Here is a 57671-nt window from a genome sequence, read left to right on the forward strand (position 1 = left end):
CCGCACCAATTTCAAACTGGTTCCGGGCACGAGCCTGAAGGTCGGAGATATCGTTCTGGTTGACGCTGGCGACATCATCCCATCAGACGGTGAAGTTGTCGAAGGTATCGCATCGGTTAATGAATCAGCAATCACCGGCGAATCTGCACCTGTCATCCGGGAATCCGGTGGTGATCGATCAGCGGTAACGGGTGGCACGCAGGTGCTGTCCGATTGGCTTCGTGTCCGCATCACGGCAGCAGCCGGTTCAACATTCATCGACCGGATGATCGCGCTGGTTGAAGGCGCTGAACGTCAAAAGACACCCAATGAGATTGCACTCAACATTCTCCTTGCCGGAATGACACTGATATTCGTGTTGGCAACGGCGACTATTCCAAGCTTTGCGTCCTATGCGGGCGGCGCAATTCCTGTTGTGGTGCTCGTCGCTTTGTTCGTGACGCTCATTCCGACCACGATCGGTGCATTGCTTTCAGCCATCGGTATTGCCGGTATGGACAGGCTCATCCAGTTCAATGTGCTTGCGATGTCTGGCCGTGCGGTTGAGGCAGCTGGTGATGTGGATACATTGCTGCTTGATAAGACCGGCACCATTACGTTCGGTAACCGTCAAGCCACCGAGTTCAGTCCGGTAAAGGGTGTGAGTGAACAGGAACTTGCCGATGCAGCTCAACTTGCATCGCTCGCTGACGAAACTCCTGAGGGACGCTCCATCGTGGTGCTGGCCAAGGAAAAATACGGAATCCGTGCGCGCGATATGGCGACCTTGCACGCCACATTTGTGCCATTCACAGCACAGAGCCGTATGAGTGGTGTGGATATTGATGGTTCTTCAATCAGAAAAGGCGCGGTTGAGGCTGTCCTTTCATATGTCGACCTCTCGACTGTTGCGACAGGCGCAACACGCGCCAGCAGCGAAACCGTTCGCGAGCTGCAGGCGATTGCCGATCAGATTGCCAAAGCCGGTGGAACGCCGCTCGCAGTTGTCAGGGACGGCAAACTTCTGGGTGTTATCCATCTTAAAGACATTGTGAAGGGCGGCATCCGGGAGCGTTTCGCTGAATTGCGGCGCATGGGTATCCGCACCGTCATGATCACCGGCGACAATCCTTTGACTGCAGCGGCTATCGCTGCCGAAGCTGGCGTTGACGATTTTCTCGCTCAGGCAACACCTGAAAACAAGCTTTCGCTCATCCGCGATGAACAGTCCAAGGGCAAACTGGTCGCCATGTGCGGTGATGGTACAAATGATGCTCCAGCGCTTGCGCAGGCGGATGTCGGCGTTGCCATGAACACCGGTACAGTTGCTGCTCGTGAAGCCGGAAACATGGTCGATCTTGACAGTGACCCGACGAAGTTGATCGAAATCGTTGGTATCGGCAAGCAGTTGCTCATGACGCGTGGTGCCTTGACGACATTTTCCATCGCCAATGATATCGCCAAATACTTTGCGATCATTCCCGCAATGTTCCTGGCGTTCTATCCGCAATTGGCCGCGCTCAATATTATGGGTCTGCAGACACCTCAGAGCGCCATCCTATCGGCCATCATCTTCAACGCGCTTATCATTGTTGCCCTTATCCCCCTGTCACTGAAAGGTGTAAAATACCGGGCAGTGGGTGCCGGGGCGCTTCTAAGCCGCAATCTGCTCATCTACGGCCTTGGCGGCGTTATTGTTCCGTTCGTCGGAATCAAAGCGATCGACGTGGTCATAACAAGCCTTGGGCTTGTGTAAAGGATATCCCGATGCTCAAACAACTTAAGCCCGCGATTGTCATGATAGTCGCACTCACAATTATCACAGGCCTTCTCTACCCATTGGGGATGACCGGATTATCGCAGCTCCTTTTCGCACGCCAGGCAAATGGCAGTCTTGTCGAAAAGGACGGCAAGATAATCGGGTCTGAATTGATCGGTCAGACTTTCACGAGCGACCAGTATTTTCATGGACGGCCATCAGCTGCCGGTGACGGGTACAATGCTTCAGCTTCCAGCGGCTCCAATCTCGGGCCTACTAACCCGAAATTGATTGATCGCATCAAGACGGATGCTGCCTCCCTGAAGGAAAGCAATCCCGGCGCACCGGTTCCTATCGATCTTGTGACCACCTCAGGAAGTGGACTTGATCCGGACATTTCACCTGAAGCGGCTTATTTCCAGATTGGGCGCGTAGCCAAGGCTCGTGGCGCCGATGAAGCGGCCATCCGCAAACTGGTTGACCAGCATGTTGAAGGCCGTGAACTCGGCTTCATGGGTGAACCGGTTGTGAATGTTCTGAAATTGAATCAGGCCCTTGATAGCCTGGGCAAATAATTTTTGAATATGGAGGCCGGAGATTTGCATCAGCATAGCTCCGGCCTTTCGTCATTGGGAGAGGCTTTGTAGATGCCTGACGACAATCGCGACTTGGATCGAAGACCGTCTCCGGATGCGCTTCTCGAAAATGCCGATCGTGAACGTCGCGGCCGACTGAAGATTTTTCTCGGCGCTGCTCCGGGTGTAGGCAAGACCTACGAAATGTTGATGTCGGGCCGGGCGGCAATTGCCGACGGATCAGATGTTGTGATTGGTGTTGTCGAAACCCACGGTCGTAAAGAGACGCAGGCTCTTGTCGAAGGTTTTGATGTCGTACCGCGCAGAAGCGTGGACTATAAAAATCATCAACTTGAAGAGATGGATATTGACGCAATCCTCGCGCGGCGTCCGGCTCTCGTATTGGTTGATGAACTTGCACATACCAATGCACCGGGCAGCCGCCATCCCAAGCGGTATATGGACGTTGAGGAGATTCTGTCTCAGGACATTGATGTCTATTCGACCTTGAATATCCAACATGTCGAGAGCCTGAACGATATTGTTGCCCAGATCACCCGGGTCCGTGTACACGAAACCGTGCCGGATTCGGTGATTGATGAGGCAGATGAAGTTGAAATTATCGATCTCACCCCGGTCGATCTCATCAAACGGTTGCAGGAGGGCAAAGTATATCTGCCTGCAACGGCCAAACGAGCAACAGAGAACTATTTTTCTCCGGGCAATCTGACCGCACTGCGTGAGCTTGCCTTGCGCCGGACCGCCCAGCGCGTTGACGATCAATTGCTTACACATATGCAGGCCAATGCAATATCGGGACCATGGGCCGCCGGGGATCGCGTTTTGGTATGTGTTGACGAGCAGCCGCGCGGTGCCTCGCTCGTCCGTTATGCCCGGCGACTGGCAGACAGGCTCCGTGCTCCATGGGCCGCTGTTCATGTCGAAACGCAGCGGTTTGCTCGCCTCTCAGAGGCAGAACGGGACCGATTGGCATCAACCCTGCGTTTGGCCGACCAATTGGGTGGTGAGACGATCACACTTCCCGGCCGGAATGCCGCAGAAGAAATCGCCCGGCATGCACGGGAGAACAATGTCACTCATATCGTAACAGGCAAGCCGAACAAGCCACGGTGGCGTGAACTGTTTGAGGGTTCGGTATCTCACGATCTGATACGGCATGCCGGAAATATCAGCGTCCACGTTATTTCAGGCAATGATCAGGAGGTGGTCTCCTCGCAACGGCGTTCAGCGAGTGCGCCAAGACCAAGCTTCCAGATCAAACCGTATCTCGTGAGTACCGGGTATGTTGTAGCAGCCCTCGGCTTTGGTCTTCTGCTGTCGCGCTTTCTCGATGTGCGTAACATCGCGCTCGTATTTCTCATGGCAGTGCTGGCATCAGCCGTAACACTGGGTTTATGGCCCGCCTTGTTTGCCTCTGTCGTCAGCGCAGCGGTGCTTAATTTCTTCTTCCTTGATCCGCTTTATACGCTGGTAATAAGTGATCCGGAGAGCGTAATCGCTCTCGGGTTTTTCTTTGTGGTTGCGGTGATTGCCAGCAATCTGACGGCTCGGGTCCAGCGGCAAGCCTCGTCTGCACGTCAGCGGGTTCGGACCACGGAAGACCTCTATTCGTTCAGCAAGAAACTGGCAGGAACGGGTACCCTTGATGACGTGCTTTGGGCGACGGCATTTCAGATTGCATCGATGCTTAAAGTGCGGGTGGTGCTTCTTTTGCCTGATCATGGTTCCATTCAGGTCAAGGCCGGATATCCGCCTGATGATACGCTGGATGAGGCTGATATAGCGGCGGCCCGGTGGGCTTGGGAAAACAACCGTGCGGCAGGCCGGGGCGCTGACACGCTACCGGGGGCAAAGCGGCTCTATTTGCCCTTGCGAACGGGTCGTATGGCGGTTGGTGTCATTGGTCTCGACAATGATAAGCAAGGCCCGCTTCTGTCGCCGGAGCAGCAACGGCTGCTGGATGCACTGGCTGATCAGGCGGCGGTTGCTATTGAACGGACACAGCTTGCCGCTGATGTGGACCGCGCAAAGCTAGCGGCGGAAGCAGATCGCCTGCGCTCGGCACTGCTAACGTCAATTTCACACGATCTCAAAACACCGCTTGCGGCGATTATGGGAGCGGCTGGAACGTTGAAGGAATTTGCGCCCGCACTTGCCGAGGACGCCAAGGCTGACCTGTTGTCGACAGTGCTTGATGAGTCCGAAAGGCTCAATCGGTTTATTTCCAATCTGCTCGATATGACGAAGCTGGAATCCGGGGCAATGGAACCAAACTACGCCTTCCAGTATGTCGGTGATATCGTTGGGACTGCGCTCGATAGGGCCAGGAAAATTATTGGCCGGCATAAGACGGAGATTGATATTCCCGCTGCTTTGCCCGCGTTGAGGCTGGATGCGGTTCTGTTCGAACAGGTTCTGTTCAACCTGCTCGACAATGCCTCAAAATATGCACCTGAAGGATCATGTCTGCGGATACAGGCCTGGAGCGATGATGGCTGGGTGATACTGCAAGTTATGGATGAGGGGCCGGGCATCCCCGAAGAGGATCTGGAGCGCATATTCGATACGTTTTATCGCGTAAGGAAAGGCGATCGGGTAACTGCGGGTACCGGGCTCGGACTTTCGATATCGAGAGGTTTCATTGAAGCCATGGGTGGCACGATCACCGCCGAGCGCAGAACTGACCGCTCTGGCGCGATCTTTACGATCAGAATGCCAATCCCCAAGGACACTCCAACAATAGAAGAACTGACATGACCAACTCAAATGTCAAAATATTGGTTGTCGATGATGAATCGCCGATCCGTAAATTGCTTCGGGTAGGTTTGAGTACCCAAGGATATACCGTTCTTGAAGCAGGAAACGCATGGTCGGCAATAGAGCAGGTACGCCTCACGCGTCCCGACCTGATCATTCTTGATCTGGGCCTTCCTGATTTGTCTGGCCACGAACTGCTGCGCAGATGGCGTGACGAAGGGCTGGAACTCCCGGTCATTATTCTATCAAGCCGGACCGACGAAAAGGGCATCGTGGATGCACTTGAGCTTGGCGCAGATGATTATATCACCAAGCCATTTGGAATGAATGAAATTGTGGCCCGTATCCGCGTTGCTCTGCGCCACCGACTTCAGCAACAGGGCGAAAAGCCGGTGTTCGAAACCGGGAGTCTCTCGGTCGATATCGTCAAACGCATCGTCAAGGTGGATGGCAAGGAGATCAGGCTTTCCCCGAAGGAATACGACATTTTGCGTATTCTTGTTCAGTATGCCGGGAAGGTTCTGACGCATCAGTTCCTGCTTGATCAGGTGTGGGGAGGGTCCACCGATGTGCAATATCTTCGCGTATATGTCCGGCAGCTGCGCCAGAAAATCGAACAGACACCAGATCAACCAAAATACATCACGACAGAAACTGGTGTTGGCTACCGTCTCAGGGAGGTGGATTGAGCATCATTTGAATTGCTTGATCACCAAACTGCGCATCATAAATTGAATGAGTATTGTAATGAAGCTTGCCGACTATATCGCTCTTGAGAGCATTGTTCCTGATCTTGACGTCTCGTCCAAGAGTCAGGCTCTGCAAGCGATTTCAACCAATATATCGCGGATGATTGGCGTATCGGCGGATGTGATCGTTCATTCGTTGCAGAAACGGGAAGAACTTGGTTCCACGGGTATTGGTGGAGGTATCGCAATTCCGCATGCCCGCATTCTCGGCATATCAAAGCCCGTCGCGGCCTTTGCAAAATTAAAGAAGCCTATTGATTTTGAGGCGATAGACGATTTGCCCATCGATATTATTCTTGCGTTGCTGACACCGGATCACGCACCGGCTGAACATTTGAATGTCCTTGCATGCTTTTCCAGAAAGCTCAGGTCGCCGGATGTGCTTAAGAGGATGAGGGCGACCAGAAATGCACAAACATTATTGGATTGTCTGGTGATGGACACCTAGAGCAGGCCCTGAAACAGGCGGCAGCTTCCCGTTCACTCAGAAACTGCATCTGTTGATTTGTTCTGCCTCGCTTTGAAGCATGAATGCGCTCTTCTGGTATCAAGCGCGTTTCCGCTGGCCGCTGGACGTATGTACTAGATCACTCCAGGCATCGGCGAGTATAAATTCGTTGTCATCTGCACAGCAGACGGCTCCCGGTACATGATCGCTTTCAGCAGTAGCAAAATGAATCGCCGCTTCCTTGTCAGCGAACAGGCCGCCGACCAGATGTTTGCGGTCGCATACCATCCAGCATCCGTCCGGATTTTTTCCGACAAGAAAACGGCTGCTCAAGTTTGAATTGGCGTGATTCTGATAAGCATAGGCCATGATTGGTCACTTTCCGCTTGAGTGGGGCTCAAAGCGTTTTCTGTTTTGATGATGTTATAAGGATCGTGGAATTCGGCGTTCCACTCACAGCCGCCAGGCAAGAGGCGCTGAGAGCATTTTGGACAGGCCCTCGATCGCATCTGTTTTCACATTGTCCTGAGGAATTTGCCCGCCAGCTGCAGGACCGCCGAGTTCGTCCAGAGCCAATCGGATCTGGCGGGCCGTTTCCTCTGATACGGGAACCAGAGGCAGGCGGAGTTCGTCGCTCATGCCGCGTCGATGCTTGAGTGCAGACTTGATGGAGCACGGATTCGTATCGAGATCGAGTGCGCTGAGGACCGGCTGCAATCTCTGCTGGATATATCTGGCAGTAGGCCAATCATTTTTCCTGCAGGCATTGTGCATGGCGACGCAGACATGCGGCAAAACATTGGCAATGACTGAAATGGTGCCGTTGCCTCCAGTCAGATTGAACGCATGCGCGGTCGCATCATGTCCTGACAGCAGGATAAAACGGTTCTGGAATGTGTGACGAACTTCGTCGACGCGCCTCATATCCCCGGTCGCATCCTTGATACCAATGATTGAAGGTATCTGTGCAAGCCGGTCAAGGGTCTGTAGCGACAGGTCGGCACCGGTTCTTGACGGAACATTGTAAATGAAGATGGGCAGTTTCACCCGCTGCGCAATCGTTTCAAAGTGATGCGCGATGCCGTTTTGGCTTGGCTTGTTGTAGTAGGGAGTGACTACAAGAGCCGCATCGGCGCCGCATGATTCCGCAGCTGATGTGTAGGCTACCGTAAGCTCGGTGCTGTTCGTACCTGTGCCAGCAATGACAGGAACACGTCCCTTGGATACTCTGACGGTGGTGCGGATGATCTTTAAACGCTCGTCCCAGGAAAGGGTTGGGGCTTCACCTGTGGTTCCGCAGGGCACAAGGCCCTCTATGCCTGACAGAATCTGCCATTGGATATGTTCAGCGAGGGTGTCGTGATCGACAACACCATTTTTGAACGGAGTGACGAGGGCAGTCATTATGCCCGATAATCGCGGGGGGATAGGATTGGTCATGGATTTCCTCTTTTGGACGATCTGGTGGGATCAGCGCAAATCCTGCAATTCAGATGAAGTGATCGATGGCCGCATATATTCTCAAGGCGGCAGCGCCGGATAAAAGAGAAGCAAGTACGAGCAACGCGATCAGCGTCGGGCCGAGCTTCGATATGTGGCGGGTTTCAATGGTCTGATTGTTGACTGGCAACAAACGGTTCGACGTCATCGTCATTTCCTTGCACTCCAATTCTTTGGGTACAGGCAAGAAATACCATGGTGTCGGATAGGAATTCCATTCCGCACCAAGTGCAAAGATATCAAGAAGTTATAAAGGTGGGACCTAAGCCTTCTGGGCGGTGGGAGCTGTTTGCGTGATGTCGTTACAGGTCCGCTTTATGCAAGCCTTGTGATGGCGCCGTACAGAAAGACGAGGTTATCGGCTCGATCTCTACTGTTGTGAACTGCGACCATTGCGTCTGGTGCATAGGTGGAATGAGGGATTGTGACTGTTTTAAATCGATTGAAAGTCGTATGTTCCAGTCATCGAAACGACGCCGGGACCAAGCAAGGTTGCTGACGTCAGACAGCCCTCAGAAAGGGGATCATTATGAACGTAGCACGCTCTTTCAACAACTGGCTCAAGTTCCGTCAGACCGTTACCGAACTTGGCCGCATGTCCAGCCGCGAACTTCAGGATTTGGGCATCGACCGCGCCGATATCCGCAGTGTTGCCCGCGCATCGGTCGCTCGCTGATAGCGATAGACCAACCAGCCAATAACCGCTCGACGCCCGCTTTTGACGCGGGCGTTTTTGCATTGATCTGCCATTTCATGCCGCAGCTGCTGCCCTGGCGGCAAGGCCAATCCGGCCAATCCCACTTTGATCAATGAAGGAAAATACAGGAAACTGAGTTTATATGGCGGAGAGGGAGGGATTTGAACCCCCGATGGAGTTGCCCCCATGCCGCATTTCGAGTGCGGTGCTTTCAACCACTCAGCCACCTCTCCGCGTATAAGTGCCTGCCTTTGACAGACCCTCGATGTGGCCGGGACGATAATCCCTGCCGATGCCGCGATGTCCGTTGGTTTGATCCGTAAGACTTGGCTTGAGCGTGCGACGCGCTAGATAGCGGGCAAAGCGCTAGGATACAAGAGCAATTTTGCGTTAAATTTCTTGACTCTCTTATAATCCTCACCTTATAAGCGCCCAACGACTGGCGTGGGGGATTCTCCGCGCCGTTTGTTTTTGAGTCCGGATGCCCAAATTCGCAAGGATAGAAAGCATCTTTCGATTAATATGTCACGACTGACAAAAAGACGGTTATTGCCTTTAGACCGGCAAAAAACCGAACCGAACGCCGAAAGGGCATAAAATGTTCGCAGTCATCAAAACTGGTGGTAAGCAGTATCGCGTTGCCGCCAATGACCTCCTGAAGGTCGAGAAAGTTGCCGGCAATGCCGGTGATATCGTTCAATTTGCCGAAGTTCTGATGGTTGGTGTCGGTGCAGACGCTACGATCGGTGCTCCGACCGTTGGCGGCGCGCTGGTAACAGCTGAAGTCGTCGAGCAGGGCCGGGCACGCAAGGTCATCGCTTTCAAGAAGCGTCGCCGCCAGAACTCCAAGCGTACACGCGGTCATCGTCAGGAACTGACAACGATCCGTATCGCCGAGATCCTTACGGATGGTGCCAAGCCTTCGAAGACTGCTGCTGAAAAGCCGGTCAACAAGAAGCCTGCTCCGAAAGCGGAAGCTGCCGCTGTAGAAGCAACCGAGACCAAAGCCGCCCCGAAAGCCAAAGCTGCGCCAAAGAAGGCTGCTGCCAAGGCTGAGAAGCCCGCTTCGGGCGAATAAGAACAGGTTTAAAGGAGAAATCCCATGGCACACAAAAAAGCTGGTGGTTCGTCGCGCAACGGTCGTGATTCCGAATCAAAGCGCCTTGGCGTGAAGAAGTTTGGCGGCGAGCGCGTGCTTGCTGGCAACATCCTCGTTCGTCAACGCGGCACCAAATGGCATCCCGGCGTCAATGTTGGCCTCGGTAAGGATCACACACTCTTCGCTCTCGAAGCCGGTGTTGTATCTTTCCGTACCAAAGCCAACGGCCGTAGTTTCGTGTCGATCGTGAACCCGATCGCCGAAGCAGCAGAATAGCTGGTCCTGCTTAAAGCACCGGCGTCCCCATCGGACCCGGTGACTGGCAACCAAGCCAAAAGATCAAAGGGAGATGGGGTTACCACCCATCTCCCTTTTCGCATCTGGAGGATAGCAAAATGGTTGCCGAATTACTGGAAGACGATGAAGACAGACTGGACCTGATAGACTGTCCGGTTTTAGTGACCGAACGCCTGGTCCTGCGCGCGCCGCACACCGAGGACGTTGACGCAATTGCCCGTCTCGCCGACAATCTTCGTGTGGCGGAAATGCTTTCCCGCATGCCCCACCCCTACACACAAGATCACGCGGTGGACTTCGTGCGCCGCGCCAATGCGGGCGAGATCGGCAAATGCGTCTACGCGATTACCCTCGCACAATCCGGTACATTCATTGGTTGCTGCGGTATCAATTACCGGCGCAGCAAGGACCAGCGGATGAATGAGCCACGCAAGGATGAGCTGGAAATCGGCTACTGGCTGGGCGAGCCTTATTGGGGCAAGGGCTATGCGACGGAAACGGCGCACGCGCTGGTTGATCTCGTGTTCCGTGCCACCCAGGTTGAAAAACTGCATGCCTCCTGCCGGGTCTCGAACATGGGTTCGCGGCGGGTGCTCTACAAAAGCGGATTCCAATATGCCAACACAGGCATGATGGATTCGCTTGCGGCCGGAAACGTGCCTGTCGAACGCTATATGCTGGATCGGCGGACATGGATCGGCCTTCGTAGCTGGAATGCGTAATTATGACTGGCCGCCTCAATCTCATGAGACGGCCAGTTTTCTTCTCGTGCATTTTCCTGTAATGCCTCGGGACATCAAAAAGGACTGAACTTCCATGAAATTTCTTGATCAGGCGAAAGTCTATATCCGCTCCGGCGACGGTGGTGCCGGCTCGGTATCGTTCCGCCGTGAAAAATTTCTGGAATTTGGCGGTCCCGATGGTGGTGACGGCGGACGCGGCGGCGATGTCTGGGCCGAGGCCGTGGATGGTCTCAATACGCTGATCGACTACCGCTACCAGCAGCATTTCAAAGCCAAAACGGGCATGCACGGCATGGGCCGTAACATGACCGGCGGTAAGGGCTCTGACGTTGTGCTGAAAGTTCCGGTTGGAACGCAGATCTTCGAAGATGACAATGAAACACTGATTTTTGACTTTACCGCCGTTGGCCAGCGCTATCGTTTGGCCAAGGGTGGCAATGGCGGTTTTGGTAATCTGCACTTCAAGACATCGACCAATCAGGCACCCCGCCGTGCCAATCCCGGACTTGAGGGTGAAGAGCGCAATTTGTGGCTGCGGTTGAAGCTGATCGCCGATGCCGGTCTTCTCGGCAAGCCCAATGCCGGCAAGTCGACTTTCCTTGCCAGTGTGACGGCGGCTAAACCGAAAATCGCTGATTATCCGTTCACGACGTTGCATCCAAACCTTGGTGTTGCCCGCATCGATGCGCGCGAATTTGTCATTGCCGATATTCCGGGCCTCATCGAGGGCGCGCATGAGGGCGTGGGCATTGGCGACCGGTTCCTCGGCCATGTGGAGCGTACGCGGGTTCTCCTGCATCTTGTTTCGGCGCAGGAAGAAAATGTTGCGCAAGCCTACAAAACGGTGCGCACTGAGCTTGAAGCCTATGGTCACGGACTGGCTGACAAGCTGGAAATCGTCGCGCTGAGCCAGATCGACACACTGGATGCGGCTGCGCGCAAAAAGAAGATTGCAGCGCTGAAAAAGGCAGCCGGGCGTGAGCCGATGCTGTTGTCTGCGGTCAGTCGCGAGGGTGTTGAGCAGGTCTTGCGAGCACTATCGGCGATCATTCTGGAATCCCGTCAGTCAGAGGCCCCGGTAGAGGTCGATACCCGCTTCAAATATTGAGTAGCATGATGTTTGCGGAAGAAGTTGTTCTGTCGCCCACCCCTCTCTGCCTTGTCGGGCATCTCCTCCACAAAGGGGGAGATCAGCAGACAATGCCGCTTTTGCGAAACTTGAAAAGTCACCTGTTGTGCAAAGGCGTTTATGCCAATGTGATCTCCCCCGTTGTGGGGGAGATGTCCGACAGGACAGAGGAGGGTATATGAACACCAATACCCCTCTCAAATTGTCCGGCTATCGACGGATCGTGGTCAAGATCGGTTCGGCCTTGCTGGTGGACCGATCCAAGGGATTAAAGCGCGACTGGCTGGAAAGCCTTGGGAGCGATGTAGCGCTGTTGGTGCAGGCGGGTGTCGAGGTGATGATCGTCTCCTCTGGTGCCATTGCGCTGGGGCGAACTGTGCTTGGATTGCCAAAGGGCGCCTTGCGGCTGGAGGAAAGCCAAGCTGCGGCTGCAGCAGGTCAGATCGAGCTTGCCAAGGCCTATGCCGAAGTGCTGGGCCATCATCAATTGCGGGCGGGGCAAATCCTTCTGACGCTGTCCGACACGGAAGAGCGCCGCCGCTATCTCAATGCCCGTGCCACGGTTGGCACATTGTTGCGACTCAAGGCCGTGCCAGTCATCAATGAAAATGACACGGTGGCGACGACTGAAATCCGCTATGGCGACAATGATCGTCTTGCTGCCCGCGTCGCGACGATGATGGGCGCTGATCTTCTGATCCTTTTGTCCGATATTGATGGACTTTACACGGCTCCACCACATCAGAACCCCGATGCGCAGTTTCTGCCCGTGGTTGATGCGATTACGCCTGATATTGAAGCCATGGCGGGCGCTGCCGCCTCGGAATATTCGCGCGGCGGCATGAAAACCAAGCTCGATGCTGGCAAGATTGCCAATGCGGCAGGGACTGCGATGATCATTGCCTCGGGTACACGCATGCATCCCTTGGGCGCTATCGATGCGGGCGAGCGGTCGACACTGTTCAAGCCAAGCTCAAATCCTGTCAATGCGTGGAAGACCTGGATATCAGGCAATCTTGAACCGGCGGGCCGGCTGGTAATCGATGAGGGTGCGCTCGTAGCACTTAAATCTGGCAAATCACTTCTGGCGGCAGGTGTACGTGAGGTGGCCGGACAGTTCACGCGCGGCGATACGGTTGCAGTCGTAGGGCCTGATGGGCGTGAAGCAGCGCGCGGCCTTATTGCTTATGATGCCGGGGATGCCGTAAAGATTGCTGGGCGGAAAACCAATGAGATTGCCGCGATCCTTGGTTATGATGCCCGTTCCGCGATGATCCACCGGGATGATCTGGTTGTGCGCGCAGCAAAACGTGCTGCGAAGGAGTGAAAGATGCTGGGACGAGTCGAGTCGATTGACGACGTTGCTGAACTGATGGCCGAAATTGGCCGCAGAGCCCGTGCCGCTGCCCAGCCCCTGTCGATCGCCTCGCCGGAACAGAAAATGATAGCGTTGATCGCCATGGCGGACGCTGTTGATCGCCATGCCGCAGAGATTTTGCAAGCCAATAGCCGGGATATGGCAAATGGGGAAAAGGCTGGAATGGCCGCCTCGTTACTGGACCGGCTGAAGCTTGACGTCGGCCGCGTTGCGTCGATATCGGAAAGCATTCGCACGATTGCCGCGCTCAAGGACCCGGTTGGCGATATCATTGCGGAATGGGACAGGCCCAACGGCTTGCATATTGAGCGCGTGCGCACGCCGCTTGGGGTTATCGGCGTAATTTATGAAAGCCGCCCGAATGTGACTGCCGATGCGGGCGCACTTTGCCTGAAATCCGGCAATGCCGTCATTCTGCGTGGCGGGTCGGATTCAGCCCACTCATCGCGTGCGATCCATGCGGCACTGATTGAAGGCCTTGAGGCGGCGGGCCTGCCGAAAGATGCCATTCAGCTTGTTCCGGTGACAGACCGCGCTGCGGTTGGTGAAATGCTCAAAGGGCTTGATGGTAATCTCGATGTGATCATTCCGCGTGGTGGCAAGAGCCTTGTCGCTCGCGTGCAGGCGGAAGCACGGGTTCCAGTCTTTGCTCATCTGGAAGGGCTCTGCCACGTCTATGTGGACGCGTCTGCCGATCTTGAAATGGCCCGGCGGATTATCGTCAATGCCAAGATGCGCCGGACCGGGGTTTGCGGTTCCGCGGAAACCCTGCTTCTGGACCGGCTGATTGCGCCAGTGCGCCTTGTGCCATTGCTGGAGGATTTGCATCAGGCGGGTTGCGAAATCCGTGGCGATCAAGCTGTCATCGCGCTTTTTGCCGAAGCGAAACCTGTAAGCGAAGAAGACTGGTCAACGGAATATCTCGATGCCATCATCTCGGTGAAACTGGTTGATGGGATCGGCGATGCTATCAAACATATCAACCGCTACTCATCGCATCACACGGAGGCTGTCATTGCCGAGGATGTGCATGTGGTGGAGCGCTTCTTCAACGAAATCGACTCCGCCATCCTGTTACATAACGCTTCGACGCAATTTGCCGATGGCGGTGAATTTGGCATGGGTGCAGAAATCGGTATTGCCACCGGCAAGATGCATGCGCGTGGTCCCGTGGGTGTTGAGCAATTAACCTCGTTCAAATACCGCGTTCGCGGTAATGGCCAGATTCGCCCGTGACATCCATTGAGGCGTTACGTCACGATTTTCCGGGGGTAAGCGCTGCGCAATTGCGCATGCCCTTCGTTGAAAAGGGGATGACCGTCGGGTTATTTGGCGGATCGTTCAATCCACCCCATGCGGGACATGCGCTGGTGGCGGAAATTTCATTGCGCCGCCTGCAGCTTGATCAACTCTGGTGGATCGTTACGCCGGGTAATCCGCTGAAGGATCAACGCCATCTGGCGCCACTGGCCGAACGGCTCAAGCTGTGCGAACGTCAGGTACACGATCCGCGCATCAAGGTAACGGCGTTCGAGGCTGCTTATAATGTTCGCTATACGGCTGATACGCTGGCCTTGATCAAGGCGCGCAATCCGGGCGTGAATTTTGTCTGGATCATGGGTGCCGACAATCTTGCGGATTTCCACCGCTGGCAGCGTTGGCAGAAGATCGCCCTGACGTTTCCCATCGCCGTGATCGACCGTCCGGGTTCGACATTGGCGTTCCTGTCGTCGCGCATGGCCAAGACTTTCGACTATGCCCGCTTCGATGAGGAAGACGCGCCGCTGCTGGCGCGGGCACCGGCGCCAGCATGGACTTTCATCCATGGACCACGGTCTTCGCTGTCATCGACGGCGATACGTAACGGGGCGGCAAAACAGCAGGAATGAAATAGTGAACAAAGGTTCGGTCGTCACGTCTTGAAAGTGTCATGCGACTCTGCCTATCTTAATAACGTGCAGCACGATTAAAGGCTGCGGCGCGTTGTTCTTATTGGAAAGGAAATACACTGAGAACAGCAATTCAGAAGAAGGATGCCTTGGCTCCTTCAACGGCGGAGATGAACGGTGAAACTTCCGTTTCTCTTGCCCTCCAGACAGTCCTTGCCAGTCTCGATGACTCCAAGGCTGAAAAAATTGTCCCCATCGATCTTCGTGGAAAATCTGTCATCGGCGACCATATGGTCATCGCATCGGGTCGTTCACACCGTCACGTAACGGCGGTGGCTGATCAGCTCCTGCATGCGCTGAAGGAAAGCGGTCACAGCAATAATGCGAAGGTTGAGGGTCTTGCCAGCGGTGATTGGGTGCTGATCGACACGGGCGATATCATCATCCATATTTTCCGTCCTGAGGTGCGTGAGTTCTACAATCTCGAGAAGATGTGGCTCGCTCCTGAACTCGACGGCGAAACCGTACACTAGAACAGCGTGTGCCGTAACGGCACACGAAACCACTCTGGTGTGAGAAAGTTCTGACGGATTGAAGCGTTCGGGCATCAGGCCATTTGTGGACGCTTTAAACGGCTCACTGGATCTGGACCGGTCATTGACCGGGGCGTTATAGTTTGCGCAGAGTGACGCAAGACTGGAGTGTGCCATGCGTATCACCGTTTTTGCCGTGGGCCGGATGAAATCTGGCCCCGAACGGGAACTGGCAGACCGCTATTTCGACCGGTTGAAAAAGACCGGTTCTCCACTCGGTCTTGAATTCAATACAGTTACGGAAATCACCGAAAGCCGTGCCCAGCAGCCGGAACTGCGCAAGCAGGAAGAATCGGCGAAAGTGCTTGAAGCGCTTGATCAGGGCGGGGTTCTTGTCCTTCTTGACGAGCGCGGCAAAACCATGCCGTCAGAAGACTTCGCCAATGCCATTGCCCGTTTTCGCGATGATGGTAAACGGCAACTGCTTCTGGCGATTGGTGGGCCTGATGGTCACGATGCTTCGCTGCGGGCTCGTGCCGATCTTGTTCTGGCACTCGGGGCCATGACGTGGCCGCATCAGATCGTCCGTATTCTGGTGGCGGAACAACTCTACCGTGCGACGACTATACTTTCAGGCCACCCATATCACAGGGTCTAAAGGAGTTTCGCCACCTCCGGAGGAGATGGCGAAAAACAGGATTGGTGATTTCGATCAATAATCGTCAGGCTGGTAATAACGATCATCGCCATAGTTGCGACGATCGTCGCGGCGTGGATAGCGATCATCCCGCCGAGGACGATCATCCTGGTCACGCCAGCGCGGACGCCCGCCGCTATCGGCAAAAACAGCACCGCAACCCTTGTCTACCCAGATCCTGCCGCGGCTGAAGCCCCAGCTCTGGCCGGGAATGCAAGGCGAACCGGAAAGCTGCCTGATAATACGCGGCCGGCGCATATCAGCATCGCATTCATTGTAGCGGAACTTGCGTGATTCGCACCTTACGGCGCGTTCCTGTGCCTGGGCTTCAGGCACCGTTACGAACTGCATACCCCCCAGGGTTACAGCCAAAGCTAGTAAATATCGGTACATTTTCCCTCTCCGATATGATGACAACACATGTCGAACCTACATGTGTTCAAGGCGCAATTGTGGAGTTTGTTCCACGCCGGTCAATCACATTTCTACCGTTGCTTGTTATGCTTTGTCAGGTGAAGCGTCCAGTCTCACTATTCACCAGATCGGAAATGAAGCTGGAGACGGCTGTAATGCGCCGCAGTGTGCGTACGGATTCGTGGTAGGCGAGCCAATAGGAGCGGTGAATGGTGCGTTCCGGCAGTACCGGCACAAGATCGGAATATTCCCGGGCAATGAATGTATGCAGGATACCGATCCCGGCACCTGCTTTAACAGCCTCGACCTGACCGATAGCGCTGGAAATTTCAAAAGCGGGACGCCAGTCGCGGGTGATTTCCGGCGCATAATTCAGCGAGGGGCTGATGACGAGATCATCGACGTAACCAACCAATCGATGCTTTGCGAGGTCTTCAATGTTTTGCGGTGCTGGGTATTCAGCAAGATAGGCACGGCTGGCATAAAGACAGAGTGTATAATCGACGAGCTTTTTTGCCACGAGACGACCCTGGTCAGGCCGGTCAACGGTTATGGCAATATCCGCCTCGCGCCGCGACAGTGAAAAGGAGCGGGGAACCGGTACGAGCTGGATTTTCAGATCAGGATAGCGGGCTGTGAGGGTGGCAAGGCGTGGCGCAAGAAACGATACACCGAAGCCATCAGGTGCTCCGATGCGCACCGAGCCTGAAATTGACACATCCGCATCACCCAGCGAGGAGCGGATCGCCAGCATTTCCGCTTCCATGCGCTCCGCAGACAGAAGAAATTCCTCTCCCGCATGGGTCAGTTCGCAGCCATTGGTGCGGCGGGTCAGGAGCTTTGTGTTGATGTCATTCTCAAGCGCGGTCAGGCGGCGTGCGACTGTCGCATGATTGACGCCAAGTCGTTTGGCCGCTCCCAGTATTTGCCCCGAGCGTGCCACACTCAGAAAAACCCGTACATCATCCCAGTTCATGAATGAGCCTCCTTATAGAGTGGTACTTCAATTTTTGCACAACGGATACGCTTTTGCTCGGCTTGCAATAAAAATTTTGAAGCGCGATGATAGGGTAACGAAATTCAATCAATCATAGGGAGGTTGCTCGCAATGCGTGAAGTTGGACATTTTATCGGTGGCAAGCATGTCGCCGGAACAAGCGGTCGCACGACCGAGATTTTCCAGCCGATGGACGGCACCGTTCAGGGCCGTGTTGCTCTGGCAACGCCAAATGAAGTGCGTGCTGCCATTGCTAATGCCAAGGCGGCACAACCCGCATGGGCGGCAACCAATCCGCAGCGCCGCGCACGCGTTTTGCGCAAGTTCCTCGATCTCGTCGAAGCGGAATATGATTCCCTTGCAGAGCTTCTGGCGCGCGAGCATGGCAAGACTATTCCTGATGCCAAGGGCGATATTCAGCGCGGTCTGGAAGTGGTCGAGGTTTGCCTCGGTTCAGCCCATATGCTCAAAGGCGAATTCACCGACAATGCGGGCACGGGCATCGATGTTTACTCCATGCGCCAGCCGCTTGGCGTTGTCGCCGGTATCACCCCGTTCAACTTCCCAGCGATGATCCCGCTGTGGAAGGCTGGTCCCGCCATTGCTTCGGGCAATGCCTTCATCCTGAAGCCTTCGGAACGCGATCCGGGTGTTCCGATGCGTCTGGCCGAACTTTTCATTGAGGCCGGTTTGCCAGCGGGCATCTTCAATGTCGTCAATGGCGACAAGGAGGCTGTCGACACCATTCTTGATGATCCTGATATCAAGGCTGTCGGCTTTGTGGGTTCAACGCCGATTGCTCAGTACATTTATTCCCGTGCGACAGCCAACGGCAAGCGCGCCCAGTGCTTTGGCGGTGCCAAAAACCACATGATCATCATGCCTGATGCGGATATGGACCAGACGGTCGATGCGCTGATCGGTGCCGGTTATGGTTCGGCTGGCGAACGCTGCATGGCGATTTCCGTTGCCGTCCCTGTTGGCAAAGACACGGCAGATCGTCTTGTTGAGCGTCTTATTCCGCGCGTCGAAAGCCTGAAAGTTGGTCCATCGACCGATATGACTGCGGATTATGGTCCTGTCGTCACCCAGCAGGCACTTGATCGCATCAAGGGTTATGTGGATCTCGGTATCAAGGAAGGCGCCAAGCTCGTTGTCGACGGTCGTGGCTTCAAGATGCAGGGTTATGAAAACGGCTACTATATGGGTGGCTGCCTGTTCGACCACGTTAGGCCTGATATGCGCATCTATAAGGAAGAAATCTTTGGACCGGTTCTCGGCATTGTCCGCGCCGATACCTATGAAGACGCGATCCGCCTGCCAAACGAACATGAATATGGCAATGGCGTTGCAATCTTTACCCGTGACGGTGACGCCGCCCGTGACTTCGCCTCGCGTGTTCAGGTCGGCATGGTTGGTATCAACGTACCAATCCCGGTTCCGATTGCTTACTACACATTTGGCGGTTGGAAGGGTTCCGGTTTTGGCGATCTGAACCAGCACGGTCCCGATGCATTCCGCTTCTACACCAAGACCAAGACAGTCACCTCGCGTTGGCCGTCAGGTGTCAAGGATGGTGCTGAGTTCGTCATTCCAACAATGAAATAGCATATAGGCGAAACATTTCGTCTAAAGGGCTGCCGCATTGATGCTGCAGCCTTTTTCGTTTCAAAGGTGATGACGCACGACGCATTCCCAGCCTACTTCATAGGCTAAAGTTCCTATTTAAAAATTTCCAATAGTATGGATAATGCTAGTAAGGAATTTAGAAGATGAAAAATGTCATTGCCGCATTCACGGAGAAGCAGGTTGAGCGCTTGACCGGTGTCAGTGTGCATCGGCTGCGTTATTGGGATCGTACGTCTTTTTTTACTCCGTCGTTTGCGCAGATGGATCGTAGTGCTCCGTTTAGCCGGATTTATTCGTTCATCGATGTAGCCGCACTTCGGGTGCTCTCTGCTCTTATCAAGGAGTACAAGGTTCCATTGCAGCATTTGCGTAAGGTTTCACAAAAACTTGGCAAAATGGACAGCGCATCATGGGCTAGAACAACCCTTTATGTATTGAACAAAAAGGTGATCTTTATTGATCCGGCGGATGGCAAGCAACGTGAGGTTGTCAGTGGGCAATACACCATAGGCATACCACTTCAAAAGATACTTGCCGACGCGAATAAGGATGTCCAGGCGCTATCACAGCGAGATGAAAATCGCGTAGGGAAAATCGAGAAACACCGCAATGTCTCGCACAACGTTTCAGTTGTGGCCGGAACACGTATACCTGTTCGTTCAATCAAGAACTTTGCCGAAGATGGCTACTCCATTGAGCAGATACTCGAGGAGTATCCAACCCTCACGGCTGCTGATATTGAGGCTGCTTTGGCGGATGCTGACAAAGACGAGGCTGCGTGAGTTCAAAGAAACCGCGTCTGAAATTTTTTCTCGATGAAAGCGTGCCTGATTCCGTTGGCCGCATTTTAGCTGCAGATGAGCATGACGTTATCTTCCTTCGAGATGCAATTGCCTTGGGGTCGCCGGATCAACTCGTTTGTGCCGTTTCACAGGCAAATGAAGCAATCTTGGTCGCAATTGATGGTGACATGAAGAGGCTCGCTAAAAGACACGGTGTTAGCAACCAACGATATCGCAAATTAAGCCTACTCAAGCTCTCTTGCCGGGAACCCCGCGCTGCTCAAAGAGTGAAAGAAGCTTTGACCCTTATTGAACATGAATGGCATTTCAGCCAAGGCCAATCCGACAGGCGAATATTTGTCGAAATTGGCGACGCATCCATCAGCACGAGACGGTAAATGTTCCGTGCAGATTAAGGAGCCAATGTCCTGAGATAACCAATCAACCGGCTTGCCTCATCGGCAGCCTTATCCGGTTCGCGGGTGATGATTGCGTGGATGAGAGCCGTGTGCGCGCCTGCCGATTGCTCCAGACTTCCAGGTCGCTGCAGGCGGAACCAGAAGCGGCGGCTATGGGTTTGCAGCGGGGAGGCGAGGCGGGCGGCGTAAGGATTTTCCGCAGCCTGTCCCAACACCGTATCGAAAATCTTGTCGGCGTTGAGAAAGCCAATCACATCATTACCGCTTCGAGCTGCCGTCATCGCATCAGCTGCCGCCTTGAGCCGCTCGTAATGCAGGGCTGCGCCATAGAGCGCGGCACCCCGTGCAAGAACCCGCTCCACACCCTCACGGACATCGAGAACCTTGGCGAAATCCTGCGGATTAAGCGCTGAAATGGCGATACCCGAGCGCGGGCGAATTTCCATCAGGCCTTCCCAAGCCAGTTTCTGCACGGCCTCGCGCACGGGCGTGCGACCCATATTGGTCATATCCGTCAGGGTTCGTTCATTGACGATCGCTCCCGGCTCCAGCTTCAACGTCACGATCATCTCCTCAATCTGGCGATAGGCCAGATCGGCAAGACTTTCTCCTGTTGGGGCAATGGAATGGGCGGTGGTTTGATCCATCAGACAAACTTTCTATTCAAGGCAATTGACAGTCACACGCTCTACAGATATATTTCTGATATATCAAGAAGGAGAAGAGACATGTGGTCAGGCGTTTTCCCTGCAGTTACAACCAAATTCACTGACGATGATAAACTCGATCACAAGGAAATGGAACGTTGCTTCTCTCTCCTGATGGATGCGGGTTGCGATGGCCTTATCGTTGCGGGTTCGCTGGGCGAAGGCCCAATGCTGAGCCATGATGAAAAACTCGAAGTGCTGAAGACGGCGCAGAATGTTGCCAAGGGCAAGCCTGTTCTTCTGACCATCAATGAAGCTGCGACACGCGATGGCGCTGCGCTGGCCAAGCGGGCGGCCAAGGCCGGTGCCGATGGGCTGATGTTGGTCCCAAGCCCGATTTATCATACTGACCCGGAAGAAACCGTCACGACCCTCAAGGCTGTTGCAGCCGCCGGTGATCTGCCTGTGATGATCTATTCCAACCGCATTGCTTACCGCGTCGACATTACCAGCGAAATTCTGGCTGAACTCGCGTCAGACAAGCATTTTGTGGCGATCAAGGAATCATCGGATGATGTGCGCCGCACGAGCGATATCATCAACACATTCGGTACGCGTTTTGATCTCTTCACCGGCGTCGACAATCTCGCTTTTGAAGCGCTGACAACCGGTGCCATCGGCTGGGTTGCCGGGCTCGTCACCGCATTCCCGAAGGAGACGGTTGCGATCTATAAGCTCATTGGCGCGGGCCGCTATGCCGAAGCGCTTGAGATTTATCGCTGGTTCCGCCCCTTGCTCGACCTTGATGTCTCCACCTATCTTGTGCAGAACATCAAACTGGCGGAAGTCCATGAAATTGGAACCAATGATCGTGTGCGCCTGCCGCGCCAGCCTCTGCGCGGTGAACGCCGGGCGGCTGTCGACAAGATCGTCAAGGATGCGATCGCATCACGGCCAAAGCTGCCTGTTCTCTGAGATCTGGCAATGAGCGCCCGCTGGGACAAGCAGGATATCGTCATTATCGGTGCCGGCATTGTCGGCATCGCTATCGCGGCTTTTCTGGGTGAGGCCGGACGCAAGGTCCTGGTGATTGACCGTCAGGGCATTTGCGAAGGCACAAGCTCCGGCAATGCCGGGGCGTTGGCTTTTTCCGATATTCTGCCCATGGCCTCGAAAGGGGTCATGGGTAAAGTTCCGGGCTGGCTGATGGACCCGCTCGGGCCTTTCACCATCCGTCCTTCCTATTTGCCGAAGCTTGCGCCGTGGCTCTACCGGTTCTGGCGCGCCAGCCGTCCCGATGTATTGGAGCGAACAACCATAGCCCAGGGCGCAATGATGCGCCTTGCCGAGCCTGAGATGCTTGGGTTAATGCAGCGCGCCGGTATACGGCATATGGTCCGCGAAGATGGTTCGCTTGAACTCTACGAGAGCGAGCACGAACTTAATCTGTCATTGCCCGGCTGGGCTGCGCGCGACAAGGCCGGAATAGCATTCGAACACCTGCGTGGTGACGCACTGGCCGAATGCCAGCCGGGCCTGTCACCGCGCTTTGTTGCGGGAACCTTCGTTCCCGGATGGAAAACCGTCAGCGATCCCCAGCATGTCGGCAAGGGGCTGTGGGCCTATGCGGAAAAGCTTGGCGCGCGGTTCGAACGCGCAGATGTCGTTTCAGTTGCAGTGGATAATGCTGGCGGGGTTGTCAGGCTGGCAGACGGACGAACCATCGATGCGGCCAAGCTCATTATTGCCGCCGGTGCATGGTCACACAAATTAGCAAGCCATCTCGGCGATCATATCCCGCTTGATACGGAACGTGGCTACAACACGACCCTGCCAACGGGTGCAATAGACGTCAAATGCCAGTTGATTTTTTCCGGCCATGGCTTTGTTGTGACGCCGCTCGAAACCGGGGTGCGCGTTGGCGGTGCGGTGGAATTGGGCGGACTGGACCTGCCACCCAACTACAAGCGCTCGGAAGTCATGTTGCAGAAAGCCAAAACCTTCTTACCCGATCTTGATATCTCTGGCGGTCGCCAGTGGATGGGATATCGTCCGTCCATGCCCGATTCCCTGCCGGTGATCGGCTACGCAAAAGGAAGCAAGAATATTCTTTATGCCTTTGGTCACGGGCATCTGGGGTTGACCCAGTCCGCTGCCACGGGCCGACTGATTTGTGATCTGGTCGAGGGCCGCACACCCGCTATCCCGATCGATCCGTTTTACCCGCAACGCTTTTAGGACTTCGAGAATATCATGGCGCGTCATTCTTTCTTTTGTGTCGATGGTCACACCTGCGGCAACCCGGTACGCCTCGTGGCGGGTGGAGGACCCAACCTGACCGGTTCAAACATGATGGAGAAGCGCGCGCATTTCCTGCGTGAATTCGACTGGATTCGCACGGGTCTGATGTTTGAGCCGCGCGGGCATGACATGATGTCCGGCTCAATCCTTTATCCGCCAACGCGCGATGATTGCGATGTGGCGGTGCTGTTCATTGAAACGTCGGGATGTCTGCCCATGTGTGGCCATGGCACCATCGGTACGGTGACGATGGCCATCGAGCACGGGTTGATCAAACCGAAAACCCCCGGCGTCCTGCGGCTCGATACCCCAGCTGGTCTGGTGGTCGCCGAGTATACGCAGGAAGGTGAGTATGTCACCGGCGTGCGCATTACCAACGTTCCTGCGTTTCTTTATGCGGAAGGACTTGAGGTGGAATGCCCCGATCTTGGAACGCTGCATGTGGATGTTGCCTATGGCGGTAATTTCTATGCGATCGTCGATCCGCAGAAAAACTTCCGCGATATGGCCGATTATCGCGCACTTGATCTCATCGGTTGGAGCCCGGTCCTGCGTGAGCGGCTGAACGAACGCTATTCGTTCCAGCACCCGGAAAAGCCGGATATCAACAAGCTCAGTCACATCCTGTGGACCGGTGCGCCGACGAAGCCGGAAGCACATGCGCGCAATGCGGTATTCTATGGTGACAAGGCAATTGACCGTTCACCCTGCGGAACCGGAACGTCAGCCCGTATGGCGCAATTGGCGGCAAAAGGAAAATTGAAGCCCGGTGATGACTTCGTACACGAATCAATCATTGGCTCACTGTTCCACGGCCGTGTCGAGGCAGCGACAAATGTGGGTGAACGGCAGGCAATCATACCGTCGGTTGCAGGCTGGGCACGGATGACCGGTTACAACACGATCTTCATTGATGATCGCGATCCCTTTGCTCACGGATTTGTGGTCAAGTGAGCTTGGCCGAACCCATCAGGATAATAAGGCGAGGATAGGTAATTCCGTTAAATATGAGGCATCTGCCATAAGTTTCGTCAATGATCGATGAAAATTTGGTGAAAAATTTCGCGCAGAGTATGCCAGCAAATGTGAAGCCGCTGTTTGCAGTAAAAAAGCTGTTGCTTTCTTTAACGCAGACGTTACGTGTAAAGAAGTTGGGGTAAATGGGAACCGGATAAAAAAACCGGATAAGAAACTTCCCAATGAAAATGAGGGGTATCGTTGCGATGGAGTACTTCATCCAGCAAGCGATCAACGGTCTGACACTAGGTTCAATCTACGGCCTAATCGCAATCGGCTACACGATGGTCTACGGGATCATCGGCATGATCAACTTCGCCCATGGCGATGTTTTCATGCTTGGCGCGTTTATGGCGATGATCGTTTTTCTTGCTTTAACCACTTTTATTGGCGGCGTGCCCGTTGTGCTTGCACTGCTCCTGATGATGCTTGTCGCCATGCTGCTGACAGGCCTCTGGAGCTGGACAATCGAACGTCTGGCATACCGGCCATTGCGCGGCTCGTTCCGCCTCGCGCCGTTGATCACGGCGATCGGCATGTCGATTGCCCTTTCAAACTTCGTGCAGGTCACGCAGGGTCCGCGCAACAAGCCAATTCCTCCGCTCGTCAATGGCGGCATTACAATCTACGGAACGGGCATCACTATCGCCTATAAGCAGATGGTCATCGTTGTGGTAACTGCAATCCTGCTTGCCGCATTCTGGTATCTGGTCAACCGCACCACGCTGGGGCGGGCACAGCGTTCCTGTGAGCAGGACCGCAAGATGGCTGCGCTGCTCGGCATTGATGTGGACAAGACGATCTCCATGACCTTCGTCATGGGCGCCATGCTCGCAGCTGTCGCCGGAACACTCTACCTCATGTTCTACGGCGTTATCTCCTTCACCGATGGTTTTACACCCGGCGTCAAGGCGTTTACGGCTGCGGTGCTAGGCGGTATCGGCTCATTGCCCGGCGCTGTCGTGGGTGGATTGCTGATCGGATTGATCGAGGCGCTATGGTCCGCTTATTTCTCCATTGATTACAAGGACGTGGCCGCTTTCTCCATCCTTGCAATCGTCCTGATCTTCCTGCCCTCCGGCATTCTTGGTCGGCCCGAAGTCGAAAAGGTTTAAGCTTATGGCTGATATCCAAGCTTCAGGACAGGATTCCGTCTACCTCAAGGCCACCAAAGAGGCGGTTTTCGCCGGGTTGATCGCCTTCGGCCTGTTCTTCCTCATTGTCGGTTTCCGCACCGACCAGAACATCAACAATGAGCTGGTCCTTGTTCAGCGCTGGGGCCTGCTGGCGATCTTCGTGGCGGTGGCTGCGATTGGCCGCTTCATTTTCGCAGCTTTCATCACGCCCTCACGGGAACGGGCAAAGCTGGCGAAATCAAAGGTGTCTGCCGCTGCCAAAGCGGACCGCCGCTCTCTCAAGGCAACTGTCTCACGCTTCGGCTTGGCTTTGCTGTTCATCTATCCGTTTCTGGTGATCCTTATCCTCGCGTTGATCAATTTTGCAGCGACGGGACAATGGGTATTCCAGAGTGGTGTGCAGGGCTCGCTGAAATATGTCGATAATTTCGGCATCCAGATTCTGATCTATGTCATGTTGGCGTGGGGGCTGAATATCGTTGTGGGCCTCGCCGGTCTGCTCGATCTTGGTTATGTCGCCTTCTATGCGGTGGGCGCCTATTCCTATGCTTTGCTCTCCACGCATTTCGGACTGTCCTTCTGGCTGCTATTGCCAATGGCCGGTATTTTTGCCGCCATGTGGGGTATCGTTCTCGGTTTCCCCGTCCTGCGGCTGAGGGGCGACTATCTGGCCATTGTCACGCTGGCTTTCGGCGAAATCATCCGGCTGGTGCTGATCAACTGGACCGTCGTGACCAAGGGCACATTCGGTGTATCCGGCATTGCCAAGGCCACGATGTTCGGCATTCCGTTCACGACAGGCCCGACTGGCTTTGCCGCTACCTTCGGACTGCCGAATTCCGGCGTCTATTATAAGATCTTCCTCTATTACCTCATCCTGTTCCTTGCGCTGCTGACAGCCTGGGTAACAATCCGTCTGCGCCGTATGCCGATCGGCCGTGCGTGGGAAGCATTGCGTGAAGACGAAATTGCCTGCCGGTCGCTCGGCATCAATACGACAACGACGAAGCTCACGGCTTTTGCCACGGGTGCAATGTTTGGTGGTTTCGCCGGATCGTTCTTCGCTGCCCGTCAGGGCTTCGTCAGCCCCGAATCCTTCGTGTTCCTCGAATCGGCGATCATTCTTGCCATCGTGGTGCTCGGCGGTATGGGCTCGCTCATCGGTATTGCCATTGCTGCGGCTGTCATGATCGGCGGCACGGAACTGTTGCGCGAACTGGAATTCCTCAAGCTGATCTTTGGCAATGATTTTACGCCGGAGCTTTATCGTATGCTGTTGTTCGGTCTCGCCATGATTGTCGTCATGGTGTGGAAGCCACGCGGGTTTGTCGGCAATCGAGAACCGAGCGCCTTTCTGCATGAACGTAAGATGATCTCCAGCGAGTTTACGAAAGAAGGGCACGGCTGATGGTTTCGGAAGTGCGTAACAATCCCAATGCCGTGCTGCGCGTTGAGCATCTCTCGATGAAGTTTGGTGGCCTCGTTGCCATCAATGATCTGAACTTTGAAGCCAAACGCGGGGACATTACCGCCCTGATCGGCCCGAACGGTGCGGGGAAGACCACAGTCTTCAATTGCATCACCGGTTTCTACAAGCCGACTGAGGGCATGTTGACCATGACCCGCGACAATGGCGAGACATATCTTCTGGAGCGTATGAGCGATTTCGTCATCACCAAGAAGGCGAAGGTCGCGCGTACATTCCAGAATATCCGGTTGTTCTCGGGTTTGACGGTGCTGGAAAACCTTCTGGTTGCCCAGCACAATCCGCTGATGTTGTCATCGGGTTATACGGTTCTGGGTCTTCTCGGCTTTCCGACCTATAAGAAGGCAGCTGCGGACGCGATCGAAAAGGCTCGCTTCTGGCTGGAAAAGATCAATCTGGTTGACCGCGCCGATGATCCTGCGGGCGATCTGCCCTATGGTGCGCAGCGGCGTCTTGAGATTGCCCGTGCCATGTGTACCGATCCCGAGCTTCTCTGCCTGGATGAGCCTGCAGCGGGCCTCAATGCGCGTGAATCGGCAGAGCTTAATCAGCTCCTGCTGAACATCCGCAAAGAAACCGGAACATCGATCATCCTGATCGAGCATGACATGTCGGTAGTGATGGAAATCTCCGATCACGTCATCGTTCTGGAGTATGGCACCAAGATTTCCGACGGTACGCCCGAAACGGTAAAGAACGATCCGAAGGTTATTGCGGCTTATCTCGGTGTCGAGGACGAAGAGGTTGTCGAACTGATCGAGCATGCCGCGGCAACCGGCAGTGATGACATCACGGCAGCGGTTGATCTGTTGTCGACTGAAGCCATCCACGAAATCGAAGTGACCCATGCGGAACCAGCCGCTGCGCCGCTCATATCCACGCCTGCAACGAAAGCGGCAAAGGCAGCACCAGCCAAACCGGCCACTGCCAAAGCACCTGCGAAAGCAAAGACGGCTGCAAAGCCTGCTGATCCAGCCATCAAGGCGGGAGCAACATCCAATGCACTCGCCGCGCCGCGCGGTGGCAAGCCGGACAGTCTGATTGTGATCAAAGGGATTGGTCCGGTTAACGAGCGTAAGCTCAACGAGCATGGTATTTTCCACTTCGACCAGATTGCCGCGTGGAAGAAGGCCGACGTGATTGCCGCCGAAGCCTATCTTGCCTTTGACGGGCGTATCGCACGCGAAGACTGGATCGGTCAGGCCAAGAAGCTTGCCAAAGAGAGCCAGAATAAACCGGCTGCCAAAAAGACCGGAGGGGCTAAGTAATGTCGCAAACACAACCTCTTCCGAAGAGCGGAGCCCTTCTCAGTATCGAGAATGTTGAAACCTATTACGGCAATATCCGTGCGCTCAGCGGTGTCAGCGTTCATGCGGATGCGGGCGAAATCGTCACGTTGATCGGCGCCAACGGTGCCGGCAAGTCGACGCTGATGATGACCATTTTTGGTATGCCGCGCGCCCGCACCGGCCGTGTGATATTTGACGGCAGGGATATTACGCAAATGCCGACGCATGAGATTGCGCGTCTGCGTATTGCCCAGTCGCCGGAAGGCCGCCGCATTTTCCCGCGCATGACCGTGCAGGAAAATCTGCAAATGGGCGCCAGCCTCGATAATCTGGAATTTTATGACGAGGATGTGCGCAAGGTCTTTGAGCTGTTTCCGCGATTGAAGGAGCGTATCAATCAGCGTGGCGGCACCCTGTCGGGCGGTGAGCAGCAGATGCTGGCCATTGGCCGGGCATTGATGGCGCGCCCGCGTCTGCTCCTGCTGGATGAACCATCGCTTGGCCTTGCACCTTTGATCATCAAGCATATTTTCGAGGCGATCAAGGAACTGAACAGGTCGACGGGTCTCACTGTGTTTCTGGTTGAGCAGAACGCCTTCGGTGCGTTGAAACTGGCGGATCGCGGCTATGTGATGGTCAACGGCATCGTGACGATGAGTGGATCGAGCAAAGACCTTCTCGCCAATCCGGAAGTGCGCGCGGCCTATCTTGAAGGCGGACGTCACTAACAAGAATAGGATCGGCTTTCCAGCGGGTTCTGGGAAGTCCGGTGCTGCAAGGGGAACATTGCCATGCAAGGCATTCTGTACGAAGAATCCTCACTCTGGCTGTTTGTGCTGGTGACCTGCCTCATGGGAGGCTGGGCCGCATGGATGGCGGGACGGGCGTGCGCCAAGACGTGGCGCTCCTATACGATCCTGATTTTCTACATGCTGCTTCTGGGCGTTGCCGTGCGCTTCATTCATTTTGCCCTGTTTGAGGGCACAATGGTGACACTGCACTATTACGTCATCGATACCATCGTGCTGATTATCATCGGCACATTGGGCTATCGCTACACCCGTACAAACCAGATGGTTCAGCAATATCACTGGCTCTATGAAAAAGTTTCTCCCTTCTCATTCAAGGACAGAACAGGGGTCTAATCAATCTCGCTGACGCGAAATGAATCAGCGTGACAACCGCCGGAAAATCGGCAAATGTGGTCTTCAAGCGATGGGAAAATCCTATCGTTAGGGGTTTCGTAAGTACCTAGAAAATGGGAGTTTTCAAATGAAGAAGTCACTGTTCTCGAGTGTTGCCGTTGCAGCAATGCTCGCTTTGGGCGGTCATGCCTATGCTGATCTTCTGGTCGGTATCGGCGCTCCGTTGACCGGCCCTAACGCCGCTTATGGCGCGCAGATTCAGAAGGGCGCGGAAGCCGCTGCAGAAGTCGTAAACGCTGCTGGCGGCGTTAATGGCGAAAAGATCAAATTCGTTCTGGGCGACGACGTTTCGGATGCCAAGCAGGGTGTTTCCGTTGCCAACAAGTTCGCAGCCGATGGTGTCAAGTTCGTTATCGGTCACTTCAACTCCGGTGTTTCCATTCCTGCATCAGAAGTCTATGCGGAAAATGGCATCGTTGAAGTAACGCCTGCTGCAACCAATCCTGTTTTCACCGAACGCGGCCTGTGGAACACGTTCCGCACATGCGGTCGTGACGATCAGCAGGGTGCCATTGCCGGTGCTTATATTGCCGAGCATTTCAAGGACGCGAAGATCGCTGTCATTCACGACAAGACGCCTTATGGTCAGGGCCTTGCCGATGAAACCAAGAAGGCGATTGAAGCAAAGGGCCTGAAGCCAGTCCTTTATGAAGGCGTCAATGTTGGCGATAAGGATTTCTCGGCACTCATCGCCAAGGCGAAACAGGCCGGTGTTAACGTTCTTTATTGGGGCGGCCTGCACACAGAAGCTGGTCTGATTATCCGCCAGCTGGCTGATCAGGGTCTCAAGGTCAAGTTCATCTCGGGCGATGGCATTGTAACCAACGAGCTTGCCGCGATTGCCGGTGACGCCGTTGTCGGTACGCTGAATACGTTCGGTCCCGATCCACGCACCAACGCAGCCAATAAGGAACTGGTTGAGAAGTTCCGTAAGGCTGGTTTCGAGCCTGAAGCCTACACGCTTTATTCCTATGCGGCCCTGCAGTCTATCGTTGGAGCGGCAACCGCTGCAAAGTCGAATGATCCTCAGGCCGTTGCCAAGGCTCTGAAGGAAAAAGGCCCGTTCAAGTCGGTTCTCGGTGATATTTCCTTCGATGAGAAGGGCGATCCGAAGCTTCCAGGCTATGTTATGTACGAATGGAAGAAGGACAAGGACGGCAAGTACACTTACGTTCAGCAGTAAGCCTTTCCGATCCCTATATAGTTGCGAAATGCCCGGCCTTTGTGCCGGGCATTTTGTTTTGGACATTTGAGTTCGCTGTGCGCACTATGTGTCGTGTGCAACGCAATAAATGTTGCGCATTGAAGATTTTGCCTTCTCTTTTGATGTTATTCATTTCCTGGCGCAGGGGGAGCCGTTCCATGAAATCATTGTCACTACAGGGCGTTGCGGTCGCTATTACGCTTATGCTGGGCGGTCAGGCCCATGCGGACATTCTCGTTGGCATCGGCGCACCACTGACGGGTCCTAATGCGGCTTTTGGCGCACAGATGCGCAAGGGTGCCGAGATGGCATTCGAGGAGATCAATGCGGCTGGTGGCATGAATGGCGAAAAGGTCACTCTAACCTTTGGCGATGACGCATCTGATCCCAAGCAGGGCGTTTCCATTGCCAATAAGTTTGCAGCCGATGGCGTCAAATTTGTCATCGGGCACTACAATTCCGGCGTATCCATCCCCGCTTCGGATGTTTATGCCGAGAATGGCATTCTTCAGGTAACGCCTGCTTCGACCAATCCCAATTTCACCGAGCGCGGATTGTGGAATGCTTTCCGCATCTGTGGGCGCGATGATCAGCAGGGCGTGGTGGCAGGTGCCTATATTGCCGAGCATTTCAAGGATGCCAAAGTCGCCATTGTTCATGACAAGACGCCCTATGGCGAAGGACTTGCCAATGAGACGAAGAAAGCCCTCAATGCCCATGGCATGACGGAAGTCCTGTTCGAGGGCGTGCATGCGGGCGACAAGGACTATTCAGCTCTTGTTTCCAAAGCGAAGGAAAATGGCGTTACCCTGCTCTATTGGGGCGGTTTGCACACGGAGGCCGGACTGATTATCCGGCAGCTCGCCGATCAGGGCCTGAAAGTGCAGTTCATGTCGGGCGCTGCAATCGTTTCCAATGAACTGGCAGCAATTGCCGGAGATGCCATTGCGGGAACACTTAACACCTTCGGCCCCGATCCGCGCAACAATCCGGCCAATGATGAACTGGTCAAGAAATTCCGCGCGACAGGCTTCGAACCGGAGGCGTTTACGCTCTACACCTATGGCGCGGCGCAGGCGATTGCAGCAGCCGCTACGGCAGTCAAATCAAACGATCCGGAAACGGTCGCCAAGGCACTGAAAGCCAATGGTCCGTTCAAGACCGTTCTGGGCGATCTCGCCTTTGACGAGAAGGGCGATCCGAAGTTTCCCGGCTATGTAATGTACGAATGGAAAAAGGGGCCGGATGGCAAGTACACCTACTTCCAGCAATGAGTTTTCGTCCTGACACACTCGGTGAAATAGCCGTCCAAATGTGGGGCATTTTGCCGTTGGACATTTCACTATCTTGTGATCAATATGCATTGTTTGCAGTGCAGCAATCACCCCGCCCAGCATGGGTTTCATCGCTCATATTGCGTCTATAAGATTTCGGAGTTTTCGCTTTGCCTATCAAGAAAATCCTCGTCGCCAATCGATCAGAAATTGCTATCCGTGTTTTCCGTGCCGCCAACGAGCTTGGCATGAAAACCGTGGCGATATGGGCAGAGGAAGACAAGCTGGCGCTACACCGCTTCAAGGCGGATGAATCCTATCAGGTTGGGCGTGGACCGCATCTTGCCAAGGATATGGGGCCGATTGAAAGCTACCTGTCGATTGAGGAAATCATCCGCGTGGCAAAGCTATCAGGCGCGGATGCAATTCATCCGGGCTATGGGCTGCTTTCCGAAAGTCCGGAGTTTGCCGAAGCGTGCGGTGAAGCCGGAATCATCTTCATTGGCCCGAAGCCCGAAACCATGCGCCGCCTTGGCAACAAGGTTGCAGCGCGTAATCTGGCTATCGAGATCGGCGTTCCTGTCGTTCCGGCAACGGACCCGCTGCCTGACGATATGGATGAGGTGAAGAAGCTCGCGGAAACGATCGGCTACCCTGTGATGCTGAAAGCGTCGTGGGGTGGCGGTGGTCGCGGCATGCGCGCCATCTTTTCTCCCGAGGATATTGCCCGCGAAGTAACCGAGGGCAAGCGCGAAGCCAAAGCGGCTTTCGGCAAGGATGAAGTCTATCTGGAAAAGCTGGTGCAGCGGGCGCGGCATGTCGAGGTGCAAATCCTCGGTGATACCCATGGCAATGCGGTGCATCTGTTCGAGCGCGACTGCTCGATCCAGCGACGTAACCAGAAAGTTGTCGAGCGCGCTCCTGCGCCTTATCTCAACGAGGCGCAGCGCAAGGAGATCGCGGATTACGGTCTGAAGATCGCCAAGGAAACCAGTTATATCGGTGCGGGTACCATCGAATTCCTGATGGATTCCGACACAAACCAGTTCTATTTCATCGAGGTCAATCCACGCATTCAGGTTGAGCATACGGTCACCGAAGAAGTTACCGGCATCGATATCGTCAAGGCGCAGATCCGTATCCTCGAAGGTGCCACCATTGGCACGCCGGAATCTGGTGTTCCTGCCCAGAAAGACATCAAACTGAACGGCCATGCCTTGCAATGCCGTATCACCACGGAAGACCCAGAGCAGAATTTCATTCCGGATTACGGTCGTATCACCGCCTATCGTGGGGCGACTGGTTTCGGTATCCGGCTTGATGGAGGCACAGCCTATTCCGGCGCGGTCATTACCCGCTACTACGATCCGCTTCTGGAAAAGATTACCGCCTGGTCGCCAACAGCGGATGAAACAATCCAGCGTATGCACCGCGCCCTGCGCGAGTTCCGTATTCGCGGCGTTGCCACCAATCTGACCTTCCTTGAAGCCATCATTACCCATCCGAAATTCGCCGATAATAGCTATACGACGAAGTTCATCGACACGACGCCTGAGCTGTTCGAGCAGGTGAAGCGGCAGGACCGTGCCACCAAGCTTCTGACTTATCTCGCCGATGTGACTGTTAATGGCCATCCTGAGACCAAAGGCCGTGCGACACCACCGGAAGAGGCGGCGCTGCCACGGGTGCCGTTCATCGAAACGCCAATCCCGGATGGTACCAAGCAGCTTCTCGATCAGCTTGGGCCAAAGAAGTTCGGCGAGTGGATGCGCAATGAGAAGCGCGCGCTGTTTACCGATACCACCATGCGCGACGGTCATCAGTCTCTGCTGGCAACGCGCGTGCGCACGTTTGATATTGCCCGGGTGGCGGGCACCTATGCGCGTGCTTTGCCGCAGCTTTTCTCGCTGGAATGCTGGGGTGGCGCGACGTTCGATGTCTCCATGCGCTTCCTGACTGAAGATCCGTGGGAACGGCTTGCTGAAGTGCGGGAAGCTGCGCCGAATATCCTGCTGCAGATGCTTCTGCGCGGTGCCAATGGCGTTGGTTACAAGAGCTATCCTGACAATGTGGTCAGATATTTCGTGCAGCAGGCGGCGCGCAATGGCGTCGATGTGTTCCGCGTTTTCGACAGTCTCAATTGGGTCGAGAATATGCGCGTTACCATGGATGCGGTGCTGGAAGAGAACAAGCTCTGCGAAGCCTCCATCTGTTACACTGGCGATATTCTGAATTCCGCCCGGCCCCAATATGACCTGAAATATTACACCGGTCTGGCACAGGAGGTCGAAAAGGCCGGGGCGCACATTATCGCCATCAAGGATATGGCTGGTCTGCTGAAACCCGGTGCTGCAAAGGTATTGTTCAAGGCGCTGCGCGAGGCTACGGATCTGCCATTGCATTTCCATACCCATGACACATCAGGTATCTCGGCGGCGACAGTGCTTGCCGCCGTGGATGCGGGTGTCGATGTGGTCGACGCTGCGATGGATGCTCTATCAGGCAATACCTCACAGCCATGCCTTGGCTCGATTGTCGAGGCGCTCAAGGGTACGGAGCGCGATCCCGGCCTTGATCCGGAATGGATTCGTCGCATTTCGTTCTATTGGGAAGCGGTGCGCACACAATATGCGGCGTTTGAAAGTGATCTGAAGGGGCCGGCATCGGAAGTCTATCTGCACGAAATGCCGGGAGGCCAGTTCACGAACCTCAAAGAACAGGCACGCTCGCTCGGCCTTGAGACGCGCTGGCACGAGGTGGCGCAGGCCTATGCCGACGTGAACCAGATGTTTGGCGATATCGTCAAGGTCACGCCCTCGTCGAAGGTTGTCGGCGACATGGCGCTGATGATGGTCAGTCAGGACCTGTCGGTTGCGGATGTGAAGAACCCGGATAAGGATATCTCGTTCCCCGACTCCGTCGTATCGATGATGCGCGGCGATCTTGGCCAGCCGCCAAAGGGTTGGCCGAAGGATATCCAGAAGAAGATATTGAAAGACGAGAAGCCGTTCACGGAACGGCCCGGCTCATTGCTGGCACCGGCTGATCTTGTGGCTGAGCGTAAGGAGATTGAGGAGAAGCTGGAACGCAAGGTCAGTGACCAGGAGTTTGCATCTTACCTTATGTATCCAAAAGTCTTTACCGACTTTGCGGTAACGCACGGCACCTATGGCCCGACGAGCGTGTTGCCGACGCATGTCTATTTCTATGGTCTGGCGCAGGAGGAGGAAGTCTTCCTCGATATTGAACGCGGCAAGACGCTGGTTGTGCGTAATCTTGCGGTGGGTGAGCCGGACGAGAAGGGCATGGTTACTGTGTTCTTCGAAATGAACGGCCAGCCGCGCCGCGTGAAGGTGCCTGATCGCACCCGCGCTGGTGGTGTTGGTGTCAGGCGCAAGGCAGAACTTGGCAATGACAAGCATGTCGGCGCGCCCATGCCGGGTATTGTTTCCACGGTGGGTGTCACGGTTGGTCAGAAGGTCAATGCGGGTGATGTTCTGCTTTCCATTGAAGCCATGAAGATGGAAACAGCCTTGCGCGCCGAGCGTGATGGCACGCTGGCCGAAATTCTGGTGCGCGCCGGCGACCAGATCGATGCAAAGGACCTGCTCGCCGTTTACGAGTAAATGTCGGTCCATCCCGTTGCTAATGCCTCGCGCCCTTAAATTAAAACTGAGGGCGCGATGACTTTGTTTAGTGCCGATTGCAGATAACGGTGTTCTGGTTGGTGGTTCGACAAGCTCACCATGAGGGAGAGGGGTGATGTAAGGGAGCCATATTCTGCACCCTTTGCGCTGCAATCTCTCTGATTATCGTTGCATCCACACTCTCCCTCATGGTGAGCTTGTCGAACCACGAACCATAACCACCTCTCATCACCAAACATAACACTCGCGTGCCCATTTGTGCGCATATCGGCATAAACAGGCGTTGAAAAGAAACCATATGTGCAATATGGTGCGTGCAATTAATGTTCTGTGCCGAGCGCAGAACCGCGCTCTTACAGAGTATTGCCATAATGACCAAAGACCTGTCGCCAGACGAGCGGAAGAGCATGATCCTCAAACGGGTCAATGAATCCGGCCGTGTTCTGGCGAATGCCGTTGCGGTGGAATTTGGCGTTTCGGAGGATTCCATCCGCCGGGACTTGCGCGAATTGTCGGAGGCGGGTCTCGTTCAACGCTTCCATGGCGGTGCGGCACGCAGCAGTTCCAGCTTTCGCAGCTTTCAACAGCGCGCCAAGGATGAAACCGCCGGTAAAAAGGCGATTGCCATGGCCGCAGCTGAAAGAATTGCTCCAAATTCGACAATGCTGCTGGACTCCAGCACGACAGTACTCGAATTTGTCCGCGCTCTGCCCGTCAATCTTCAAATGCGCATCATCACCAGCTCGCCTGACATTGCCTCCGCTGCTCTCGACCATCCATTGTGTGAGGTTATTCTCCTCGGTGGGACGCTGAACCGGTTCACCCGCAGCGTTATCGGGCAATCGCCCCTTGCCGAAGTGCAACTCATGCATGTGGATTACTGTGTGCTCGGTGCCTGCGCCATAGACGAAAGTCTGACGTTGCGCGCCGAGAACTATGAAGATGCCCATTTGAAACTGGCAATGAGCAAGGCGAGCAATGAAGTTATTCTCCTTGCGACAGCTGAAAAACTGCTCAAGCAGGCACCCTTTGCCATTGCTCCCATATCAATCATTTCCACGCTCATCACCGATGAAACGGCCGATCCATCGATTGTCGAGAGGATAGGCAGCATGGGTGTTGAAATCGTCATAGCCGACAGCCGCGGTGCGTGATGTCGGCTCTATCAGAAATTCAAGCCGGTGATAAAATTATGGATGCCTCTGTCTATCGCAGGAAAGCTGTTTATGGCCGCTGGGCTGTGGCCTGTGCTTTCTTCTTCAATGGTTTTCTGATCGGCAGCTGGGCGCCGCAGATCCCCGTTTTCATGACGCGGCTGCATATCAGCGAATTCACGCTTGGCCTGATGATCCTGGTCTTTGGCCTCGGCGCTCTGGCCGCCATGCCCTGGTGCGGTTATCTCATTGGCAGATATGGTTCGCGTGCGGTGGTGCAGGGCTTTGCGATCTTCTGCAGCTTTTCCTTGCTGCTGGTGGCGCTGGCCCCGAATCTTTACGTTGCTGCGCCTGCACTGTTTCTCTTCGGCGCTGTCATAGGCGGCATGGATGTGGCGATGAACGCCAATGCCGTGGAAGTGGAGAAGAAACTGGCCCGTGCGGTCATGTCATCCTCGCATGGTTTCTGGAGCCTTGGTGGTTTTGCCGGTGGTGCGCTGGGTGGATTGCTCATTGAAGCCCATGGTCATCTCATTCATGCGGCTGTTGTCACTGCTATTGCCGTTGTTCTGGGCCTTGCAGCGTTCCGTTACATGATCACGGAAGACGCGCCTGTCGTACATGAAAAGAAGGGAAAGCTGGCTTTCCCGACCAATCCACTGATCTATCTCATCGGCATCATGGCGTTGTTCTCAATGATTCCCGAAGGTTCGGTGCTGGACTGGGCTGCCCTCTATCTCAAGCAGGAGCGCGGTGCGGATATTGCCACGGCGGGCTTTGCCTTTGCAGCATTCTCGGGAACCATGTCGGTGATGCGTTTTCTGGGTGACGGTGTCCGCAACCGCTTCGGCGCGGTGAAGACCTTGCGCGTTTCAGCGTTGATTGGTGCATCGGGCATGCTGATTGCAAGCCTTGCACCGACGCCATGGATTGCCATTCTGGCCTTCGCTTTTTCGGGGCTGGGTATTGCCAATATGGTGCCGATTGCTTTTTCGGCGGCAGGCAATCAGAAGGGAACGTCGTCAGGCGTTGCTCTTAGTCTCGTCACGCTGATGGGCTATTCCGGCATTCTCGTCGCACCATCCGCCATTGGATTTGTGGGTGGCCGGACCGGTTTTGGTCCTGTTTATATGGTGCTTGCCTGTTTGCTTGTGGTGGTTTTCCTGATGGCAAATCTTGCATCAAGTGCTGATCGGGATGAAAGTTCGCAGGCTTGATGATTATGGCGGCCAGTTTTTGAACTGGCCGCCATTGTCTATGCCCGGCGCCTTGCTGCGCCAACGGGCTTCTTGCGCTGGAGGAGGAAGTCGGTAACCCGCCGCCCGGTCTTTTTGGCCTTGAGGCCGACATTCATTTCCGGTGACAGTTCATCGGACAAATCCAGCGTGGCGTGTTCGCCGATTGCATCGAAATGCTCTTCCAGCCAGTCATCGGCTGCCGCTTGGCCAAGATCGCGCAGATATTCGAGGAATGCCCATTCCGCATTGATTTTTGACGATGCAGCCAGACCCGCAAGTGCCACATCGGCGTCGATGCGATGCATACGGATATGCTTATATTCGCCGTGCTCGAGCCTGCCGCCGTCGATCAGCGAATTGACAAAAGCAATCGAGCGGAATTCCCGTAGGAGCGCCGCGTTGAATGTGATCTCGTCAATACGATCGGTGATTTCACGGGCGGTCTTTGGGGCGCCGCGTCGCTCGATCGGGTTGATCTGGATGAGCAGTACATCTTCGGCTTTGGTCGAATAGAAGAAGGGATAAAGCGCGGGATTGCCACCATATCCACCATCCCAATAGGGCTCGCCGCCGATCTCCACCGCCTGAAAAATATAGGGCAGGCAAGCGGAAGCCATCACAACGTCGGCGTTCAGTTCCGATTGGGAAAAGACCCGCAGACGGCCGCTTTCCACGTTCGTTGCCGAGATGAAAAGCTTGAGCTGCGAACAGGCTTTCACCCGGTCGAAATCAATCTCGCGCTCGACCACATCCCGCAAGGGGTTGAGGTTGAACGGGTTGAACTCGTAAGGCGAAAACATGCGCGAGAACTGCTCGAACAGATTATAGCCGACGCCGTTTTCTACGGACCAGTTGCCAAAAAAACGGTCCCATGGCGTGCGCTGGACCGGGCTGAATTGCCCGGTGCGGCCAACCGCCCGCCAGAATTCGTGCAGTTTCTCGCGGGCGCCCTCGGCCCCATTGCGGCTCCAGCCATCGGCCAGTGCCACGGCATTCATCGCACCGGCGCTGGTGCCGGAAATGCCTTCAATGGTCAAGCGCCCATCTTCAAGAATCCGGTCGAGAACGCCCCAGGTAAAGGCGCCGTGCGAGCCGCCGCCCTGAAGCGCGATGTTGATGGCTTTGGGTTTGTGATTCATTACTGAGCCGTCCAGCCGCCATCGACGGAGATGGATGTGCCGGTGATCTGTGCAGCTGCATCGCTGGCGAGGAAGACGACCGTCGCGCCGATCTGTTCAACGGTGGCAAATTCCTTGGTTGCCTGCTTATCGAGCATGACTTCGCGGATCACCGTTTCGCGATCCATATTGTGCGCTTTCATCTGATCGGGGATTTGTGCCTCGACAAGCGGCGTCAGAACATAACCGGGGCAAATGGCATTGCTGGTGATGTGCTTTTCGGCAACCTCAAGCGCGACCGTCTTGGTCAGGCCAAGAACGCCATGTTTGGCCGCCACATAGGCGGATTTGAATGGCGAGGCGCGCAGGCCATGGGCCGAGGCAATATTGATGATGCGGCCCCATCCGGCTTTTTTCATATAGGGAAGCGCAGCAGCCGTTGTGTGGAATGCAGAGGTCAGATTGATGGCGATGATCGCATCCCACTTTTCCGTTGGGAATTCATCAACGGGTGCAACAAACTGGATACCGGCATTATTGACGAGTACGTCCACACTGCCGAATGTCGCGGCAGCCTGATCGATCAGAGCGCGGCATTCATCACCCTTGGACATGTCGGCCTTGATATAGGCAACACCGGTGGAATGCTTGGCGGCAATCTCCTTGGCGAGATCGTGATCTTCGGGGCGGTCGGTGAAGGAATTGATCACCACATTGTAACCCGCCGCTGCGAGTGCGTGGGCGGAACCCAGTCCGATGCCGGAGTTGGAACCTGTAACGACTGCGGTCTTCTTGGCCATGAGATACTTCCTTTGGTGTAAATAACCGTCTTAACAACCCGTGTTGAAGGTGGGTGGAATATATTGCATTGCAGCAAAATTACCAGCTTTGGCATGTGAACAGTTTGTCATGTGGTTCACTGTGCCGTGATCGGCCGATGCATTTGCTTTGAATTTGCCGCGTTAATGTCACATGGTGTTGACACAATGCATTCCCTGCGCCACGTGAGGGGAATATCTGGAGTTTGACGATGTCTGACTATTATTCGCAGCCTTTTGCCCGCCGCGCCTCTGTTGGTGTTGACGTGGGCGGAGTCATGGTTGGCGGAGGCGCGCCTGTCGTTGTGCAGTCAATGACCAACACCGATACGGCCGATGTGGATGGTACAGTGGCTCAGGTGGCTGCGCTTTCGCGGGCCGGTTCGCAAATTGTCCGTATCACTGTCGACCGGGACGAATCCGCCGCTGCAGTGCCAAAAATCCGTGAACGGCTGGACCGGCTTGGCCTTGATGTGCCGCTGGTCGGTGATTTCCATTATATCGGCCATAAGCTGCTGGCCGACCACCCGGCTTGCGCCGAAGCTCTGGCCAAATATCGCATCAATCCCGGAAATGTCGGTTTCAAGGACAAGAAGGACGCGCAGTTCGGTGCCATTATCGAAATGGCGATCCGTTATGACAAGCCGGTGCGTATCGGCGTCAACTGGGGCTCGCTGGATCAGGAGTTGCTGACAGCGCTGATGGACCAGAATCATGCCGCCGGTGCGCCATTGACGGCGGAACAGGTCACGCGCGAAGCGATCGTCCAGTCCGCGCTGATTTCCTCGCAACTGGCCGAAGAGATCGGCCTGCCGCGCTCAAAAATCATTCTTTCCGCCAAGGTCAGTCAGGTGCAGGATCTGATTGCCGTTTATGCGGAACTGGCACGGCGTTGTGACCACGCACTGCATCTTGGCCTCACCGAGGCCGGTATGGGTTCCAAAGGCATTGTTGCCTCGTCGGCGGCGCTCGGCATTCTCCTGCAACAGGGCATCGGCGATACGATCCGCATATCGCTGACACCCGAGCCCAATGGCGACCGCACCCGCGAAGTGCAGGTTGCGCAGGAATTGCTGCAGACCATGGGTTTTCGCCAGTTCATTCCCATCGTTGCCGCTTGCCCCGGTTGCGGGCGCACCACATCAACAGTGTTTCAGGAACTGGCGCAGTCAATCCAGAGCGATATTCGCGACAACATGCCGGTCTGGCGGGAAAAATATCCCGGTGTTGAGGCTTTGAACGTCGCCGTCATGGGCTGTATCGTGAATGGACCGGGCGAGTCGAAAATGGCTGATATCGGCATTTCACTGCCCGGAACCGGCGAGACGCCAACAGCCCCGGTTTTTGTCGATGGCAAGAAGGTGGCTACTTTGCGCGGTGCCGGTATTGCCAAGGAATTCCAGAAAATGGTTGCCGATTATATCGAGAACCGTTTTGGCCAGAATGCCGGTTCGCACGCGGCGGAATAGCTTTTAGCTCTGCCGTTCGGCGATGAACCGGGCGGCTTGCTTCAGCAGGGATGCCTGTTCACCAAAAGGCGCAAGAAGTTCTTCTGCTTCTGCTACCAGTCCGCTCAGCTGTTGTTTGGTCCAGTCGATACCATGCATGGAAACCAGCGTGGCTTTGCCAGCGGCGGCATCCTTACCCGTGGCTTTGCCCATATTGGCCGCGTCAGCCGTGACATCAAGCAGATCATCCGCCAGCTGAAAGGCAAGACCAATGGCTGAACCATATTCCGCCAGACGTTCACGATCTTCAGGTGAGGCATTGGCAATGATTGCACCTGCTTCGCAGGCAAAGCGGATCAGTGCGCCGGTTTTCATGGCTTGCAGGCGGATAATGCCGGCTTCATCCGGCTTTACCTTTTCCGCTTCCAGATCAAGCGTCTGACCGCCCGTCATGCCGCCAATGCCGGCGGCCCGTGCCAATGTTGTTACCAGCGCAACTTTTGCTTTCGCATCCAGTTCCGTTTCTTCGGCAGCAACGAGTTCGAAGGCATAGGTAAGGAGGCTGTCGCCCGCAAGGATCGCTGCAGCCTCATCAAACTTGCGATGAACCGTTGGCTGGCCACGGCGCATATCGTCATTGTCCATGGCGGGAAGATCGTCATGGATGAGCGAATAGCAGTGAATGCATTCAAGTGCCGCTGCCACCCGCAGCGCTGCAAGCGTATCTGCACCGAAAAGGGCGGCGCTTTCCATGACAAGGAACGGGCGCAGGCGTTTGCCACCATTGAGCACGCCATGCCGCATGGCCGCCATCAGACGGGGAGGGCGGCTGATCTCGCCGCTCAGCGGGCGATCAGAAAGCAGGTCAGTCAGCAGCGTTTCCACAGAAGCGGCGCGGTGCTGCAACGTTATCTGGAACAGGGAAGAACCTTGATCTGTCATCATGATCTGGCAATGAGCGAAAAATTGTCGGCTGGTCAATGATTAGATGCATTTCTTTTGCATTTTTGCCTTGATGTGCCTGTGAACATAGCTGCAAACACACGGAAATGGTTCCCTTTGGATAGGCATTGCTCTATGTCCATGAAGGGCTTTCAACGCAGGCGGTGGGTGTGGCAAGGGTACTCGTCAGAAACAAAAGAGGTGGAGGTTATCTGGTCAGCCCAGGTGGCTCGCCTTTGGGGCGCATCATGCGTTACCTGATACTGGCGGGAATTATCCTGATGATGATTCCGATCATCTTGCTCAGCCTGTACCGTCTGCCTTTTGTTCATCCGATTTCGACCCTGATGGTGAAAGATCTTGTGACATTTTCCGGGTATGACCGCCGCTGGGTGTCGATGGACGAAATCTCCCCAGTGCTGGTGCATTCCGTCATGATGTCTGAGGATGCACGCTTCTGTTTTCATTCGGGTGTCGACTGGGACGCGATGAATTCAGTTGTTTCCGATGCCATGGATGGCGAGCAGACCCGCGGTGCGTCAACCATCACCATGCAGACTGCCAAGAACCTGTTTCTATGGAACGGTCGGTCCTTTATCCGTAAAGGGCTGGAGTTGCCATTGGCGATGATGACAGATCTTGTTCTTACCAAGCGGCGGGTCATGGAAATTTATCTCAACATTGCCGAATGGGGTCCGGGTATTTACGGTATCGAGGCCGCAGCCCAGCATCATTTCAAGGTAAGCGCGGCAAGGCTGACGCCGCGTCAGGCGGCGTTTCTCGCCGTAAGTCTGCCCAACCCGATTGTGCGTAATCCGGCAAGGCCGGGGCGCGGCTTGCAAACACTGGCAAGGCTCAATGAACGTCGTGCGCGGGGGGCTGGCGCATATATTGGTTGTGTGAAATAAGCACCGGATCGGCCTGAATCCCGGCATATCCACGCTTGCGACAAAAAATATGCGACTCCTGCTGGTCAAAAGCTCTCAAGACGTGTATAGCCCAGCCGAACTTTCCGGAATTTTGTCCATTGTGACAGGCTCGATCGGGCCAGCGCCGGATTTTGACTGATTACTGGAGCAGGAACAATGGCTGTACCTAAAAGAAAAACTTCTCCGTCGAAGCGCGGCATGCGCCGCTCCGCCGACGCGTTGAAGGCCCCGACTTACGTCGAAGACAAGAATTCAGGCGAACTGCGCCGTCCGCACCATGTCGATCTGAAGACCGGCATGTATCGCGGCCGTCAGGTTCTGACGCCGAAAGAAGGCTAATCCCTTCCTGGATTTCGTGATAAGGAGGACCGGCCTTGTGCCGGTCTTTTTTGTTTACGTGGGGAGGCGAATGCCGTGATTTCCAACATTCCTTTGATGATCGTTCCGCTTGTTGTGTTCAATCTGGTTATCGCCGGATTGGCCGGTATTGGCGGGGCGGACCCTTGGGCAACGCAGCTCTATTCCATGCAGATGCTATCAGGCGGTGTCTGGCGGATGACGCTTGGCGACCTGATGATCGTCCTGTCGCTCGCACTGCTGTTCTTCGAGATCATGAAGTCAACACGCACCAGCAATGCGTCCGTGGTTGACCATCTCCTGTCGACATTTGTCTTCGTGGCATTTCTGGTGGAATTCCTGCTGGTACCAGCCGCCTCGCATTCACTGTTCTTCATCCTGATGGCGATGGCCTTCTTCGATATTCTGGCGGGCTTCACCGTTTCGCTGCGCTCCGCGGGCCGCGACGTCAACTTTCGCTAGAGCTAATTTGTCATGCAAAACCCCTGTAGATGCGATCATCTGCCGGGGTTTTGGTTTGTCCGTCGATCAAGCGGCGACGGCTTGTTTATCCGGTATGCGCATGACGACAAAGATTGAGATCGCCGTCACGACTGTAATTTCCGAGAGGATTCGCAGGAGATGGCCGAATGCTTCACCATAACTCTGCAGCACAACCTCGCGGCTGACCGGATCAAGCAGGGACAAAGCTGACGCAAGATTGCCTGTCGCGATTTTCTGGGCTGCCTCTACGGCATTCGGGCCAGTTCCGCCGGGAAGCACCGCACCCAGTTTCCAGCTAAGCAGTGCAGTCAGAAGCGCACTGACAATGGCAAGCGCAATGCCTTCTCCAGCGATACGGGTGGTGCTGAAGATGCCCGTTGCCATGCCGGCCCGTTCCTTCGGCACAACACTGACCGCAAGCCCATCCATCAAACCCCAGGGCAGACTGATGCCAAAACCGATGAGAACCAATGCAGGCAAGGTAAGCTCTACCGGTTGACCGGGCATGCAGCGGCTGAGCCAGAACAGACCAGCGGCGGAGATGAGCAGGCCGACGCTGCATAATATCGCAGGTGAAAACCAGCGTGTGAGCAGAGCGGCAAGAAATGGCACGATCAGCAAAGGTGCGGAGAGCGCGAGCATCATCTGACCGGTCTGAACTTCGCTGAAGCCTTCAACGCCGATATAGCGGATAGGCAGGAGAATGAGCAGGACGACGAAGGAATAGGCTGGAGCTGCTGCCAGAAGCTGGACACCGACAAAGCGTGGATAGCGGAACAGGCTGAGATCGAGCATGGGCCTTGCAGCGCGTTTCTCGATAATCGCGAAAATGCCGAATACGAGTATCGCACCAGCAAGAAGGCTGACGACGAGAGGATGTCCCCAGCCAATATCCGGCGCCTGCAATATGCCTGATGTCAGAAGTGTCAGTGCTGCCGTAAAGCTGATGGCACCGGGCCAATCAATGCCGCGAGCATCGGGATCGCGGGTTTCCCGCAGCCGCGATGCGCCGAGACCAAATGCGATAATCGTAAGCGGCACTGTAACGAGGATTGCCGCCTGCCAGCCGAAATGGCTGATGAGGACGCCCGAGAGAATCGGCCCGAAGGATAGTCCCACACCAAAGGTGATGCCAATCAGGCTGAAGGCGCGCGTGCGCTCATTTCCTTCGAATTCCTGAGCAAGCGCTGCCATGCCACCGGAAAAGGCAAGAGCGCTGGAAAGGCCCTGTGCTGCCCGCAATATATCAAACAGGACAAGGTTGGTGACGAGCGACAAGGTCAGCGAGAACAGACCAAACAGCCCGAGGCCGGTCAGGAAGATGCGCTTGCGGCCGTAATTGTCGGCGAGCGCACCGGATGCCATCAGGCTGCTGCCAAAGGCGAGCATGAAAGCGTTGGTAACCCAGTTGAGTTCGACGGGGCTGCCCCCGAGGGCGCGCGCGATGGAAGGGAGCGCTACAGCGGGTCCGGTAAAGCTGATCGGCATGGCCAGTGCTGCGAGGCAGACAGCAGCCAAAATCATCAGTTTTTCCGCAGTGCTGTGCGGAAGTGTGCGAGCAGTCATTTTTCACCTGCAATATCAAATGTGAGAGGAATTAAGCGAAATTCATGATACACAGGCTTTAATCACTGAGAATTAGCATTGATGTCCGATGATAGAGGATAATAATTCCGTAATAGGACTTGATATGGACAATCTGAATGGCCTCTTCGCTTTTGTGCGTTCAGCTGAAACCTTGAGTTTCGTTGCGGCAGGCCGGTCGCTGGGGGTTTCTGCTTCGGCGGTTGGAAAAACCATCGCCCGGCTGGAGCAAAAGCTGGATGTGCGTCTCTTCCAGCGCAGCACCCGGCGTATCAGCCTGACGGAAGAGGGGCAGCTGTTCTACGAACGCTGCCGGCGCATCATTGATGACCTTGATGATGCGGAATCCATGCTGTCGCGGACCAAGGAAGCGCCGCGTGGACGTTTGCGCGTCAGCCTGCCGACGATTGGTTATCGCTTTCTGCTGCCGCACTTGCCGGAATTCGAGGAACTTTATCCGGAGATCGAGCTTGACCTCGATTTCAACGACCAGATTGTCAATGTGATCGAGGAGGGTTTTGATGCGGTCATCCGCAGTGGTGACTTACCCGATTCATCGCTGATGGCGCGCCGCCTCGGGCCGTTCAGGCAGGTGCTTACGGCATCGTCAGCTTATCTCGACAGACGCGGAACGCCCCGCATATTGGGTGATCTGGAACACCATGCATGTCTGCGTTATCGCTTCCCGACAAGTGGCAAATTGCAGGATTGGGTTATGGGAGGGGCCACGGATGTTGAACTGCGCCTCTCATCGGCGCTGGTCTGCAACAATATGGAAGCGCTTTATGGGGCAACCATTCGCGGCCTTGGCATTGCCTATATGCCGGATTTCCTCGTGGCCGATGCGGTAAAAACCGGTCAGTTACACACGCTGCTTGATGATTGTTTTGTTCAGACCGGGCAGTTCTGGGTGCTTTGGCCTTCGAACCGGCACTTGTCGCCCAAGCTGCGGGTCTTTGTCGATTTCATCGCGCCCCGGTTGTTTTCCGGGACGCGATTGTAAAACAAAGGCCTGTTCAAAAAGAACAGGCCTGAGATCAGCCTTGGCCGCCGTCAGCGACGAAGCCAGCGGCTTCGATACCGGCAATAGCGGCAATTTCATCATTATCAGATGTATCGCCGGTCACACCGACGGCGCCGAGGATTTCGCCCTTGGCATTCTTGATGAGAACACCGCCAGCAACCGGAATGACGCGGCCACCGGATGCTGCAACCAGTCCTTCGACGAAATGCGGGCGGTCCTTGGCAAACTTCTCAACGGTGCGCGATCCCGTACCGATAGTCAGTCCGCCGAAAGCTTTGCCAAAAGCGATTTCAAAACGCAGCATGGAAGCGCCATCCTGCTTCTGGAAAGCCTTGAGATGGCCGCCTGCATCCAGCACTGCAACGGAAAGCGGGCGCATCCCGGCTTCAGTGCCTTTGGCGAGTGCAGTCTTGATAATTGTATTGGCTTTGGAAAGTGATAGCTGAGCCATAATATCCTCTTGGGTCATGCGTTGATTGTAGAATAGGCAAAGCCGATCCGCCGCGAGAGCCGGATGGTCAGTCGAAAACGGTTTTGGCCTTGATTACTTGTCGAGAGAATCGAGCTTGCGCTGCATGGCAGCGATCTGTTCTTTCAGCTCGTCCAGTCCTGTGTCCCTCTTGGCGGTTTCGGCGGCAGGTGCTTCGTCAGCCTCGGCTGCTCCAGCCGTCTTGTTGAGCGGGAAAGGCGTGAACATGCGCATCGCGTGTTGCAGCATTTCCGTGTTGCGGCGGACTTGCTCTTCCACAAGCTTGACCGGCGCGCTGATGTCCATCATGTCAATGGGTGACTTGCCAAACGCGGTAGTCAGTTGCTCGCGCATACGCTCCTGCTCCTTGGCAAACGCGCTCATCGACTGTTCAAGGAATGTTGGCAGTACCACCTGCATCTGGTCGCCATAATAGGCGATGAGCTGGCGCAGGAAGGGGATCGGCAACATGTTCTGCCCATCCTTGTTTTCCAGTTCAAAGATGATCTGGGTCAATACGGGATGGGTAATATCTTCGCCTGTCTTGGCGTCCTGAACGGTGAAATCCTCATTTCGCTTCACCATCTCGGCCAGATCTTCCAACGTCACATAGGTGCTTGTGCCGGTGTTATAGAGGCGCCGGTTGGCATATTTTTTAATGACGATTTCGCCGGTTTTGGCTGCCATCTGAGAACTCCCCAACTCATGTCATCAGACTCGAACGGTCCGAATTTGCGTGCCCGCTAACTCATATACATGCGAGGATAGGGGCAAAGTTGCACAATTCAAAGTGATTTGTGCAGCGCATCCATCGCGTAGATCATTCTATCCCCTCTCTACCGGGAGACGTTAAATTTGCCTTCGGGGCGAATGCCCCTTGTCAAACGGTCGCAGGGAGGGAATTCTGTTCAGGAAACCAAGCTGAATAAATTCAGCAGTCCATATGAGGAGACGTCCATGACCCAATCCATCGTTATCGCCAGTGCAGCGCGAACCGCCGTCGGTTCGTTCAATGGCGCTTTTGCCAATGTGCCGGCTCATGAGCTTGGCGCTGCGGTGATCAAGGAAGTGCTGAGCCGCGCCGGTGTCGATGGTGCCGACGTCGATGAAGTGATCATGGGACAAGTGCTGAGCGCTGGCGAGGGGCAGAACCCGGCGCGTCAGGCCGCCATGGAAGCCGGCATTCCGCAGGAAGCCACGGCTTGGGGGCTCAATCAGCTCTGTGGTTCCGGTCTACGTGCAGTAGCGCTCGGTATGCAGCAGATCGCAACGGGCGATGCGGATATCATTGTTGCCGGTGGTCAGGAATCCATGTCCATGGCTCCGCATTGCGCGCATCTGCGCGGCGGCGTGAAGATGGGCGACTTCAAGATGATCGACACGATGATCAAGGATGGCCTGACAGATGCCTTCCATGGTTATCATATGGGCAACACCGCTGAAAACATCGCCCGCAAGTGGCAGTTTACACGCGACGATCAGGACAAGTTTGCCCTTGGGTCCCAGAACAAGGCTGAGGCCGCGCAGAAGGCTGGCAAGTTCAAGGATGAAATCGTTCCCTTCACGGTCAAGACCCGCAAGGGTGACGTGATTGTCGCTGATGATGAATATATCCGCCATGGTGCCACGCTGGATTCCCTCGCAAAATTGAAGCCAGCCTTTGACAAGGAAGGCACAGTGACCGCAGGCAATGCGTCCGGTCTGAACGATGGCGCCGCTGCGGTTGTTCTCATGAGTGAAGAGGAAGCCAAGCGCCGCAATGTAAAGCCATTGGCGCGCATTGTATCCTGGGCAACGGCAGGTGTTGACCCTTCAATCATGGGTACGGGCCCCATTCCCGCATCGCGCAAGGCATTGGAAAAGGCTGGATGGAAGGTGGAGGACCTCGATCTGGTTGAAGCCAATGAGGCATTTGCTGCGCAGGCACTTTCCGTCAACAAGGATCTCGGGCTCAATCCTGATATCGTCAATGTCAATGGTGGTGCCATTGCCATCGGCCATCCAATCGGCGCATCGGGTGCCCGCGTTCTCAATACGCTGCTCTTCGAACTGAAGCGCCGCAACGGCACAAAGGGCCTTGCCACGCTTTGCATTGGCGGCGGCATGGGCGTTGCCCTGTGCATTGAGCGCACAAAAGACTGATCTGTAAAAATAAGCTCCGGTCCGGTGAAAATCGGATCGGTGTCCTGGCAGCACTAAATTTCCGGACAGCTGCTCCGTCTCTTTTTCAACAACACTGACTTTGAAATCCAACATGCATTAGGGAGGGGAAATATGACCAAAACGGCAATCGTTACGGGTGGAACACGTGGTATCGGCGCAGCCATATCCGTGGCTCTGAAAGCGGCAGGTTACAAGGTCGCGGCAAATTACGCTGGCAATGACGATGCGGCGAAGAAATTTACGGAGAAGACCGGCATTGCGACTTATAAGTGGGATGTTTCCAACTATGAGGAATGTGCGGCAGGTATCGCCAAGATCGAAGCGGATCTTGGTCCGGTTTCCGTACTGGTCAATAATGCGGGTATCACCCGTGATGCCATGTTCCACAAGATGACGCCGGGCCAGTGGGGCGAGGTGATCAATACCAATCTCACCGGCCTCTTTAACATGACCCATCCTGTTTGGACGGGTATGCGCGACCGCAAATTCGGCCGGGTGATCAATATTTCCTCGATCAACGGTCAGAAAGGTCAGGCCGGGCAGGCCAATTATTCCGCGGCCAAGGCGGGTGATATTGGCTTCACCAAGGCATTGGCGCAGGAAGGTGCTCGTGCGGGCATCACCGTTAATGCCATCTGCCCCGGCTATATCGGAACAGAAATGGTGCGGGCTATCGACGAGAAGGTTCTCAACGAGCGTATCATTCCACAAATCCCGGTCGGTCGTCTGGGTGAACCGGAAGAAATCGCGCGCTGTGTCGTGTTCCTCGCTTCTGATGATGCGGGTTTCATCACAGGCTCGACACTATCAGCCAATGGCGGGCAGTATTTCAGCTGATCCGAAGTTAAATCGAATGACGCCGCAGGCTGGAGACAGTCTGCGGCGTTTCTATTTTCTGCGCCGGTGATTCCCGTTTCTACGATCAGAGGTTAACGGTTTTGCCTGAATCTTGTCCTATTTCAGTTCACCATCAGAGGCGATTGGTGCGAGTCCCGCTCGAGTCGCACAAGATGTAGCCGTGAACAAAACGGGAAAACGAATAAAGCGCTGATTCGTCGCTGATTCGTTCTGGCTTTGATCATAATGTTAACGGAAAAGGCCATTTGAGCCTTGCGTGGTTTAACTAAGTGTAAGGAAATATTACTGTTTTCTTAATTCGACCAGAGACCGGCGCCATATGGTTGGACTTGCAAAGTCACGAAATTTCAAAGGTTAATACGGGAACGCAGATTCAAGGGATTCTCACGATCATCGATTCAGCATCTTGTACGACTCTCGTCGTAGAAAACTAGATATGGCCGTGAACAAAGCAGGAATCTGGTCCTATAGCTGATTCGTCGCTGATTCGTTCTGCTCGCGTTCTATTTCTTAATGGAACACTCCGTGAATCGGTTCGCAATTGTTTATCTTGAGGTCGCCGCATACTTTCTGTCTGATACCGATAATGCTATCGGATAGTGCATGCCCGGCATGCCTTGCTGGTTTTGGTAAGGCCGTCGTGCCGGTGTTGGATATTTTTGATGAACCTTATGCCTACCCCCGAACTTCCTCTGATCCTGAGCGGTCGTGACGTCACCGCCGTTTTGGGGCCGACGAACACGGGCAAGACTCACCTCGCCATTGAGCGGATGCTGGCGCACCAGACAGGCATGATTGGCCTGCCACTGCGCCTGCTGGCGCGCGAAGTCTATAATCGTGTGGCCGAACGGGTCGGGCTTGCCAATGTTGCGCTGATAACAGGCGAAGAAAAGATTCAGCCACCCGGCGCGCGTTATGCGGTTTGTACTGTCGAGGCGATGCCACGTCAGACTGATGTGGACTTCGTTGCCATTGATGAGGTTCAGCTCGCCAATGATCTTGAACGCGGCCATATCTTTACAGACCGCATCCTGCATCTGCGTGGGCGTCAGGAAACGCTGCTGCTGGGCGCGGCAACCATGCGCGGCATACTGGAAAAGCTGCTGCGCGGCATTTCCGTCGTCACGCGTCCGCGCCTGTCCAATCTCGCTTATGCGGGCTCCAAGAAAATCACACGCCTGCCACCGCGCACGGCCATCGTCGCCTTTGCTGCCGATGAAGTCTATTCCATCGCCGAACTGATCCGCCGCCAGAATGGCGGTGCAGCTGTGGTTATGGGGGCTTTGAGCCCGCGCACCCGCAATGCGCAGGTGGATCTCTATCAATCGGGCGATGTGGATTATCTGGTGGCGACCGATGCGATTGGCATGGGGCTCAATCTCGACGTTGATCATGTCGCTTTCGCACAGGACCGCAAATTTGACGGTTATCAGTTCCGCGATCTGTCGCCGGGCGAAATTGGCCAGATTGCCGGGCGTGCCGGTCGGCATTTGCGCGATGGTACATTTGGCGTCACCGGGCAGGTCTCCGGTTTTTCCGAAGAGCTGGTACAGCGGGTGGAATCGCACAATTTCGATTCGGTCAAGATTTTGCAGTGGCGCACGGCACGGTTTGACTTTTCCAGTATCGATGCATTGAAGCGGTCGATTGATACGCCCGCACCGGTTGAGGGACTGACACGTGCGCTACCTGCGGTGGATCAGCAGGCGCTCGAATATCTGTCAAAAGACCCTGATATTGCCCCGCTGGCCAATACGCCGGAACGGGTGGCATTGCTTTGGGATGTCTGCGCCTTGCCGGACTACCGGAAAATTGCGCCTGCTCAGCACGCCGATATCATCGCATCGATCTATACAGACCTCGTGAAACATGGTCATGTCAACGAAACCTACATGGGCGAACAGGTGCATCGGGCTGATACGACCGATGGCGATATTGATGCTTTGTCGCGAAGGATCGCCCAGATCAGAACCTGGACTTTTGTGTCTCATCGGCCCGGATGGCTGGCAGATCAGGCACATTGGCAAGAAAAGACGCGTGAAATTGAGGACAGATTATCAGATGCACTGCATGAACGGTTGACGAAACGCTTCGTAGACCGCAGGACAAGCGTGCTTATGAGGCGCCTGAGAGAGAATACAATGCTAGAAGCCGAAATTAGCCCTGCCGGGGACGTTGTTGTCGAAGGGCACCATGTTGGACGTTTGGATGGATTCCGTTTTACGACGGACAGCCAGATTGATGGAACCGATGCAAAAGCCGTGAAGGCCGCTGCACAGAAAGCCTTGGCGACAGAGTTCGACAATCGCGCCGAGCGCTTTGCCGCCTCCGCGAATGGCGATTTCGCTCTTGCCTCGGATGGGACGTTGCGCTGGATTGGCGCGCCTGTTGCCTCCGTGGTCTCGGGCGAACAGCCATTGAAGCCCCGCGCGGTGCTTCTGGCCGATGAGCAGTTGACGGGACCGGCACGCGACAAGGTCGCTGCCCGTGTTGACCGCTTCCTTGCCCATCATGTGGATACGGTGCTCAAACCGCTCGTCGATCTTGCCAATGCCGATGCGCTGGTGGGGATCACGCGGGGACTGGCGTTTCAGCTGGTTGAAAACTTTGGCGTGTTGCAGCGCCGGGATGTGGCCGAGGACGTTCGCGGTCTCGATCAGGATTCGCGCGCAGCGCTCCGCCGTCTTGGCGTGCGCTTCGGTGCCTATCATGTTTTCCTGCCTGCCTTGCTCAAGCCTGCGCCCGCGGGTCTTCTGACGCTGCTATGGGCGCTCAAGGAAGATGCCAAGGATCGTCCGGGTTACGGCGATGTCGTGCAGGTGCTTTCCGCAGGTCGCACGTCGGTTGTAACCGATCCTGCTTTCGATCCATCCTTTTACCGCCTTGGCGGGTACAGGCTGCTCGGACGACGCGCAGTGCGCATCGATATTCTCGAGCGTCTGGCTGATCTTATCCGTCCGGCACTGGCGTGGAAGCCGGGTGTGGGAACACGGCCCGATGGCGCTTATGATGGCACCCGTTTTGTCGTTACACCTGCGATGATGTCCATTCTCGGTGCAACTGCCGACGATATGGAAGAAATCCTGAAGAATCTTGGCTATCGCTCGGAAGCAACAGATGCGACCGTGGTATCCGCCAAGGTTGCCGAGCTTGATGCCGTCGCCCAGACAACTGCGCCGCAGGAAACGGCAAAAGCTGCGTCAACCACTCCAGCAGCTGAACCGGTCGGCGATCCGATTGTCAAACCAGTGGTTGAGGCTGTGGAAGCGGTTGCGGTTGCGGTGGCAGAAGAAGCATCCGCGCCTGTTGCTGAAACTGCGGCAGCTCCTGCAGTTGCGGAAGAGGCTCCCAAGCCTGTTCTTCTCTGGCGTCAGGCTCCCCGCTTTGAAGGCCGCCACAACAACAATAATCGCCGTTCGCAGGGTGCGCGTGAGAATCAGCGTGAGCCGCAGGCTCGCAATGGCAACGCACCGGGTGAAGAGCGCCAAGGTCGCCCGAACCGCAATGCCGGTCCGCAGGGCGAGCAGCGCGGCGAGCGCAGGGATTTCCGTGGCAAGGGCAGCAAGCCTGTTGGAGCTGACCGCTTCAAGCAGGATGGCGGCAAGCCATCCGGTAAACCTCAGCAGCACGGTAAGCGGCCGGAACGTGAAGAGCGGCCGGTCAAGATCGACATGGACTCCCCCTTCGCCAAATTGCTGGCGTTGAAGGAGCAGATGAAGAAGTGAGGTTTTGCCTCTAAATGACGGGAACGGACCGGCAGCGCGTCGACAAGTGGCTGTTTTTTGCACGGGTGGTTAAATCCCGTTCCCTGGCGGCAAAACTGGCATCGGGCGGGAATGTCCGGGTCAATAAGGACAAGATCGATCAGCCATCACACGGGGTCAAACCCGGTGATGTGCTGACAATCACCCTGGACAGACGCATCCTCATCTACAAGGTGCTCTCAGGTGGCACACGGCGCGGCCCGTCTGAAGAGGCTCGAACGCTGTATGAGGATATTTCTCCACCACCTCCACCCAAAGATGCGCTGAGCCGCCTTGATACTTTGCCGCGGCGTGATGCAGGCAGTGGCCGCCCTACGAAGCGCGAGCGACGGGAAGTCGACAGGCTGATGCTGGGCCGAAATGAAGAGCCGGAAGATTAGTTTGCGACAAAAAATGTGGGAATATCGAAATTCTCTCCCAATTCGTCGGCGGGGCTAAAATAATATTTCCAGAATACCTATATTAGGAGGCAATGGTTGCTTGTCGGCGGGTCATCGCGATGCGATGAATGGCACTCTGCGGACTTGAACTTTGGCTCATGTCCTGATGTGATGAAGACAATCCTTTGCACGTCGAGATTTTTCGGGCCGCGTTCTGGTGCCGCAGTCCGTTCTTCCCCTCTTGTCAGCCCGGTGCCAAATCGTTACCTCAACCGCTGACACACTGACTATGGTGTCTTCAGGAGCCAGTAAATGACATATGTTGTGACCGACAATTGCATCCGCTGTAAGTATATGGATTGCGTTGAGGTCTGTCCGGTCGATTGTTTTTACGAAGGTGAGAACATGCTCGTCATCCATCCGGATGAGTGCATCGACTGTGGCGTTTGTGAACCGGAATGCCCTGCCGAAGCCATCAAGCCGGACACCGAGCCGGGGCTCGACAGCTGGTTGCAGCTGAATTCGGAATATGCGGAAAAGTGGCCCAATATTTCGGCGAAGAAAGATGCGCCTGACGACGCCAAGGAAATGGACGGTGTAACCGGTAAACTGGAGAAGTATTTCTCACCGGAGCCAGGCGAAGGCGACTAGACCTGTTCAAAGTGCCATGCTTGCCCGCAAGACTGATTTGCCCTGAAAATCAAGACTTGCAATACGTTTAATTTGAGCATGTGCAGCAAAAAGTTGATTCTGATCACTTTTCGTGTTATGGTCTGTCGATATGTTGATCATTGGACGTCAATTTCGTGGCGCTAAAGCATAAATCACCAATCGGCTAGATTTTTTCCGGACTTAACAGTTCAGGTTGAGGTTATTTGGTTGTGACCTGTCCTGCTGTTTGGTCTGGATTGCTTTGCGCGACATTATTGACGGCCGACAAACCGGGTTCCGGTTTCCAGTGATTGGTTTAACCGGTGCGTTTTGCCGGGCGCAGCAGGGAGTAATGAAGCGCATGACAGCAGTTCCGCAGAAAAAGACCGCCCAGCGTATCGGATTCAAAACGGGCGAGTTTATTGTATATCCGGCTCATGGTGTAGGACAGATCGTCAATATTGAAGAACAGGAAGTTGCAGGCCACAAGCTTGAGCTTTTTGTCATTGACTTTCAAAAAGATAAGATGCGCTTGAAAGTACCGGTCGCAAAAGCAACCGCCATTGGTATGCGCAAGCTCTCCGAGACAGATTATGTTGAACGTGCTCTGAAGGTCGTTCAGGGACGTGCCCGTATCAAGCGCACCATGTGGTCCCGCCGCGCGCAGGAATATGATGCGAAGATCAACTCGGGCGACCTGATTTCAATTTCAGAAGTTGTTCGCGATCTTTTCCGTGCCGACAACCAGCCGGAGCAGTCCTATTCCGAACGCCAGCTTTATGAAGCAGCACTCGACCGCATGGCTCGTGAAATTTCCGCCGTCAACAAGATGTCGGAAACCGAAGCTGTCCGTTTGATTGAAGTCAATCTCGCCAAGGGTCCCAAGCGTGGCGCGAAGACTGATGAGGCTGAGGCAGAGGCTGATGCGGACGTTTCCGTGGAAGACGAGCAGGAAGAAGCCGCATAAGAGCGGGTTCATCTATTTCAACAAAAAAGCCCGGTTTTACCGGGCTTTTTTGTTATTCGCTGATGATCTTAACCTTATCGCCGACCGAAACCGTACCGCCCGGTGGCAGGGCATTGATCAGCCGGAAGAGATCCAGCTTACGGTCTGTTCCCATGATCTGGTTGGACAGGCTGGCAAGCGTATCGCCCGATTTGACCGTGATAACCCTGATACGCAGCGGCTTGATATTGGCCTTTTCCTGCGGCGTCAGCAGATGAAAACTCTGCGTGACCGTTTGTGCAGCTGGCATCAATGCAGTGCTGCCCGTTGGTGCTGCTGTCAGGAAGCGATAGATACGATCGCCCGAGTTCACGACAAAAATATCGAATTCCCAGCGATCCGCTTTGGCCTTTGCCGATGCGGCAGGCAAGCCATTAAAGGTCGTTGCCTTGACGCTGGCGTTGTCGAGGCCTGTGACCCAGCCGCTGCGCATATAATCGACCATGGATGTCTTGCCGGATATCTGCGTTCCATCGAAACGGATCGCGACTTCGCCGGGCCCTGTTGCCATGACAGCCGCTGCAGAATTGTCGATGACAAAACCATCTGGAACCGTAAAGCTGACACCAAGCAGCGGATGCACGAAGGTGCGGCCGCGGACATAGCCTTCTTCCGGCGTGTCGCCATAGAGCAGCCCGTCAATGCCTTGCAGGAAGGAGTCGCGGTCTGTCGTACCGACACCCGGCGCACCGATCTTGCGGGCATGGCCGCGCGCAAGCTCAATACGCTGCGGCGCCGAGGGATGGCTGGCAAGGAAGTCGAGGCTGGCATCGGTGGCGCCGGAGACGTTGCGGAAATCCGAATAGGCGGCCATGGATTGCAGGAAGCGCGCGGCGGCAAAGGGATCATAACCGGCTTCACCGATCATCTTGATGCCGATGGCGTCAGCCTGCAGTTCCTGATTGCGCGAGAATTGCGCCATGCGCAGCTTGCCGCGAATAAGCGCTTCACGCCCCGCCTGATCATCCTGCAAAACTTCCGACACAACACGCCCGGCGATAACCGCTTCCGCCTCGCGCTGTTGGCGTTCAACGCCATGATTGGCGATGACGTGGCCCATTTCGTGCGCAATAACAGCGGCGAGTTCCGCGCTGTCATTGGCCAAGGCGAGCAAGCCGCGTGTGACATAGAGATATCCGCCCGGCAGCGCGAAGGCGTTGATATTGGGCGAATTCAGAATGGTGATGCGGTAGGTATGGGTCGGATTATCTGACACGGTGGTCAGATTGCCGACAACCTTGGCGACCATGCGCTCGAGCTTTGCGTCCTTGTACTCGCCGCCATAGGTGGCAAGGATACGCGGATGCTGTTCGGCACTGAGTTTTGCCAGCCGGTCATTCTTCGAGACGTTGTCAACGATGACAGGGCTGGACGATGGTCCAAGCGCATCTTCCTTTGTTACATTCAAAACTTGGCAGCCCGACAGAAAGGCAAGCAGCAGCGTTGCCGAAGCCACTGTCGTGCCTCGCCCTGCCGGAAAGAACCGTCGATTGCCTGTCGGGAGAATGTGCGAGCCCAGAATCATGTCCTCATGTCGTACGGCGCCAGTGCCAACGCTAAAATCAAGTTCTCACTCGTCTTTTGCCTG

At 55.2% G+C, this 57671-nt stretch carries 55 protein-coding genes and 1 tRNA gene (1 of these 56 cut by a window edge); 42 read left to right on the forward strand and 14 right to left on the reverse strand.

Annotated features, from left to right (window positions below):
* The 5 genes from kdpB to FHW17_RS04520 form a co-directional block, all read left to right on the forward strand.
* Positions 1 to 1735: the 3' portion of a potassium-transporting ATPase subunit KdpB gene (kdpB, locus tag FHW17_RS04500; RefSeq protein WP_112522970.1), read on the forward strand. It extends 338 nt beyond the left edge of the window; only the last 1735 of its 2073 coding nucleotides appear in the window; its start codon lies beyond the left edge, outside the window; its stop codon occupies positions 1733 to 1735.
* Between the two features lie 11 nt (positions 1736 to 1746).
* The gene (kdpC, locus tag FHW17_RS04505) at positions 1747 to 2313 is read left to right on the forward strand and encodes a potassium-transporting ATPase subunit KdpC (RefSeq protein ID WP_182509281.1); all 567 of its coding nucleotides are present in this window, start codon (positions 1747 to 1749) and stop codon (positions 2311 to 2313) included.
* A 72-nt stretch (positions 2314 to 2385) separates the two neighbouring features.
* Positions 2386 to 5091 (forward strand): sensor histidine kinase KdpD, encoded by a 2706-nt coding sequence (locus FHW17_RS04510; RefSeq protein ID WP_182509282.1) that lies wholly within the window; start codon positions 2386 to 2388, stop codon positions 5089 to 5091.
* Positions 5088 to 5780, forward strand: a complete 693-nt coding sequence (locus FHW17_RS04515; RefSeq protein ID WP_113095460.1) for a response regulator transcription factor — start codon at positions 5088 to 5090, stop codon at positions 5778 to 5780. The genes FHW17_RS04510 and FHW17_RS04515 overlap by 4 nt, the downstream gene beginning before the upstream one ends.
* Positions 5781 to 5826: 46 nt before the next feature.
* The gene (locus tag FHW17_RS04520) at positions 5827 to 6288 is read left to right on the forward strand and encodes a PTS sugar transporter subunit IIA (RefSeq protein ID WP_182509283.1); all 462 of its coding nucleotides are present in this window, start codon (positions 5827 to 5829) and stop codon (positions 6286 to 6288) included.
* 99 nt (positions 6289 to 6387) lie between these two features.
* Here FHW17_RS04520 and FHW17_RS04525 read toward each other — a convergent pair whose 3' ends face one another.
* The 3 genes from FHW17_RS04525 to FHW17_RS04535 form a co-directional block, all read right to left on the reverse strand.
* Positions 6388 to 6657 carry a hypothetical protein gene (locus FHW17_RS04525; RefSeq protein ID WP_246706723.1) on the reverse strand — a complete coding sequence of 90 codons (270 nt, stop codon included), beginning with the start codon at positions 6655 to 6657 and terminating at the stop codon, positions 6388 to 6390.
* Between the two features lie 84 nt (positions 6658 to 6741).
* Positions 6742 to 7728, reverse strand: a complete 987-nt coding sequence (gene dapA, locus FHW17_RS04530) for a 4-hydroxy-tetrahydrodipicolinate synthase (protein ID WP_182509284.1) — start codon at positions 7726 to 7728, stop codon at positions 6742 to 6744.
* 49 nt (positions 7729 to 7777) lie between these two features.
* Entirely contained in the window at positions 7778 to 7936 is a 159-nt protein-coding gene (locus FHW17_RS04535) for a hypothetical protein (protein WP_162700290.1), read from the reverse strand.
* Positions 7937 to 8317: 381 nt separating this feature from the next.
* Here FHW17_RS04535 and FHW17_RS04540 point away from each other — a divergent pair, with 381 nt between their 5' ends.
* Positions 8318 to 8464: a DUF1127 domain-containing protein gene (locus FHW17_RS04540; RefSeq protein ID WP_091879693.1), complete on the forward strand. Its 147-nt coding sequence runs from the start codon at positions 8318 to 8320 to the stop codon at positions 8462 to 8464.
* 164 nt (positions 8465 to 8628) lie between these two features.
* Here FHW17_RS04540 and FHW17_RS04545 read toward each other — a convergent pair.
* A tRNA-Ser gene (locus FHW17_RS04545) sits at positions 8629 to 8718 on the reverse strand.
* Between the two features lie 365 nt (positions 8719 to 9083).
* Here FHW17_RS04545 and rplU point away from each other — a divergent pair.
* The 9 genes from rplU (at position 9084) to rlmH (ending at position 16211) form a co-directional block, all read left to right on the forward strand.
* Positions 9084 to 9563: a 50S ribosomal protein L21 gene (rplU, locus tag FHW17_RS04550; protein ID WP_112522976.1), complete on the forward strand. Its 480-nt coding sequence runs from the start codon at positions 9084 to 9086 to the stop codon at positions 9561 to 9563.
* A 24-nt stretch (positions 9564 to 9587) separates the two neighbouring features.
* Positions 9588 to 9860, forward strand: coding sequence for a 50S ribosomal protein L27 (rpmA, locus tag FHW17_RS04555; RefSeq protein ID WP_091879696.1), 273 nt, complete (start codon positions 9588 to 9590; stop codon positions 9858 to 9860).
* Between the two features lie 119 nt (positions 9861 to 9979).
* Positions 9980 to 10603: a GNAT family protein gene (locus FHW17_RS04560; RefSeq protein ID WP_112522977.1), complete on the forward strand. Its 624-nt coding sequence runs from the start codon at positions 9980 to 9982 to the stop codon at positions 10601 to 10603.
* A gap of 94 nt (positions 10604 to 10697) precedes the next feature.
* Positions 10698 to 11732 (forward strand): GTPase ObgE, encoded by a 1035-nt coding sequence (gene obgE, locus FHW17_RS04565; protein WP_112522978.1) that lies wholly within the window; start codon positions 10698 to 10700, stop codon positions 11730 to 11732.
* Between the two features lie 199 nt (positions 11733 to 11931).
* Complete coding sequence (gene proB, locus FHW17_RS04570) at positions 11932 to 13080, forward strand: glutamate 5-kinase (RefSeq protein ID WP_182509285.1); 1149 nt, start codon at positions 11932 to 11934, stop codon at positions 13078 to 13080.
* 3 nt (positions 13081 to 13083) lie between these two features.
* On the forward strand, positions 13084 to 14367 hold the full coding sequence (locus FHW17_RS04575) for a glutamate-5-semialdehyde dehydrogenase (RefSeq protein ID WP_182509286.1): 1284 nt from the start codon (positions 13084 to 13086) through the stop codon (positions 14365 to 14367).
* A gap of 56 nt (positions 14368 to 14423) precedes the next feature.
* The gene (locus FHW17_RS04580) at positions 14424 to 15020 is read left to right on the forward strand and encodes a nicotinate-nucleotide adenylyltransferase (protein WP_112522982.1); all 597 of its coding nucleotides are present in this window, start codon (positions 14424 to 14426) and stop codon (positions 15018 to 15020) included.
* Between the two features lie 149 nt (positions 15021 to 15169).
* The gene (rsfS, locus tag FHW17_RS04585; RefSeq protein ID WP_227987698.1) at positions 15170 to 15553 is read left to right on the forward strand and encodes a ribosome silencing factor; all 384 of its coding nucleotides are present in this window, start codon (positions 15170 to 15172) and stop codon (positions 15551 to 15553) included.
* Positions 15554 to 15728: 175 nt separating this feature from the next.
* Complete coding sequence (gene rlmH, locus FHW17_RS04590) at positions 15729 to 16211, forward strand: 23S rRNA (pseudouridine(1915)-N(3))-methyltransferase RlmH (protein ID WP_091879708.1); 483 nt, start codon at positions 15729 to 15731, stop codon at positions 16209 to 16211.
* Positions 16212 to 16265: 54 nt separating this feature from the next.
* Here the strand turns inward: rlmH and FHW17_RS04595 are convergent, their stop codons facing one another.
* A complete protein-coding gene (locus tag FHW17_RS04595) occupies positions 16266 to 16643 on the reverse strand; it encodes a DUF3011 domain-containing protein (RefSeq protein ID WP_091879709.1) in 378 nt (125 codons plus the stop codon).
* A gap of 115 nt (positions 16644 to 16758) precedes the next feature.
* A complete protein-coding gene (locus FHW17_RS04600; protein WP_113095465.1) occupies positions 16759 to 17640 on the reverse strand; it encodes a LysR family transcriptional regulator in 882 nt (293 codons plus the stop codon).
* 132 nt (positions 17641 to 17772) lie between these two features.
* On the opposite strand from FHW17_RS04600, the gene FHW17_RS04605 reads away from it, so the two are divergent.
* The 3 genes from FHW17_RS04605 (at position 17773) to FHW17_RS04615 (ending at position 20470) form a co-directional block, all read left to right on the forward strand.
* Positions 17773 to 19269 carry a CoA-acylating methylmalonate-semialdehyde dehydrogenase gene (locus FHW17_RS04605; RefSeq protein WP_182509287.1) on the forward strand — a complete coding sequence of 499 codons (1497 nt, stop codon included), beginning with the start codon at positions 17773 to 17775 and terminating at the stop codon, positions 19267 to 19269.
* A 164-nt stretch (positions 19270 to 19433) separates the two neighbouring features.
* On the forward strand, positions 19434 to 20072 hold the full coding sequence (locus FHW17_RS04610) for a DUF433 domain-containing protein (protein ID WP_112522987.1): 639 nt from the start codon (positions 19434 to 19436) through the stop codon (positions 20070 to 20072).
* A complete protein-coding gene (locus FHW17_RS04615) occupies positions 20069 to 20470 on the forward strand; it encodes a DUF5615 family PIN-like protein (protein WP_112522988.1) in 402 nt (133 codons plus the stop codon). Before FHW17_RS04610 ends, FHW17_RS04615 begins: the two co-directional genes overlap by 4 nt.
* 14 nt (positions 20471 to 20484) lie before the next feature.
* Here FHW17_RS04615 and FHW17_RS04620 read toward each other — a convergent pair whose 3' ends face one another.
* Positions 20485 to 21138, reverse strand: a complete 654-nt coding sequence (locus FHW17_RS04620) for a GntR family transcriptional regulator (RefSeq protein ID WP_112522989.1) — start codon at positions 21136 to 21138, stop codon at positions 20485 to 20487.
* 81 nt (positions 21139 to 21219) lie between these two features.
* Here FHW17_RS04620 and FHW17_RS04625 point away from each other — a divergent pair, with 81 nt between their 5' ends.
* The 13 genes from FHW17_RS04625 to FHW17_RS04685 all read left to right on the forward strand — a co-directional run bounded on the left by FHW17_RS04625 (position 21220) and on the right by FHW17_RS04685 (position 38068).
* Complete coding sequence (locus FHW17_RS04625) at positions 21220 to 22113, forward strand: dihydrodipicolinate synthase family protein (RefSeq protein ID WP_182509288.1); 894 nt, start codon at positions 21220 to 21222, stop codon at positions 22111 to 22113.
* Positions 22114 to 22122: 9 nt separating this feature from the next.
* A complete protein-coding gene (locus tag FHW17_RS04630; RefSeq protein ID WP_182509289.1) occupies positions 22123 to 23376 on the forward strand; it encodes an FAD-binding oxidoreductase in 1254 nt (417 codons plus the stop codon).
* A gap of 15 nt (positions 23377 to 23391) precedes the next feature.
* The gene (locus FHW17_RS04635; RefSeq protein ID WP_113095469.1) at positions 23392 to 24393 is read left to right on the forward strand and encodes a 4-hydroxyproline epimerase; all 1002 of its coding nucleotides are present in this window, start codon (positions 23392 to 23394) and stop codon (positions 24391 to 24393) included.
* 269 nt (positions 24394 to 24662) lie between these two features.
* Entirely contained in the window at positions 24663 to 25571 is a 909-nt protein-coding gene (locus FHW17_RS04640) for a branched-chain amino acid ABC transporter permease LivH (RefSeq protein WP_091879721.1), read from the forward strand.
* Between the two features lie 4 nt (positions 25572 to 25575).
* Positions 25576 to 27000, forward strand: coding sequence for a high-affinity branched-chain amino acid ABC transporter permease LivM (gene livM, locus FHW17_RS04645; protein WP_182509290.1), 1425 nt, complete (start codon positions 25576 to 25578; stop codon positions 26998 to 27000).
* A complete protein-coding gene (locus FHW17_RS04650; RefSeq protein ID WP_112522995.1) occupies positions 27000 to 28346 on the forward strand; it encodes an ATP-binding cassette domain-containing protein in 1347 nt (448 codons plus the stop codon). Before livM ends, FHW17_RS04650 begins: the two co-directional genes overlap by 1 nt.
* The gene (locus FHW17_RS04655) at positions 28346 to 29095 is read left to right on the forward strand and encodes an ABC transporter ATP-binding protein (protein WP_182509291.1); all 750 of its coding nucleotides are present in this window, start codon (positions 28346 to 28348) and stop codon (positions 29093 to 29095) included. Before FHW17_RS04650 ends, FHW17_RS04655 begins: the two co-directional genes overlap by 1 nt.
* 63 nt (positions 29096 to 29158) lie before the next feature.
* Complete coding sequence (locus tag FHW17_RS04660; protein ID WP_091879727.1) at positions 29159 to 29512, forward strand: DUF6867 family protein; 354 nt, start codon at positions 29159 to 29161, stop codon at positions 29510 to 29512.
* Positions 29513 to 29639: 127 nt separating this feature from the next.
* A complete protein-coding gene (locus FHW17_RS04665) occupies positions 29640 to 30755 on the forward strand; it encodes a branched-chain amino acid ABC transporter substrate-binding protein (protein WP_112522996.1) in 1116 nt (371 codons plus the stop codon).
* Between the two features lie 179 nt (positions 30756 to 30934).
* Positions 30935 to 32050 (forward strand): branched-chain amino acid ABC transporter substrate-binding protein, encoded by a 1116-nt coding sequence (locus tag FHW17_RS04670; protein WP_182509292.1) that lies wholly within the window; start codon positions 30935 to 30937, stop codon positions 32048 to 32050.
* Positions 32051 to 32220: 170 nt separating this feature from the next.
* A complete protein-coding gene (gene pyc, locus FHW17_RS04675) occupies positions 32221 to 35676 on the forward strand; it encodes a pyruvate carboxylase (protein WP_113095472.1) in 3456 nt (1151 codons plus the stop codon).
* Between the two features lie 392 nt (positions 35677 to 36068).
* On the forward strand, positions 36069 to 36851 hold the full coding sequence (locus tag FHW17_RS04680; protein WP_112522999.1) for a DeoR/GlpR family DNA-binding transcription regulator: 783 nt from the start codon (positions 36069 to 36071) through the stop codon (positions 36849 to 36851).
* Between the two features lie 38 nt (positions 36852 to 36889).
* Positions 36890 to 38068 (forward strand): MFS transporter, encoded by a 1179-nt coding sequence (locus FHW17_RS04685; RefSeq protein ID WP_182509293.1) that lies wholly within the window; start codon positions 36890 to 36892, stop codon positions 38066 to 38068.
* Positions 38069 to 38106: 38 nt separating this feature from the next.
* Here FHW17_RS04685 and FHW17_RS04690 read toward each other — a convergent pair whose 3' ends face one another.
* Complete coding sequence (locus tag FHW17_RS04690) at positions 38107 to 39228, reverse strand: patatin-like phospholipase family protein (RefSeq protein ID WP_113095473.1); 1122 nt, start codon at positions 39226 to 39228, stop codon at positions 38107 to 38109.
* Positions 39228 to 40007, reverse strand: a complete 780-nt coding sequence (locus FHW17_RS04695; protein ID WP_091879735.1) for a 3-hydroxybutyrate dehydrogenase — start codon at positions 40005 to 40007, stop codon at positions 39228 to 39230. Before FHW17_RS04695 ends, FHW17_RS04690 begins: the two co-directional genes overlap by 1 nt.
* Before the next feature lie 215 nt (positions 40008 to 40222).
* Here FHW17_RS04695 and ispG point away from each other — a divergent pair, with 215 nt between their 5' ends.
* A complete protein-coding gene (ispG, locus tag FHW17_RS04700; protein ID WP_182509416.1) occupies positions 40223 to 41494 on the forward strand; it encodes a flavodoxin-dependent (E)-4-hydroxy-3-methylbut-2-enyl-diphosphate synthase in 1272 nt (423 codons plus the stop codon).
* Positions 41495 to 41497: 3 nt separating this feature from the next.
* On the opposite strand, the gene FHW17_RS04705 is transcribed toward ispG, so the two are convergent.
* Positions 41498 to 42418, reverse strand: a complete 921-nt coding sequence (locus FHW17_RS04705; protein ID WP_182509294.1) for a polyprenyl synthetase family protein — start codon at positions 42416 to 42418, stop codon at positions 41498 to 41500.
* A gap of 167 nt (positions 42419 to 42585) precedes the next feature.
* Here FHW17_RS04705 and mtgA point away from each other — a divergent pair, with 167 nt between their 5' ends.
* From mtgA to FHW17_RS04720, 3 genes are all read left to right on the forward strand, one after another.
* Positions 42586 to 43323: a monofunctional biosynthetic peptidoglycan transglycosylase gene (gene mtgA, locus FHW17_RS04710; protein ID WP_348643708.1), complete on the forward strand. Its 738-nt coding sequence runs from the start codon at positions 42586 to 42588 to the stop codon at positions 43321 to 43323.
* A gap of 177 nt (positions 43324 to 43500) precedes the next feature.
* A complete protein-coding gene (gene rpmF / locus FHW17_RS04715; RefSeq protein WP_008121851.1) occupies positions 43501 to 43683 on the forward strand; it encodes a 50S ribosomal protein L32 in 183 nt (60 codons plus the stop codon).
* 75 nt (positions 43684 to 43758) lie between these two features.
* A complete protein-coding gene (locus FHW17_RS04720; RefSeq protein WP_112523002.1) occupies positions 43759 to 44163 on the forward strand; it encodes a hypothetical protein in 405 nt (134 codons plus the stop codon).
* A 66-nt stretch (positions 44164 to 44229) separates the two neighbouring features.
* Here FHW17_RS04720 and FHW17_RS04725 read toward each other — a convergent pair whose 3' ends face one another.
* A complete protein-coding gene (locus tag FHW17_RS04725) occupies positions 44230 to 45750 on the reverse strand; it encodes an MFS transporter (RefSeq protein ID WP_112523003.1) in 1521 nt (506 codons plus the stop codon).
* A gap of 124 nt (positions 45751 to 45874) precedes the next feature.
* Here FHW17_RS04725 and FHW17_RS04730 point away from each other — a divergent pair, with 124 nt between their 5' ends.
* Positions 45875 to 46771, forward strand: coding sequence for a LysR family transcriptional regulator (locus FHW17_RS04730; RefSeq protein WP_112523004.1), 897 nt, complete (start codon positions 45875 to 45877; stop codon positions 46769 to 46771).
* 34 nt (positions 46772 to 46805) lie between these two features.
* On the opposite strand, the gene FHW17_RS04735 is transcribed toward FHW17_RS04730, so the two are convergent.
* Together FHW17_RS04735 and phaR are read right to left on the reverse strand one after the other, a co-directional pair.
* Positions 46806 to 47243, reverse strand: coding sequence for a heme-binding protein (locus FHW17_RS04735; protein WP_112523005.1), 438 nt, complete (start codon positions 47241 to 47243; stop codon positions 46806 to 46808).
* 93 nt (positions 47244 to 47336) lie between these two features.
* Positions 47337 to 47948, reverse strand: a complete 612-nt coding sequence (gene phaR / locus FHW17_RS04740; RefSeq protein ID WP_182509296.1) for a polyhydroxyalkanoate synthesis repressor PhaR — start codon at positions 47946 to 47948, stop codon at positions 47337 to 47339.
* A 270-nt stretch (positions 47949 to 48218) separates the two neighbouring features.
* Between phaR and FHW17_RS04745 the strand changes: the two genes are divergently transcribed.
* From FHW17_RS04745 to FHW17_RS04770, 6 genes are all read left to right on the forward strand, one after another.
* Positions 48219 to 49403, forward strand: coding sequence for an acetyl-CoA C-acetyltransferase (locus tag FHW17_RS04745; protein ID WP_112523136.1), 1185 nt, complete (start codon positions 48219 to 48221; stop codon positions 49401 to 49403).
* Positions 49404 to 49535: 132 nt separating this feature from the next.
* Entirely contained in the window at positions 49536 to 50261 is a 726-nt protein-coding gene (locus FHW17_RS04750) for a beta-ketoacyl-ACP reductase (protein ID WP_112523007.1), read from the forward strand.
* Positions 50262 to 50944: 683 nt separating this feature from the next.
* Entirely contained in the window at positions 50945 to 54007 is a 3063-nt protein-coding gene (locus tag FHW17_RS04755; RefSeq protein WP_182509297.1) for a helicase-related protein, read from the forward strand.
* 14 nt (positions 54008 to 54021) lie between these two features.
* A complete protein-coding gene (locus tag FHW17_RS04760; RefSeq protein ID WP_113095477.1) occupies positions 54022 to 54426 on the forward strand; it encodes an RNA-binding S4 domain-containing protein in 405 nt (134 codons plus the stop codon).
* 312 nt (positions 54427 to 54738) lie between these two features.
* Entirely contained in the window at positions 54739 to 55077 is a 339-nt protein-coding gene (fdxA, locus tag FHW17_RS04765; RefSeq protein WP_112523010.1) for a ferredoxin FdxA, read from the forward strand.
* Positions 55078 to 55429: 352 nt separating this feature from the next.
* Positions 55430 to 56044, forward strand: coding sequence for a CarD family transcriptional regulator (locus tag FHW17_RS04770; protein ID WP_182509298.1), 615 nt, complete (start codon positions 55430 to 55432; stop codon positions 56042 to 56044).
* Positions 56045 to 56096: 52 nt separating this feature from the next.
* Here the strand turns inward: FHW17_RS04770 and FHW17_RS04775 are convergent, their stop codons facing one another.
* Positions 56097 to 57524, reverse strand: coding sequence for a M48 family metalloprotease (locus FHW17_RS04775; protein WP_227988238.1), 1428 nt, complete (start codon positions 57522 to 57524; stop codon positions 56097 to 56099).
* Positions 57525 to 57671: the final 147 nt, after the last annotated feature.

It is taken from the genome of Phyllobacterium sp. P30BS-XVII, assembly GCF_014138335.1.
GTDB classification, from domain to species: domain Bacteria; phylum Pseudomonadota; class Alphaproteobacteria; order Rhizobiales; family Rhizobiaceae; genus Phyllobacterium; species Phyllobacterium meliloti.

Bases quoted from the DNA above. Each gene is read 5' to 3' on its own strand.
- proB (WP_182509285.1), top strand. From the start codon at position 11,932: ATGAACACCAATACCCCTCTCAAATTGTCCGGCTATCGACGGATCGTG.
- livM (WP_182509290.1), top strand. From the start codon at position 25,576: ATGGCTGATATCCAAGCTTCAGGACAGGATTCCGTCTACCTCAAGGCC.
- FHW17_RS04630 (WP_182509289.1), top strand. From the start codon at position 22,123: ATGAGCGCCCGCTGGGACAAGCAGGATATCGTCATTATCGGTGCCGGC.
- kdpC (WP_182509281.1), top strand. From the start codon at position 1,747: ATGCTCAAACAACTTAAGCCCGCGATTGTCATGATAGTCGCACTCACA.
- FHW17_RS04770 (WP_182509298.1), top strand. From the start codon at position 55,430: ATGAAGCGCATGACAGCAGTTCCGCAGAAAAAGACCGCCCAGCGTATC.
- FHW17_RS04560 (WP_112522977.1), top strand. From the start codon at position 9,980: ATGGTTGCCGAATTACTGGAAGACGATGAAGACAGACTGGACCTGATA.
- FHW17_RS04625 (WP_182509288.1), top strand. From the start codon at position 21,220: ATGTGGTCAGGCGTTTTCCCTGCAGTTACAACCAAATTCACTGACGAT.
- FHW17_RS04595 (WP_091879709.1), bottom strand. From the start codon at position 16,643: ATGTACCGATATTTACTAGCTTTGGCTGTAACCCTGGGGGGTATGCAG.
- FHW17_RS04745 (WP_112523136.1), top strand. From the start codon at position 48,219: ATGACCCAATCCATCGTTATCGCCAGTGCAGCGCGAACCGCCGTCGGT.
- FHW17_RS04640 (WP_091879721.1), top strand. From the start codon at position 24,663: ATGGAGTACTTCATCCAGCAAGCGATCAACGGTCTGACACTAGGTTCA.
- FHW17_RS04650 (WP_112522995.1), top strand. From the start codon at position 27,000: ATGGTTTCGGAAGTGCGTAACAATCCCAATGCCGTGCTGCGCGTTGAG.
- FHW17_RS04515 (WP_113095460.1), top strand. From the start codon at position 5,088: ATGACCAACTCAAATGTCAAAATATTGGTTGTCGATGATGAATCGCCG.
- FHW17_RS04705 (WP_182509294.1), bottom strand. From the start codon at position 42,418: ATGATGACAGATCAAGGTTCTTCCCTGTTCCAGATAACGTTGCAGCAC.
- FHW17_RS04580 (WP_112522982.1), top strand. From the start codon at position 14,424: ATGCCCTTCGTTGAAAAGGGGATGACCGTCGGGTTATTTGGCGGATCG.
- FHW17_RS04685 (WP_182509293.1), top strand. From the start codon at position 36,890: ATGGATGCCTCTGTCTATCGCAGGAAAGCTGTTTATGGCCGCTGGGCT.
- FHW17_RS04600 (WP_113095465.1), bottom strand. From the start codon at position 17,640: ATGAACTGGGATGATGTACGGGTTTTTCTGAGTGTGGCACGCTCGGGG.
- FHW17_RS04730 (WP_112523004.1), top strand. From the start codon at position 45,875: ATGGACAATCTGAATGGCCTCTTCGCTTTTGTGCGTTCAGCTGAAACC.
- FHW17_RS04605 (WP_182509287.1), top strand. From the start codon at position 17,773: ATGCGTGAAGTTGGACATTTTATCGGTGGCAAGCATGTCGCCGGAACA.
- FHW17_RS04695 (WP_091879735.1), bottom strand. From the start codon at position 40,007: ATGGCCAAGAAGACCGCAGTCGTTACAGGTTCCAACTCCGGCATCGGA.
- FHW17_RS04655 (WP_182509291.1), top strand. From the start codon at position 28,346: ATGTCGCAAACACAACCTCTTCCGAAGAGCGGAGCCCTTCTCAGTATC.
- FHW17_RS04750 (WP_112523007.1), top strand. From the start codon at position 49,536: ATGACCAAAACGGCAATCGTTACGGGTGGAACACGTGGTATCGGCGCA.
- obgE (WP_112522978.1), top strand. From the start codon at position 10,698: ATGAAATTTCTTGATCAGGCGAAAGTCTATATCCGCTCCGGCGACGGT.
- rlmH (WP_091879708.1), top strand. From the start codon at position 15,729: ATGCGTATCACCGTTTTTGCCGTGGGCCGGATGAAATCTGGCCCCGAA.
- FHW17_RS04670 (WP_182509292.1), top strand. From the start codon at position 30,935: ATGAAATCATTGTCACTACAGGGCGTTGCGGTCGCTATTACGCTTATG.
- FHW17_RS04535 (WP_162700290.1), bottom strand. From the start codon at position 7,936: ATGACGTCGAACCGTTTGTTGCCAGTCAACAATCAGACCATTGAAACC.
- rpmF (WP_008121851.1), top strand. From the start codon at position 43,501: ATGGCTGTACCTAAAAGAAAAACTTCTCCGTCGAAGCGCGGCATGCGC.
- phaR (WP_182509296.1), bottom strand. From the start codon at position 47,948: ATGGCAGCCAAAACCGGCGAAATCGTCATTAAAAAATATGCCAACCGG.
- FHW17_RS04760 (WP_113095477.1), top strand. From the start codon at position 54,022: ATGACGGGAACGGACCGGCAGCGCGTCGACAAGTGGCTGTTTTTTGCA.
- FHW17_RS04575 (WP_182509286.1), top strand. From the start codon at position 13,084: ATGCTGGGACGAGTCGAGTCGATTGACGACGTTGCTGAACTGATGGCC.
- rplU (WP_112522976.1), top strand. From the start codon at position 9,084: ATGTTCGCAGTCATCAAAACTGGTGGTAAGCAGTATCGCGTTGCCGCC.
- FHW17_RS04635 (WP_113095469.1), top strand. From the start codon at position 23,392: ATGGCGCGTCATTCTTTCTTTTGTGTCGATGGTCACACCTGCGGCAAC.
- FHW17_RS04540 (WP_091879693.1), top strand. From the start codon at position 8,318: ATGAACGTAGCACGCTCTTTCAACAACTGGCTCAAGTTCCGTCAGACC.
- FHW17_RS04725 (WP_112523003.1), bottom strand. From the start codon at position 45,750: ATGACTGCTCGCACACTTCCGCACAGCACTGCGGAAAAACTGATGATT.
- fdxA (WP_112523010.1), top strand. From the start codon at position 54,739: ATGACATATGTTGTGACCGACAATTGCATCCGCTGTAAGTATATGGAT.
- FHW17_RS04620 (WP_112522989.1), bottom strand. From the start codon at position 21,138: ATGGATCAAACCACCGCCCATTCCATTGCCCCAACAGGAGAAAGTCTT.
- FHW17_RS04680 (WP_112522999.1), top strand. From the start codon at position 36,069: ATGACCAAAGACCTGTCGCCAGACGAGCGGAAGAGCATGATCCTCAAA.
- FHW17_RS04690 (WP_113095473.1), bottom strand. From the start codon at position 39,228: ATGAATCACAAACCCAAAGCCATCAACATCGCGCTTCAGGGCGGCGGC.
- FHW17_RS04660 (WP_091879727.1), top strand. From the start codon at position 29,159: ATGCAAGGCATTCTGTACGAAGAATCCTCACTCTGGCTGTTTGTGCTG.
- FHW17_RS04510 (WP_182509282.1), top strand. From the start codon at position 2,386: ATGCCTGACGACAATCGCGACTTGGATCGAAGACCGTCTCCGGATGCG.
- FHW17_RS04610 (WP_112522987.1), top strand. From the start codon at position 19,434: ATGAAAAATGTCATTGCCGCATTCACGGAGAAGCAGGTTGAGCGCTTG.
- FHW17_RS04520 (WP_182509283.1), top strand. From the start codon at position 5,827: ATGAGTATTGTAATGAAGCTTGCCGACTATATCGCTCTTGAGAGCATT.
- FHW17_RS04525 (WP_246706723.1), bottom strand. From the start codon at position 6,657: ATGGCCTATGCTTATCAGAATCACGCCAATTCAAACTTGAGCAGCCGT.
- FHW17_RS04665 (WP_112522996.1), top strand. From the start codon at position 29,640: ATGAAGAAGTCACTGTTCTCGAGTGTTGCCGTTGCAGCAATGCTCGCT.
- FHW17_RS04735 (WP_112523005.1), bottom strand. From the start codon at position 47,243: ATGGCTCAGCTATCACTTTCCAAAGCCAATACAATTATCAAGACTGCA.
- rpmA (WP_091879696.1), top strand. From the start codon at position 9,588: ATGGCACACAAAAAAGCTGGTGGTTCGTCGCGCAACGGTCGTGATTCC.
- dapA (WP_182509284.1), bottom strand. From the start codon at position 7,728: ATGACCAATCCTATCCCCCCGCGATTATCGGGCATAATGACTGCCCTC.
- FHW17_RS04755 (WP_182509297.1), top strand. From the start codon at position 50,945: ATGAACCTTATGCCTACCCCCGAACTTCCTCTGATCCTGAGCGGTCGT.